Here is a 56,804-nt window from a genome sequence, read left to right on the forward strand (position 1 = left end):
TGGTGCCAAAGGCGGTTGCAGGCAACGATTCGATCTGAAACTTATCACATACAGGAAAGAGCAGCTCGAAGGGTCGTGGAAGGCCGCAGATGGAGCGTGTAATTCGGGATTTGGTGTGATAAGGTTTAAAAGAACGGCCACTAAATCCGCAGCAAAATAAAATAATTTTCTGTTGTGAGAAAAGCTCTGATCATATTCCTGATGATACGAAACGAATACGGAATGGAGATAGATATGGTTTTTACTTTACAAAGCAGAATGATCAATTAAAATTGCGTTCTGTTTATATGCGCTGACATCGTTTATTTAAATTCAATTCCCCGGCCAAAAGGAATTAAGAGTTATTTTTACGCATGCACATACAGGTTCACATTCCGGAGAATGCTTTATTGAAAGAATTCGTGGAATGTTTTTTTATCATCAGGCATGAAAGCAAAGATCCCCATCAGAAATTCCTGATACTGCCCAGCGTAGATACTTATTTGTCGGTATCGCTGAATACTGCCACACATATCGGGGACGACGATACCATCATTACTGAAATGGTGAAGGAAAAAACAATGGATGTTTCGCTGCAGGCCGGGCTGAAAAAAGCATGCATATATGAATATCGCGGAACTGTAAAAGAGATCTGTGTCCGTTTTAAACCACTCGGCGCCTGGTCTTTTTTGGAGATGAATGATGGCAATGAGTTCATTCCGGAGGCAGATTTTAAATCTGCCTTTCAAAAAATATTTTCAGAGAACGATGACGCCATACTTTTTAAAAATACAGAAGAATATCTCCTGAGCAGATATCGAAAATTTTATCATCCTTATTTGCCCGCGGTGATTAAAGAACTTGCCGCTACCGGCATCGATGTAAAAATAAACCTGGATGAGCTGTCGAAAAAATATGGCATCTCCCGCCAGACTATGACAAGCCAGTTCAATAAATACCTGAACCTTTCTCCTTCGCAATTCAGGCAGATAAGCCGTTTCCGTAAATTTATCGCGGCAAAGATTGCAGACCAGGCTGATTCGAATCTTACAGACATCGTATACGATATCGGCTTCTTCGATCAGTCGCACCTTATCAAGTCTTTCCGGAAGTACAGTTTCCTTCATCCATTGGAATTTTTCAGGAAGATCAACTTTTCCGATAATGGTAAAGTATTGCTCATCTGGCAATGAGCTTTACATTTTTACAATTTTAGATCCGTGCCTGTTTTTAGCTTTGCGCCATAACAAACCATTAAATTATCGCACATGCGTTTTCTGTTCCTTGTATTAGTTGCTTTTTGTTGCACCATGAATGTATCGGCCCAATCCGGCAAAAATGTGATCACTTCAGATATCGATAATTTCTGGAAGGCATATGATGTCATCATTTCTACCAAAGACAGCGCCGCTCAATACGATGCCATTCAGAAAATGTATATCGATAAAGGAACACCGGGTCTCAAAAGCATCATGGAGGAACGGCAGTATACGGCAAAATCCTATATAGATGCGATCAATAATTACCCGGCTTTCTGGAATTCAGTTCGAAAAAGCACTTATCGTTCGGAGCAGTTCGGGGAGTCGATTTCAGCAGAATTAGTCAAATTGAAAAAGCTATATCCCGGGTTGAAACCCGCAAATATTTATTTTACCATCGGCGCCCTGCGCACATCCGGCACTGTTGCCAACGGGCATGTATTGATAGGTGCCGAACTGGCCCTTACAGATTCAAATACCGTGGCATCGGAATTTCCTGGAGCGATGTCCAAAAACAGGAGACGATATTTTGACTCCAATCCGGTCAATGATGTCGTATTGCTGAATGTTCACGAATACGTGCATACGCAGCAATATCCACCGGTTGATAATTTATTGTCTTATTGTGTCCGGGAAGGAGTGGCAGAATTTGTTTCAGTAAAAGCAACGGGTAAGCCTTCATCAACTCCTGCTATTGCATTTGGTAAAAAAAATACTAAAGCTGTCAGGGCAAAGTTTGAAGCCGATATGTTCAGCCTTTACAAACGGGATGAATGGTTGTGGAGCGATGCCCCCAATAAATTTGATGTACGTGATCTTGGATATTACATCGGGTATGCCATCTGCGAAAAGTATTATCAGCGTGCTGCCGATAAATCCAAAGCCATTAAAGAAATGATCGAACTTGATTATTCCAATGAAAATGCGTTTGGGAAATTTGTGGAATCAAGCGGTTATCTTTCTGCCAGCCTTGATAAGTTGTATAATAAGTTTCAAAAGGCACGTCCCGTTGCTACAGGAGTGAAAGAATTCAGAAACGGAAGCCAGGATGTAGATCCGGCGCTGACTTTCATCACCGTTCGTTTTTCCCAAAAGATGGATACACGCTTTCGCTCTACCGGCTTAGGCGCTTTAGGAAAAGACCATTTCCCCAAGGTATCTGCTATAAAATTCTCGGCAGATGGTATGTCGGTAACATACGAAGTGAAGCTGGAACCCGGGAAAGAATATCAGCTGATACTGGAGAACGGTTACAGGTCTGTTGATGCGTTGCAACTGAAGCAATATGAAGTTCATTTCAAAACTTCAGGAACACCGCTTACTGCAAACCAGGTGAATTAAAAAAGCGAAGATTTATTTAGTCTGCATTTATCACTGCAGTATTTTACTTGGTCCCACACCTTCGCCCATTTTTTCGCCAGCTAAACGTCCTGTTGCACACCGGACAAATTTTTTGCGGCAGATCCGATTTTTTCTTTTGTTTCATTGTTGCAGATCTGATTTTTTAGGAATATTTCTGCACGGTTAAGATGGGCTTTTCTTTTTTCTTCGGTCATCTTATCAAAGGTTTTTATCAGCATGCCCAGCCGCTGATTTTTCGCCAGCAGGTCGCGGTGAACGTGTATGAAGCGCCAGAACAATCCGTCCCATATCTCCGACCATTCGCCTTTTTTGTGGTCGCTCATTTTCAGGAGGTAGTTGCTGCCGCTGATGTAAGGCTTGGTCGTCATCAGGCCGCCATCGGCAAACTGCGTCATTCCGTAGGTGTTGGGTACCATCACCCAATCGTAGGAATCAATGAAGAGTTCCATGAACCAACGGTATACATCATCCGGGTCAAACTCGCAGAGCAACATGAAATTTCCCAGTACCATCAACCTTTCTATATGATGGCAATAACCGGTCTTTAAAACTTTTCGGATCACATCATCGAGCGGCACAATGCCTGTTTCGGCTTTCCAGAAACTTGCCGGAATTTTTCGCTCAAATCCCCAGAAATTTCTTGTGCGCTGTTTTACCGATTCTCTCTCGTATACGATCCTGATATATTCGCGCCAGCCCATTATCTGCCGCAGAAATCCTTCGAGCGAATTTAAAGGCACGAGGTTTTTTTCAGCAAATTCAATGGATTTGTCTATGACATATTGCGGCGTAAGCAAACCGGTATTCAGCATCGGGCTCAGGCCGGAGTGATACAAAAAATGTTCGTTGGAAACGATCGCATCTTCATACACGCCGAACTTTTCAAACCTTTTTTCGAAAAAATCCTGTAGCCACAATGCTGCATCTTCGGGATTGACGGGATAGAAAAAGTGATCCGTTTCACCATAATTTCCAGGGAAATATTTTTTTACATAATCTTTCGCTTCTGTTACAAATTTATTTTCGGCGGGAGTATACAACCGTGGTAACAGTTCTCCCTTCGGCATTTTTTCGCGGTTATAATGATCGTAACTCCATTCGCCACCTGCCGGCTGAAGTTTATCGTCTACCAGTATTTTACGGGTCTTTCGCTGATCGATGTAAAAAGCTGTTTGGAAATAAGAACGTTTCTTGTCGAAATATTTATTCGCGGATATCATATCATTCAAAAAATATCCGGTGTCATATTTTGTAGCCCTGATATGATGAAGCGTACATTTCCGGGTGATCCTTTTTTGCAGCCAGTCATCAACCGGATCGATGTAAGCAATTTCTTTGTAGCCTTCGGCAGCCAGCCAGCCCAGTAGTTTCCTTATATCACAACGTTCATCCGTCGATTCGATATACCGTACTCCATGGCCAGTTTCCCGCAGGTAACTTTCATAAGTTTTCATGGAAGCACGGTGCAGCATTATTTTCTGTTGATGAAAATTGTATTGCCGGAAGAAAAGAAATTCCTCCACCAGAATAACCTGTGTGCCGGGTTGCAGCCATTTATTCGGATAAAATAACTGGTGCGGAAAAATGATAAATTGGAGTCGCATATCAATATAAACCAATAAACAAGCCATTTGTTCCCGTTCGTTGCCTGATTTTATCCATTGGCGAAGTAAAGAATTACGCGGCTGTTATGCAGCCATATTTTTGTCCTGCAATCAATAAAAATGAAAAAGATATTATTTACGGGATTAGCCTGCATCATAGCCGTGCTGATCATACATGCGCAGGAAGCTGTGGTGAAAAAAGAAGCGAAACTTCCACCCAAGATCACGAGGGTAGATGTAGAATCGCTTCCACAGGAAACACGGAATAGAGGCAAAGTACTGGATGCCGCCCGCTGGACGGATGACGACGGCGAACATACCCTGGTGACCACCGAAACCGGTGAGATAACAGGTGCTGATGATACCAAAAGCGCCGGCATATTTGCGTTTCATTATTTGCTAAAACAAAACAGGCAGGAACTTACCTGGAAACTGAATGATGCGGTGAAGGATTGCCCGGTAGATGTGGAAGCCGGTTATGTACACAATACATTCGCCGTTACCGATCTTGATAAGAACGGGAAAGCCGAAGTATGGCTGATGTATATCACTGCCTGCCATGGCGATGTGAGCCCGGCCAATATGAAGATCATCATGTACGAATCCGGTAAAAAACATGCTGCCCGTGGAACGAATAAAGTACAGGTTTCGGAAAAAGAATTTGCCGGCGGTGAATATAATTTTGATGAAATATTTAAAAAATCCCCGAAAGTATTCAGGCAATATGCGGATAAACTCTGGCAGAAAAATATTCTGCAGAAATAGTGTTGATCACTGTAACACCAGCTTCATCATAGGCCCAAGCCTTGCCGCCCACCTGGCATATTCCTTACCGGAGGGATGAAGGCTGTCGGGGCATATCAGGCTGCGGTCGTTCAATGCATCTCTTGTGGATGGCGTAATGTCGAGGTAATTACAAAAATACTGAACACTCACTTCGCGGTTGATCTTATTGAACAGTTCGATCTGTTTCCGGATAAATGCCGTATCCGAAAAACCGGCAGCGGGCGTAACACTGTAATCCGGAATGGAAAGTACGAATACACGGTTCGGCGATCTTCCGGCAAACCCTATGGATGTTTTCAGCAAGGTGGTAAACCTTTCGCGGTAGCCGATGGTATCTTGCCGCATATATTGATCGTTTACCCCGATAAGCAAGGTCACTACATTGTAATTATTTTTGAGGTCTGCCGCCAGGATGCCCGCAGAAAGGTCGGCAGTTGTCCACCCTGTAGTGGCCACATATTTCGGATCAGCCATATCGATGCCTTCATTTTTCAGCCATTCTTTTGTCTGCGCCGGAAACCGGTCCGGAGCCGGTACACCCTGCCCGATTGTGTAAGAATCGCCCAACGCCAGGAAGTTTTTTTGAAGTGAAGGTAGACCAGGTATTGGATCTACAGTAGCTACAGAAGTGTCATTTTTTTTGCATGACAAGGCAAGAAGCGCTATCGCTGAAAAAAATAATATGGAACGTGCTGTTTTCATCTGGCTAAAGATACGCTATCAGCGGAAAAAAGTTTTTGGCAGCGGATGGTTTTCCGTAGATTTTCGCAGAGGGATAGTATGCAGATCAACGCGGATAAATCTGCGTGTATTGATTTGCGTACATCTGCGGGAACAACTATTATTGCAAAACAATTTCAACTTCTACCAATGGCGCTCATAAAAGATATTTACTCTCCGCAGTTTTATAAAAACTTTACTGCAAGTCTTTCACAAGTCCTGCCATCGCTGGATAGCAAAAAATTCATCCGCGAAGTGTTCAATAATGATTTTGATGGAATGGAATGGAAAGACCGCATGAAACATACCACGAGGGTATTGCATACCGTGATGCCTGCGGATTTTCCAAAAGCTGCAAAGCTGATCCGCAAGCTGATCGTGCAGCTCCGGAAAGACAATGCGGGCGACGATGCGCTGGCGTACATATTTCTGCCGGATTATATAGAAACGTACGGACTGGAACATCTGCAGGTATCTGTAGAAGCATTTGAGTTCATTACACAATTCATAAGTTGTGAATTTGCCGTGCGGCCGTTCATTTTGAAGTACGGGCAATCCATGATGGATGAGATGGTCAAATGGTCGGTGCACGAAAGTTATAAAGTACGCCGGCTGGCCAGTGAGGGGAGCAGGCCTCGTTTGCCCTGGGCAATGGCGCTGCCGGAATTGAAAAAAGACCCTTCGCCGGTGTTGCCCATTCTGGAAAATCTTAAGAACGATCCTTCGGAATCGGTGAGAAGAAGCGTGGCGAATAACCTGAATGATATCGCGAAAGATCATCCGTCGGTGGTGATCGCTATTGCTAAAAAATGGAAGGGCGTTACAAAAGAAACCGATGCTGTCATAAAGCATGGAGCAAGGACCTTGTTGAAACAAGGCAATCCGGATGTGCTCAGGCACTACGGACTTACCGGTAAAGATATCCTGCTTTCGGGTTTTGATATTCTTACACCAAAAGTGAAGACTGGGGCCTCGCTGGATTTTGTTTTTACCATTACCAACGATACGAGGAAAGCACGCATCATCAGGCTTGAGTATGGCATTTATTACCAGAAATCAAAAGGGCATCTTGCCAGGAAGGTATATAAGATCAGCGAACGATCTTTCGGCGCCGGAGAGAAATGTACTATTCATAAGAAGCAATCTTTCCGCATCATTACCACCCGGAAATTTCATACAGGATTGCACCGTTTGTCCATCATCGTTAATGGCGAAGAGAAAGGAACGAAAGATTTTATTTTGACGTAGCCCGGCACAACGGCAGTTTTTTTATTTTATCCATTTATGTAATTCTCATTTTGCCGGCATCTGCAAAAAAAAATTACGTATGAATAAGCTATTAACTGCTCTCGTCCTCCTCTGCTGCTTTAGCGCTACTGCACAGGATACTGCCAAAACAACCTCTAAACTTACCACCGCCACTGTTTATTATGGTTATGGTGCCGAGCTCACCCACGAATCGAGGGTGAATGTAAACAGCGGGATCAAACAGATCGTCATCAACCAGTTGAGTACAGCTGTTGATGTAAACAGCCTTCAGATAAGCGTTCCGGATAATGTGGCGCTTTTATCACACAAATACACTATTTATTATCCCACTGCGGTTGCCGTAAAAAATCCTCTTACCAAAAAAATGCAGGATACGGTAGTTCTTATCAATACTGAATTACGTAAGAACCGCAATCTTACTTACATTGAAGAACAGACATTGGAAAAGACCGGGAGGCTGGTGGAAACAGTGATTGCCAATAGTGGCAATAAAACGGTGAGTGCCGAAGATGCGTTGAAACTCATCAGTGCCTATACGGCGAAAATTGAAAAAGCCCGCACCAATATCTTTAACCTTAAAGAAGCGGAAATGCTTATCAATAGCCGGTTGACAGCTTTGTACGAACGCATACAGCAGGCGGCAGGCGTGCCTGAAGAACCGGGTAAACCTTACGGGCAGCTGATCCTGCAGGTGCTGTGCAAAAACAGCGGCGAGATCCCGGTCTCGTTTAGTTACTTTACAAAAAATGCCGGCTGGGTGCCTTTATATGATATAAAAGTGAATGCAAAAACCAATGAAATAAAGCTGGTGTACAAAGCATCTGTTACCCAAACAACCGGTATCGACTGGAAACAGACAAAACTCACATTAAGCACCAGCAATCCCAACCTCAATGGTGCCGCACCTTTGCTCACTGCCTGGTACCTGCAGCTCTATCAACCACAGGTGTATAACCAGATGCTTGAAGGTAAAGTGTCGGGGCTGGCGGTGCAGAATACTATTCAATCTTTCAATGATGATAAATCACTGAGCGAAGTGGTGGTAACCACAGCAAACGGGATAGAACGACAAAAGAAAGATCTTGGTTACGCCACTTCTACCATTACGCCAAGCACTTTGCAACAATACACGTCGTTGAATGAAAGCCAGCTCAATACCAATTTTGAAATTGATCTTCCTTATGATATCGAGAGCAATGGGCAGGTTCATGCGGTGACCATCAAAGATGAAAAGATAAATGCTTCGCTGAAAAATTATGCGGTGCCGAAGCTGGATAGGGATGCCTACCTGCTGGCGGAAGTGAGCGACTGGCAAAACCTGAACCTGTTGCCGGGTACAGCCAACATTATCATGGATAATACCTATATCGGCAAATCTTACATCGACCCTAACAGTACCGCTGATACGCTCAACCTGTCGCTGGGTAAAGACCGCAGGCTGGCGATAAAACGTGATCTGCTGAAAGATTTTACCAGCACCAAAACAAATGGCAATACTACCCGCCAGACATTCACCTACGAACTTACTGTGAAGAATAATAAAGTGACGTCGGTAGATATGCTGCTGAAAGATCAATACCCCATCAGCATGGTGAAAGACATCGAGATCAAGCTGGAAGACGGAAGCAACGCGGCCGTAAATGAGGAAACAGGCATACTCACCTGGAAAATACAATTGAAACCGGGGGAAAGTAAAAAAGTTAGATTCAGTTACACAGTTAAATACCCGAAGGATAAAAGGATAGCGAATTTGTAAGTTTAGGAGGTTTAGGGGGGTTAGGAGTTTAGGGGGGATAGAGAGTTTTATATAAAATAATTCTAAACCTCTAAGCTCCTAAACCTCTAAACTCTTCTGCATTTCCTTCAGCTTACCGATAATATCTTCCGTTCTGGCATGTTCTTTCCGGTTGTGTCTTTTGCCGATCCACAAAGTGGCAATGAGCATCCAGGTGATGTAAACAACCAGGAAAAGGATTTTCCAGAAGATGCTGATCGGTGGTACTACGAGCGTTTCATAAAAGTAAAATGCGAAGGCGATGTTGAGTGCGATGGTGTAGATGAGGGTTCCTTTGGTATTTACCCATTTCTGATGTAGATAAAATTTTTCAAATTCCAGCAGCAATACGGAAGGTGATTGTGAGAAATTTGCTTTTTTAAGAAACTGAGATTGCCTGAAACGCACGGCAGAAAAAACGACGATGCACAACATCATTAAACCAAGCCCGATGTAGGAGCTGGTAAATTGAAATTCTATTTTGCACATCACCACCATCATGGATACCAATGCGGCGAGCAGGCAGAAGACCTGCAGAAGGATTTTGTTGGCTAAGATCTTTTTTTGCTTCAAAGCTTTTTTGATCATTTCACCCGCGTCCGGCAAGGGCGTTGCCGGCGTTGATTTCCATAAAGCTTCTATATCGTCAAATGTTTTCATCGCTGAAAAATAATTTTGTTAACTCCTGTTTGATCCTGTGGATCTTCACTCTCAGGTTTCCATCGCTGATGTTGAGCGCCCCGGCAATTTCATCGTACGGTATTTCTTCCAGTACCATGGAAATGATCAGCCTGTCGGCTTCCGGTAATTGATGTACTGCTTTGTATAATTGTGCCACCTGTTGTTCTTTTACCACGCCGCTGTTGTCATCTGCCCTGTCAAAATGCTCCTGCAATTCAACGGGTGTTTTATTTTTATTCGAACGGATATGAGAAAGGCAGGTATTTACCGCGATCCTGTATATCCAGGTGCTCACTTTGGCATCGCCTCTGAAATTGTTCAGGTTTTGCCAAACCTTGATGAACGTTTCCTGCAAAAAATCCTGTGCCTGCGCTTCACTATCGGTATACGCCCGGCACATGCGCAACACCTGTGGCGCATGTTTGTTGTATATCTCCGTAAAAGCAGGTTCGTGGTTCAATGCAAAAGGCTTAATGAACGGCAATTTATTTTGTTTGGTCGAATATTACTGTTGGATGCAGGGAAAAGTGTTTTGTTACAGGGTAGTCAACTCCCGGTAGTCAACCTGTGGTAGTCAACCCGCGGTAGTCAACCTGTGGTAGTCTACTCGTGGTAGTCTACTCCCGGTAGTCAACCCAATAAAAAATGCCGCAACAATTGCGGCATTTTTTGTTATTCCAAAAAATAACTTATTTCCTGTTCCCGTCAGCATCCAGCTCGATGATCTCGTAACCAAATTTCTGCAAGCCCGGCAGTATTTTCGCCTTATCACCCACCAGCAGGATATTCACCTTGTCGGTATTCAGCCATTTTTTTACCAATGCGTCAATTTCCGGTTTGGTGATCCCTTTGAGGATCTTATTTTGTGTTTCTACAAAATTCGCCGGCAGGTTGTACTCCAGCATGCGGCCGATGAAACTGGCTTTTTGCGCTCCTGTTTCATATGCCAGCGCATCCCTTTGCACCAAAGCGCTTTTCATGAAACTGATCTCCTGCGGAGTGATCCCGGCCGCTGCATAATTTTTAATTTCCCTGATCACTTCAGTCAATGCACTATCCGTAGCATCGGCACGTATGCCCGAACTGAATGTGAATTTTCCACTGTATTTATCACTCTGGAACGAAGAGCGTGCACCGTAGGTCCAGCCCTTGTCTTCTCTAAGGTTGATGTTGAGCCTGCTGTTAAAATCACCACCCAATACATAATTCGCCAACCCAAGTTTATAATACTCTCCGGTGGCATCATACAGCAATCCATTGGCGCTGCCTACACGAAACTCCGTCTGCGCAGCCTTTGGTACATCTACCAGGTAGATCACGGTTTTTGTAAGAGGAGCAGGTTTCGCTGGTTTTTCTACCGCAATTTTTTTATTCGGCAACGAATTCAGGAACGCCAGCTTAGGCAATATTTCATTTTCTTTGATATCACCCGCTATCACCACTTTTGCATCCTGCGAAGTAAGATTGCCGGAATAAAAATCTTCCACATCTTTCAGTGTGAGATTTTTGATCGTCAGTTCCGTGCCGTTATCACTCATACCTAAAATAGTGTTACCATAATTGATCTTGTCGTACACAGTAGTAGCGATAGATGCGGGCTGAGATTTCCTTTGCTTGAAACCTTCCAGCGCCTGCTTCTGTATCCTTGTAAATGCATCTTGCGTAAAATTCGGGTGCAGCAATTTTTCTTCCAGCAGTTCCAATGTAGCGGCCACATTCTTTTTCAATGTCTACACTGTGATCACTGTGTAATCAAAAGAACTTGAAATATTGATGTTGCTGCCCAGTTTCTGAAGGGCCAGCGCCATTTGCTCGGCAGTATATTTTTTGGTATCCTCATTCATCATGCTGGCTGTAATGCCCGCTATGCCTGATTTTGTAGGGATATCGGTTTCTGCAAGCTGTCCTCCCGGAATTTTGATGGAGATGGTCACCACCGGAATTTCGGTGTTTTCAGTGCCGATCACTTTGATGCCATTCGCCAGGTTCTTTTTCCAGAAAGCCGGTACTTTTATGAGTGGAGAAGCGCCGTTGCCAGGCATTTGCTTGCGATCGAAATTATCTGCAGCTTTTACATATTTCAATCCGGCATAGCCGTAATCGGGGCGTGTATATTGCGTGGTATCAACTTTATAATTGTCCGGTTTAGCCTCAATGGCCCTGTTGTCTTTTGTAAGCACGCTCACAGTTACCGAAGCTTTTCCTTTGATATATTCATTGTACACCCTCATCACATCTTCTTTGGTTACCGACTGGTACATGGCCAGCAGTTTGCCGATCATGTTAGGATTGCCGGTGAATGTCTGGAATGCAGCCAGCTGCGATACTTTTCCTGAAACACTTTGCAGCCCGTTAATATATTGCGATTCGATGCCGCCTTTGAATTTCAGGATGTCATCATCCGTAACACCCCGTTGCTCGAATGCCACCAGGGATGCGGCAAACAAACTATCCAGCGATGAAAGGCTGTTGCCCGGGAATGGGGTGATCTGTACAGAAAATTCGCCACTCAACTCACTCATACGGCTAAACGCAGTTGCATTGATCGCTTTCTGAGGCTTTACCATTTGTTGATACAGGATGGAATTTTTTCCCTGGCCAAGTACCTGCGCAAGGCAGGCCAGTGGAGCCATATCCTTATCATAGTTTTTTACAGTAGGAAAAGTTTTTACCAGCAAAGGCAACCTTGCATAATTATCTACAAAACTTACATACCTGTCAGAAGTAAGTTTTACCGGGGCCAGAACAGTAGGAGTCACTTCAGGCCCGCGTGGGATGCTGCCAAAATATTTTTCTACCAGCCTGATGGTTGTTGCCGGATCAAGATCGCCGCCGATGGTGATGGTGGCATTGTTCGGGCCATACCACCTCAAAAAGAAATTTTTCAGATCCTGTACATCCACCCTGTTCAGGTCTTCGATGTAGCCGATGGTGAGCCAGCTGTACGGATGGCCGTATGGGTAAAGATTTTTGCTGGTGAATTCGCTCAGCAAACCATAAGGACGGTTATCGTAATTCTGTCCGCGTTCGTTCTTTACAGTACTGCGTTGTATCTCAAATTTTTTCTGTGTAACGGCATCGAGCAGGAAGCCCATGCGGTCACTTTCCAGCCACAGCATTTTTTCCAGCTGATTGGCGGGAACGGTCTCGTAGTAATTCGTCCTGTCGAGGTTGGTGCTGCCATTCAGCGTTCCGCCTGCTTCGCTGATGATCTTGAAGTGCTGTTCGTCCCCCACATTGTCGCTTCCCTGGAACATCATGTGCTCGAAGAAATGTGCGAAGCCACTTTTGCCGATCTCTTCACGGGCACTTCCCACGTGATAGGTAATATCCACATGTACCAGCGGATCGCTGTGATCCTCTGCCAGCAAAACGGTCAGCCCGTTGGGCAAAACATATTTTTCATAAGGGATGACCATTTCATCACCTTTTTTCACAACTTTTTCTACCAGCTTCGCCTGCGCAAAACCGGTATGCCCTGCTATGCAGAGGACTGTAAGCAACTGTATATATTTCTTCATACAAAAATTTTTGTGTCCGAAATTACGCAATAATTATCTGTTATTCGATGCTTTGTATTTACTGAAGTTTGTAATACTCCACGGCCGTTGGGCTTTTTCTTCCCGTCTTCCCGGCAAAAAATTAGCCGGGAAGACGGGAAGAAAAAAAGCATATCAAAAGCATGGGTTCATCACAGAGGAGCCAGCGTGTCTCCGTGAAAAAACTCTGTATTACTCTGTGGTTTCTCTTTAATTTTATGAAAAAATAAACCAATGGCAACATCACACGAAATAGATTACCGTATTTACGGCGAAGAATTACAATTTGTAGAGATAGAACTCGATCCTTCCGAGACAGCGATCGCCGAAAGCGGCAGCTTCATGATGATGGAGGAAGGCATACAGATGCAGACCATCTTTGGCGATGGCAGCCAGCAGCAGCAATCGGGCGGCTTCCTGGGTAAATTGATGAGTGCCGGAAAACGCCTCTTGGTGGGAGAAAGCCTCTTTATGACGGCATTTACCAATATAGGGCAGGGGAAAAGGAAAGTGAGCTTTGCAGCTCCCTATACCGGGAAGATCATCGTTTTTGATCTCTCCAAACTGGGCGGAAAGATCATTGCACAAAAGGATGCATTTCTTTGCGCTGCCAAAGGGGTGAGTATCGGCATCGAATTTCAAAAAAGGCTCGGCACGGGTATCTTTGGTGGCGAAGGGTTTATCATGGAAAAACTGGAAGGCGATGGACTGGCGTTTGCGCATGCAGGCGGATATATCGTGGAAAGGGATCTGCAGCCGGGAGAAATATTGAAGGTAGATACGGGCTGTATCGTAGCCTACACCGCCGGTGTTGATTTTGACATAGAATTTATCCGTGGTGTACGCAACTGGATGTTTGGTGGCGAAGGGTTATTTTTCGCGAAACTGCAGGGGCCGGGAAAAGTGTGGCTGCAATCGCTGCCGATCAGTCGCCTCGCAGGAAGGATATTCCAATATGCTCCGCAAACGGGGGGAAGAAAAGAAGAAGGAAGTATACTGGGGGGATTGGGGAATTTGCTGGACGGTAGGGAATAAAAATTCAATTAAGAATTAAAAATTAAGAATTAATAATGGATAATAAAATAGCCGCTCATGGAGCGGCTATTTTATTATCTTATAGAAAATTAATTTCTGCTATTCAGCTTGGAAAGTAACCGTAATATTTCCAGGTACAACCAAACGATGGTAACAAGCAGGCCGAAAGCGCCATACCATTCCATGTATTTTGGAGCACCCATTTCGGCGCCTTTTTCTATCATGTCAAAATCGAGGATGAGGTTCATCGCGGCAAGCGCCACCACGAATACTGAAAAGCCGATCCCGATAGCAGAACCCTGCAACAGGAAAGAAGGCAGGTTTATACCGGCAAGATTAAGCCCGAAACAAACCAGGTAAAATAGTGCGATAGCTGCAGTAGCAGTAACTACAATCGCCCTGAAAGTTTTTGTCGCACGGATGATGTTGAATTTATACAGGAGAAACATGGCAGCTACCACGCAAAAAGTGAGCGCTACCGCCTGTATCACAATTCCACCATAACCGCCGGCATAACCACCCTGGCGGCTTGATACAGCGTATTCGAAATAAGCAGAAACGCTTCCTACAAATAAACCTTCGAGCAAAGCGTAAGCCGGTGCAAGGTATGGGCTCCATTCTTTTTTAAACATGATGATGAGCGCCACCACCAGTCCGCCGATAGCTCCGGTAAGGATCAATGGATATACATTGCCGCCGCCGGAGAATTCACGCCATGCATAAAAAGCGGTGCCAAGTGTCATTAAAAATAGAAAACCGAATTTATTCAGCGTTCCTTTTACGGTCATGGAATTACCGGTGTCAGCGATCTCATCCAGTATGGTGCTGTTGAACCGTTTTTCCGAAAGGGTAGGGTTGCCCGATTTAAAAATAGACATAGATGATAGTTTAGCTAATAAAATTAATCAATAACTTAAGAAAAAGAAATCTTTTATAAAGGGAATCAGAAAATCATACTTCAACTGATATGCACCCACATTCTTAATTTTTAATTCTTAATTGAGCCCCGGGTATTGACTCACGGTTTCAAAATTATACTCATCCCTTTTTTTAAGGGCAATGATCAGCCGGTGAAGAGCGCTGCTGTCGGCCGGGCTTAAAAAAGTGCGGTCGTGCGCCAGCAACACGAGGCTGTTGGGCATTTTGGTCCTGTTCTTTGCAAAAAGGCTGTCTATCTGCTGCAATAATAAAGTATCCGACTGCACCAGTTTCTGGTCGTTGGTAAAATGCCATTCCAGGTCCCAGCCGATCGCTTTAAAACCTTTTCGCTGCAGGCTGTCCGCCGCTGCCGAAGTGGTTTTGATGTCGGTACTGTTTACCGTGGAAGTTCGCCACACATTCCGGCCGGGCGTACGTACGATATTGGTCGTCAGCTGCAGGCTATCCGCACAACGTGCGAAGTCCTTTACCATGCTGTCGGGCTGATCGTAGAACTGGCGGTACTTGTTTTCAAACGCATGCGAATAACTGTGGTTGGCTATTTCGAAAAGTTTGTTGATGATCAGGCTATCGTAGATGGCACGTTGCTCCTTGCTGCCATACACATGTTCACCAATGACGAATACGGTGGCTGGGATTTTTTCGGCATCCATGATGTCCATCACTTTTCGTGTACCCTTGTTGGGGCCATCGTCGAACGTGAGGTAGATCGTCTTTTTCTTTTTAGCAACCACCGGCGCCAGTTTCACCGTAACCACGGTATCCGCTTTCACGATCACCGGTTTGAAAAGGGTCGCTCTTTTTTTTGTTTCGTAAATGTAAAATGTGCTGAAGGCAATTGTCAGAAGGGATGTTTTGAACAGGGTCGAGCTGTTGAAATATCCACCGGGGCCGGCGTCCATAATGTATGTTGGTTTATGGATGTGAAGATAGATGCAAGGGAAATCATTTTGCAAACCGGGATTGTTAATTGAAGGTTAATCTAAAGCCGATACTGGTTGCTGGTTACTGGATGTTCTTTAGGATGAACCTTCGCTGATTTCTTCGCTACGATATCCAGCAACCCGCATCCAGCAACCCGCATCGGCCTTTCACTTGTAGATAGCCACTCCATTTTCCACCAACACATCGGTTCCGTAAAGTATCCGTAGTTTTTTGCCCGGCTGTATTTTCCGCATCCCTTTTCCAAAATTGATCACTACGGTGATCTTTTCTTTTTTGTAAATGCGTTCAAAAGACAGCAGGTCATTGCTCAGCTGCAGATTTTTATAGCGGCCGTATTGCAACGCTTTTTCCGAATTGCGCAGCGCTATCAATTGTTTATAGCCGTTCAAAATGGAGTATGGGGCCTGTTGCAGTCTCTCAACATTTACAGAATCAAAATCACTGTTCACCGGTATCCACGATTGCCGGGTAGAAAAGCCTGCAAAAGGAGAGCTATCCCATTGCATGGGGCTGCGGGATTTGTCGCGGTTATGGTCATTGCCTTCCACAAGTGCAGCGGCAGGGTTTTTCCCTGCATCAATGGCGAGTTTGTAAAAAGTTTTTCCCTGTATATCTCTCATCTCTTCAGGAGTTTTAGCGATGGTATTCCGCATGCCGATCTCCTCGCCATAATAAATAAACGGAATCCCTTTGGCAGTCAGCATCAACGCCGCCAGTGCCAGTGCTTTTTCAGGATCATTGCCCGCCAGCCGGTCCATTATCCTCGGCATATCATGACTACCGAAAAATAGGGTAGGGTACCCCGGCATATTATTTTCCATGCTTTGTAATTCGTCGTAGATCCGCTTCGTGGAAAATGACGGAATGCTCCCGAAGTTGAAATTAAAGACCACATCCAGTAATCCCGGCGACTGGTATTGTTTCAGTATATCTATCTTGTCGCTGCCGATCTCTCCAACGATAAAACGATCCTTGTATTCATCCACCACCGCCCTTATTTTTTGGATGGCATCTTTTACACCGGCCTGATCGATATCGTATTGATGTTCCTGTTTACCCTCCTTTACAGGGTTGTCTGTAAGGATACTTTCTGTAGTCAAAAAATTGATCACATCCAGCCGGAAGCCATCCACCCCAAGGTTGAGCCAGTAACGCAGCGCTTCCTGTACCTCTTTTACCACCTGTGGGTTCGACCAGTTGAGGTCGGCCATTTTTACATCAAATTTGTGGTAGTAATATTGACCGCTCAGTGGGTCTTTTTGCCAGGCCGGCCCTCCAAAAAATGATTCCCAGTTATTGGGCTTGTCCCGCCAGATATAATAATCGCGGTAAGGATTATCCTTGCCCTTACTGGCTTCCTTAAACCATTTGCTTTCGGTAGAAGTATGGTTAAGCACCATATCCATGATCACTTTTATGCCGCGTTTGTGCGCTTCTGCAACATAGTTTTTAAAATCATCCGTATTTCCATACACCGGATCGATGTCGTAATAACTGGCCACATCGTATCCATTGTCCACCTTTGGCGAGAGCAGGAAAGGGGTGAGCCAGATACCTTTTACGCCCAACTTTTGCAAATGATCCAGTTTAGCCTCCATTCCCTTAAAATCACCGTAGCCATCGCCATTGCTGTCGGCATAACTGGGCATGTAGATTTCGTAAAAAACACTCTCTTTCCACCAGGTTTTTTGGGTTGACTGGCCAACGGCTGTAAACGAAGTGACAAGAGTCAAAAAAGGGATGAGGGAAGCGTAGAATCTCATTTACAAAGAATTGTGACTCTAAATATATCGATATTTTTCTCACCGCAGAGAAAGGAGAGAGCAGAGTTTACGCAGAGTATCTCTGCGAAAACTCTGGCCACTCTTGTTCTCTGCGGTAGAGAAACGTAACAATTTAATAGTAATAGCCGCCTTCATTGTCTATTGCGCATTGCTCGTTATCTTTGCAAAATGGAACAGTTAAGAATTCAAATAGAGCAATACGAAAAGGAAATTGAAAATGCAATCGTTTCTACAAAAGATGAATTAGAGGCCTTCAGGATAAAATATCTTGGAACTAAGGGATTAGTAAAATCAATCATGGGAGAAATGAAAAATGTACCTGCTGATCAAAAAAAGATGGCAGGTTTCATGCTCAATGAGTTCAAAATATCCGTTGAAAATAAATTTGAAGAATTGAAATCTGCTGTTGGTGAAGATAGTGGCGAAATCATAGGTACGGTCGATTACAGCCTTCCCGGCGATGATCTGCCGCTGGGTACCAGGCACCCGATCAGCATCGTGCAGAACAAGATCATGAGCATTTTCCAGACCCTGGGATTTGCCGTAGCCGAAGGGCCTGAAATAGAAGACGACTGGCATAATTTTTCCGCCCTCAACCTGCCGGAAAACCACCCTGCAAGGGATATGCAGGATACGTTTTACCTCAATGAAGATCCTGCCTGGCTGTTGCGCACGCACACCAGCAGCGTACAGATACGCGAAATGCAAAAAGGTAAACTGCCTTTGCGCATCATTTGCCCGGGAAGGGTATACCGCAACGAAACCATCAGCGCCAGGGCGCATTGTTTCTTCAACCAGGTAGAAGGATTGTACATTGCCGAAAATGTTTCTTTCGCCGATCTCAAACAAACACTTTATTTCTTCGTACAGGAAATGTTCGGGCAGGATGTGAAAGTCCGTTTCCGCCCTTCTTATTTCCCCTTCACCGAGCCAAGCGCCGAAATGGATATCAGCTGCCTGATCTGTGGTGGCAGCGGCTGTAATGTGTGCAAAAAAACAGGCTGGGTAGAGATTCTCGGATCGGGAATGGTGCACCCCAAAGTGCTGGAAAATTGCGGGATCGACAGCAACAAATACACCGGCTTCGCGTTCGGGATGGGCGTGGAAAGGATCACCATGCTCAAATATGATGTGAAGGATCTCCGGCTTTTCAGCGAAAATGATATCCGGTTTTTGAATCAATTCAAAGCAGCTTATTAGTCAATAGAGAATAGTCAATAGTCAAATCTTTGAAGTGTACTATTTTTTTCAGATCTATACGGTTGAATATCTTGTATATAAACTTCTGGATAAGTAAACTTCATTCAACGTGCAACCTCCGAAGATTTGACCATTGACTATTGACTATTCACTATTTGGCATCATAATTGAAAATTCTTCGTCTATATAATTAAACCCACAGCATCATGAAAAAGATATATTTACTTTTTTGCATGTCCGCAATCCTATTCGCGGCATGCTCCACTTCCAAAGAAGCCCGTGTACAAAGAAGGACCGTCGATGGCAACTGGCAGCTGGAAACCGTAGTTACCGAAGGAATAACCGGCAAGATCAAAGCACAGATCTTCAATGAAGAAGATTTCAATTGTTTTGTAGGAAGCAGCTGGAGTTTCAACGGCAACAACAGCCTGGGCAGTTACAACATCGCACAAAATTCAGGCGAATGTGTAGCCATCAAAAGGCAGATCCGCTGGTCTATTTACGAAGCTCCGGGCCAACCGAAACTATTCCAGTTCAAAAGGCTGGATGATAAACTGAAAGAGATCGATGCAGGTGCCGGCTTCCGCTTCACCATTTTACAGCTTAACGACAACACGATGCAGCTCAGGAGTGATATCACTTTCGAAGGCAAACCGGCATCGTTCATTTATAATTTTGTAAGAACAAAATAACTGCAGGAATGAGCCTTTGCGTGCCCCGCCAAATGACAGGGGGTGCGTTCATTAGAAATTAAAAAACTAAAACATTATGAAACACATATTCAGCAATACAATATTATCAGCCGTGGCAGTGGTGATCCTTGCCAGCGGTTGCGAAACCATTAAAAAATCCAGCAACCAGGATAAAGGTGTGGCCGTTGGTGCTACCAGTGGGGCTGTGATCGGCGGTATCCTGGGAAACAATATCGGTAAAGGAAAAAATACTGCGCTGGGAGCTATCCTTGGGGCTGCTATCGGCGGTGTAGCCGGTGGTATTATCGGTAACAAAATGGATAAGCAGGCGGAAAAGATCAAAACGGAGATCCCGGGAGCAAAAGTAGAAAGGGTAGGTGAAGGTATCAATGTGACGTTTGATGAAAACAATCCTGATGGAAGCAAAGCCGGAGTTTACTTCGCTACCGCAAAATTTGATATCACCGCCAATTCCAAGCTGGCATTGGACAAGCTGGTAAAAATATTCAACGAATACCCCGAAACGAATATCCTGGTAGAAGGCCATACGGATGATGTAGGGGCAGATGCCTACAACATGACCTTGTCGGAAAAAAGGGCAGAAGCGGTAGGTAACTATCTGAAAGCAGCCGGTATTGCGGCTTCCAGGCTTTCTATCAAATGGTACGGAGAAGCTCAGCCAAAAGTAGATAATCTTACTGCAGAAAACAGGGCGTTGAACCGCAGGGTGGAATTTGCGGTAACAGCCAATGAAAAGATGAAGACAGATGCCAAAGTAGAGGCGGATAAAAATCCATAGGTTTCACGCAAAGAAGCAAAGAGATCGCAAAGGCGCAAAGTATAATTATATGCTTTGCGCCTTTTGCCTTTAAGCCTTGCTGCTTTGCGTGAACAAAAAAATATCCTCTATTTTTGCAACATGATAAAAAAAGTATGCGTTGTTGGTGCCGGTACCATGGGAAGCGGAATAGCGCTCACGGCTGCCCAGAATGGTTTTGAAGTAGTGCTTTTCGATATCAATGAGAATGTGCTGGAAAGCGCAAAATTACTCATTGGCAAAAACCTCGATTTCCTCATCAGTAAGGAAAAGATTAGCGAAGCACAGAAGACCGTGATACTACAGCATCTTCTATTTACCACCAATGCCGATGAATGCCTGGCGGATATAGTGATAGAAGCCATCGTGGAAAAACTGGAAGCTAAAGAAAAAATATTCATCAGCCTTGCCGCCATCAATGCTCCTTCCACTATCCTGGCGAGCAATACTTCTTCGCTTTCCATTACAGCCATACAAAAAAATATTCCATCACCCGGCAGAGTAGTGGGCATGCATTTTTTCAATCCCGCCAATGTGATGAAACTGGTGGAAGTGGTAAAAGGTGCTCAAACAGACGATGCTACGGCTTCAGAAGTAATGCAGCTTTGCCTCGATCTGAAAAAGACACCGGTATTGTGCAATGATGCGCCCGGTTTTATCGTAAACCGCGTAGCAAGACATTATTACCTCGAAGCGATGAAACTGGTGGAGCAGAAAATAGCCACCATCGAAAATGTGGATGCTGCTATGGAAGCGGCAGGTTTCAAAATGGGCCCATTCAGGCTGATGGATCTGATTGGTATGGATATCAACTATGCTGTTTCGGAATCTGTTTACGCGGCTTTTGATAACGCCGAACGATTCAGGCCATCACCCATTCAAAAAGAAAAAGTAGAAAAAGGTGAACTGGGGAAGAAGACGGGGAAGGGGTTCTATCAGTACAGTTGAAAGTTGAAGGTTGATGGTTGAAAGTTGTACTTTCAACGGATATTACTTAGCAGGTTTCAAATTTCGCTGTAACTGAACTCGCTTTATATAAAATCATTTCGGATAAAAATAACATTCAACTTTCAACCATCAACATTCAACCTTATGGTTTTAGTCACAGGCGGTGCAGGTTTATTGGGACAAGAACTCATCCGTCAGCTGCTGGCTGAAGGCAAGACTGTGAGGGCCATCTTCAACAAAACGAAGCTGCCGGATTTTCTGAATGACAATTTCATGCAGGAGCAGGCGGATATCCTGGATGTGGTGGCGCTTGAAAATGCCATGAAAGCTGTTTCTGAAGTGTATCATTGTGCAGGGCTTGTTTCTTTTTCTCCAAAAGATACCCAACGGCTTTACAAGATAAATGTGGAGGGCACGGGCAATGTGGTGAATGCCGCATTGTCGGCGGGTGTGCGCAAGATCGTGCACGTGAGTTCGGTGGCGGCGCTGGGGCGGATACGCGAGGGCGAAACCATCAACGAAAGCATGCAATGGACGCCCGCTACCAGCAACAGTAAATACGGCCATAGCAAATTTCTCGGCGAAATGGAACTCTGGCGGGGCGTTGCCGAAGGGCTCGATGCCGTGGTGGTAAACCCGGTGATCATACTCGGCCCGGCCAACTGGAACGAGGGCTCCACCAAAATATTCCGTTCTGTATACGACGAGTTTCCCTATTACACCGAAGGTATAACCGGTTTTGTAGATGTGCGGGATGTAGCTGCCGCGATGCGCCAGTTGATGGGGAGCGAAATTTCGGGAGAACGATTTATCATCAGCGCCGAAAATGTAACGTATCATTCCGTATTTGATATGATCGCGAAAGCATTTGGGAAAAGATTGCCCTACAAAAAAGTAACGCCCCTGATGGCCAAAGCATTCTGGAGGATACAGGCCATCAAAAGTTTTTTTACGGGTACGAGCCCGTTGGTTACCAAAGAAACCACCGCTACCGCTTTGGCAAAAGTATATTTTGATAACAGCAAATTGCTGAAAGCCTTGCCCGGGTTTTCTTATCACGCGCTGCAGGATACCATTGATTTTACCTGCAGGGCATTGCAACAAAAGATTAACAAGTAATCCGCTAATTTCGGTCTTAATATTTCATATAACTGTCAGCCTGAGCTTGTCGAAGGCGGTGCCAACATACTCCGCCTTCGACAAGCTCAGGCTGACAGTCATATAGCAGACAGTTTATAAATAAATAAATATTCCATGAAATTTTTCCTCTCCCTTCTCTTATTTGTATGCACGGGATTTGCCGTCAATGCACAATCAACTTACACAGTTACCGGTAAAGTGCTGAGTGCCGAAACGGGGCAACCTCTCCAGGGCGCATCAGTATTTGCGCAAAACACCACCATTGGTACCGCTACTGACGCCGATGGAAATTACACGATCTATCTGCCCAATGGCGGCTACGACCTGGTAGTAACATTTACCGGGCACAACAGCGAGAGCCGCAGGGTGACTACCGGTAATGAAGAGAACAGGAATGTGAATTTTCAACTGAAGCAAAAGGAAAAAGAAATGGTGGATGTTACCGTGGTGGCTTCTTCGGAAGTGAAAGACGGCTGGGAAAAGTACGGTAGTTTTTTCCTGGATAATTTTATCGGCAAAACTGCCAACAGCAAAGATTGTACGATCAAAAATCCGGAGATATTAAAATTCTTTTTCTCCAAAAGAAAGAACCGCCTCAAAGTAACCGCTGCTGAACCTTTACTGATCGAAAACAAAGCCCTGGGTTATACCATCAAATATGCACTCGATTCCTTTACACATGAATATGCTACCGAAGTAAGCCTGTACGCGGGTTTTCCGCTGTTTGAAGAAATGCCGCCGGCCAACAACGAGCAACTGGCGCAATGGGCAGCCAACAGGCAGGCAGCTTACCAGGGATCGATCCTGCACTTTATGCGGGGCGTATACAATAAAGATCTAAAGGAGCAGGGATTTGAAATTCAGTTTGTGATAAAAAATAACGACAATGAAACCGCCATCAAAGTGAAAGACTTTTATGGCGCATTGAATTACCAGCGCGACGATAGCGCACAAACAGTAACAATACGCCCCAACCAGCTGAATGTGGGCGTCATCTATTCAAAAGAAAAACCTGCCAAAGGATTCACAGAAGCCAACCCGGAAGAGCCAAAAGAGTTTCAGTTTTCAGTGGTTACTTTTCAACCCAACGAATCTATCACCATAGAACAAAACGGGTATTATTACGATCAGAATGACCTGGCCATCAGCGCCTACTGGACCTGGCATAAGGTAGCGGATCTGCTTCCATACGATTACAAACCCGTAGTCAATTAATAATTAATAATTACGAATTACGAATGGGATTGAAGCGAACGGAGAAATCGCAGATTTAAAGGGATAAAATGATTTCACAGATTGTTTTTACTTCGTAAAAACGGAAATGCAGTTTGTAAGATTTTGTAATGATCTTATAAACTGCATTTTTGATTTTGCGCCAGCAAAATAATCTGTGTAATCCCCTTCATCCCTCTTAAATCTGCGATTCCTCTCCGCTCCGTTGTTCGCAATAATTCGTAATTCGTAATTTTTAATTCTTCTTCATTACTTTCTCCCACAACTCCGGGATCCTCTTTATCCAAACGAGTTCCCTTCGGGCAATACCCGCTTCCTGCGCAGGTGCTCCCCAATAGGTTTTATTTCCTTCAAGATCGCCGCCAACGCCGGAGCGTGCCAGCAATACCGCATTGGCGCCAATGGTGAGTGTTTTGTTTACGATCACGTTGCCCCACAGCACTACACCATCTTCAATGGTTACTACACCCGCCACGATCACGCATGCCGCAAAGAGACAATTTTTGCCGATCACCGTATCGTGGCCGATGTGGATCATGTTGTCGAATTTGGTGCCGGCACCAATTACGGTATCATGGCTTACGCCACGATCGATCGTACAGTTGCACCCGATCTCTACAAAATCTTCTATCACCACCCGGCCGCAACTGGGCATTTGTTTGTACCACATCGGGCGGTCTTTTTTGGTATTGTAATAAAACGCGTCGCCGCCAATCACAGTACCCGATTGTATCTTCACTTCATCACCGATCACGCAATGATCCATGATGGATACATTGGGGTAAATGATACAGTTCTTCCCGATCGTTACATGATGGCCGATGAATGCACCGGGATAAATAAAAGTGCCTTCGCCGATCACAGCACTATCGCTGATGTTTTTGGAAGAAGGCTCAAACGGCCTGAAGTGTTTTACGATTTTGCTGTAAGCTTCAAACGGGTTATCTACCAGCAGCAGTGCTTTTCCATCCGGTACCGATGTTTCTTTATTGATGATGATGAAGCTGGCATCGCTGTTGATGCACTTATCATAATATTTTGGATGATCTACAAATACAAGATCGCCGGGTTCTACTTTATGCAATTCGTTGATGCCGGTTGCATTGCCTTTATCGTTGCCAATGATTTTTGCCTGCACAAGATCCGCGATGAATTGTATGGAGACGGGAGATGGAAAGCGCATACTTTATAAATTTTCACAAAGGTACTATCCTTTGGTTTTATTTGAAATTGTAAAAAAAAGACGTTGTTACGCAACTTTTTCAAAAAAAAATTGTGACAAAAAAATACACAGTCTGCAGGCATTTTTACAACATGATCGTTGATGATCCTCTCCACTAAAAATTACACGCTGTTATCATCAATAAAAAACACAACATCATCAAATCCTTTATTCATCCATGTTTCAGCGATGCATATATTTTTATGTTTTAAAAAATAAAAATCATTTTCAATTGCTGTTTCAAAAAAAAGCGGCATGATCGATCGCTCTTATCCACAGCAATAAATAAAATGTGAATAAAATAATTGAAAATATTTTTTATGTTAGCAAAAATTCTTTTTAATATTGTGTAAGGGATTTACTGTCCCGGTACTTACTAACCCATCTATATAATAAGGCTCGGCTCAAAATGCTGAGCTTTTTTTTATCACAGATTTTTTGGATTACGCGGATTACACAGATTAGCGAAGGGGTTAATTGTAGTGAAAACTTTTTAGTAGAACTGTCATTGCGAGGAACGAAGCAATCTCTTCAAGTTCTTCGATGATGTGCGAAGAGATTGCTTCGTTCCTCGCAATGACAGTTCTATTGAAAATTCGTGTAATTCGTGTAATTCGCTTTAATTCGTGTAATAAAATATAACTTGCAATAAATAAAAACCGGTTATGCTAAAATCAATGACAGGCTTTGGTAGGGCAGAGCAAACAGTGGGAGAAAAAACTTTCCTCGTAGAAGTAAAAGCGTTGAATGGAAAACAGTTTGAATTGCAGGTGAAGCTCCCTCCATTATTAAAGTCATACGAATTTGACATCCGCAACATCCTCCAGGAAAATCTTGGAAGGGGAACGATCGATTGTTATATCAACATCAAACAAAATGGTACCACCAAGCCGGTTACCATCAACACCGAATTGATCAAGGCATATTACAACCAGATACATCAGCTGGCCGGGGAGCTCTCCATCGATACCAATTCGGTGCTGGCTGCCTTGCTCCGTTTGCCGGAAGTGGTTTCACCCGCCAATGAATTATTGAGCCCCGAAGATTTTAAACAATTTACGGTAGTGTTGCAAACGGCTATAAAAGAATTAAACAACCATCGTATCGGTGAAGGCGCTTCGCTTGAAAAAGACCTGTTGCAGCGCATTGAAAATATCAACGCACAGGAAGAAGCGATCCTGGCTTTGGAGCCCAACCGTAAAAAAAGGATCAAAGAAGAAATTCTCCGCCTGCTGGAAGAAAATGTAGGCAAAGAAAATATCGACAACAACAGGATGGAGCAGGAACTGATCTACTACATGGAAAAGATCGATATCCATGAAGAGCAGATCCGTCTCAAACAACACTGCGAATATTTCAGGGAGATCATGAACAGCTCTGAAGAAGGGAAGGGGAAAAAATTATCGTTCGTTTTGCAGGAGATCGGAAGGGAGATCAACACTACCGGAAGTAAGGCTTACGATGCCGATATCCAGAAATGCGTGGTGAAGATGAAAGACGAACTGGAAAAAGCGAAAGAGCAGGTATTAAATGTATTGTAAGAAGTTTAGGGATCAGAGATTAGGGGTTAGCCTAAACTCTACACTCTAATCTCTAAACCTCCTCTAAACCCTAATCTCTAAACCTCCTCTAAACCCTAATCTCTAAACTTTGTTTAATTATATGTTTCGGAATCTTTTTTTCAAAAAGAGCGTGTTATTATTAACAATAATGATCGTGTGGCTTTGCTCCTGCAGGCAGGTAGAAATATTTGAAAAAAACACGCCCATCCCCGGGTATAAATGGAATCCGGCTTTTGCCGTTACCGGTACGTTCAATATACAAGACACCCTTTCGGCATATATATATATATAGTACTTCGCCACAGCGATGCTTACCAGTATAATAATATATGGCTGAATGTGGGGCTGCAGTCGCCGGGCGACAGCATGTATACCCAAAAGGTCGATCTTTCACTGGGCAGTGATGCCGCAGGTTGGGAAGGTTCGGGCATGGGGGATATCTGGGAAGTAAGAAAACTGCTCAACAGCAAACCGAGCCGTTTCAAAAGAAACGGGGAATACAATTTCAAAATACAGCAACTGATGAGGGACAACCCGCTGGCGAATGTGATGAGCGCCGGCCTGAGGGTGGAAAAAGCCTATTAATGATTCCTGCTGTCAGCCTGAGCTTGTCGAAGGCGGATTTCAGATAAGATGACCCGCCTTCGACAAGCTCAGGCTGACAGCAGGTAAGGATTAAATTTTCAAATAGAAAACATTTCTTTATTTTGCAACCTACTATTGCCGAAAATATTCAAAACACCCACTAAACAGATACATAAGTGAACCGTATAATCCTTACTTTGATCTTTGCGATCACACTGACGCAGGCTTCCCGTGCACAGAATTATGAATACGTACAACAGGGCGAATTTGGTATCACGGCGGGGGCGGCGCATTACTTCGGCGATATCAACACAAGGGCCGGGCTCAACAGGCCAAAACCTGCACTGGGCTTATTCTATCGCAAACAATTTGGTAACTATATAGGTGCAAGGATCGCGGGCCGTTTTGCTCAGCTTGGCTACAGCGACACTTACAGCAAGAACGAAGTGCAAAAACTGAGGAACCTTAGCTTCAATACAAATATCTGGGAACTGGCCATACAGGGAGATTTCAATTTCTTCCGTTTTGTACCGGGTGATCCTTACCATGCATTTACCCCTTATGTTACTTTGGGAGTGGGCGTTTTCAGTTATGACCCCTACACTTTCATTGGTGGCGAAAAAACATTTTTACGCCCGTTGGGTACCGAAGGTCAGAATGTGCCAGGCGGTTACAAAGGCAGGAAACCATATGGCACCACTTCCTTCTGCATTCCTTTTGGCGTGGGTATAAAATATAATATCAGCGAAAAATTCAATCTGTCGTTCGAAGTGACTCACCGCTTCACCGGCACCGATTATATCGATGATGTAAGCACCACTTATGCCGGAATCGATAAATTTGCTTCAGATCCGGTGGCCGCAGCGCTCCAGGATCGTAGCTACGAGATCAACCCAACCAGCCCGCTGGGCGTGGAAGGCCGTCAGCGTGGGTTTGCAAAGCAAAAAGATCAGTATCTGATAGCCGAAGTGGGCATTTCGTTCAATCTGAGCAGCTACAGGTGCCCTACAGCGAAGTAGTGAATAGTGAATAGTCAATAGTCAAAACTTCGAACTGCTTTCTTTTTACTTGGAATTTTCAGTATAGGTAAACCTTAAGAGGTTCAAAGATTTGACTATTGACTATTCCCTATTCACCATCTGCGAAGCCCCTTTTTTCCCCGACCAACCCCCCATAATATTATATAAAGCCCGTTAAATAAGGTTTTCAGTTAAATTTCCCTACTTTTGCGCCCATGTCACGCCGCCGGCGTGACTGCTCATTTTACAAACGCTATGAGTTTACTGCAAAACATTAATATGCAACGGTTGCCATCGCATATTGCCATCATTATGGATGGTAACGGACGATGGGCACAGGAACAGGGGGAAGACAGGCTTTTCGGTCACCTCAATGGGGTGGAAAGCGTGCGTACCATCGTAGAAACTGCCGCCGAACTGGGCATCGGCTATCTTACCCTTTATGCCTTCAGCACCGAAAACTGGGAAAGGCCCGAAGATGAAGTAAGCGGGCTGATGGAAATACTGGTAGACACTATCCGCAAGGAAGTACCTACCTTGAACAAAAACAACATCCGCCTGCATGTGATCGGCGATACGGAAATGCTGCCCGAAAATGCCCGCAAGGAGCTCAACGAAGCATTGGCAGAAACGGCCGGAAATACCGGTCTCAACCTCATCATGGCACTGAGCTACAGCAGCCGCTGGGAAATCGAAAAAGCATTTAAAGAAATGGCTGCCGATGTGAAGGCAGGCAAGCTCGAACCCGATGCCATCACCAACAACACATTGCGCCAATACCTTGCTACGGCCGACTATCCGGACCCCGAGCTGATGATAAGGACAAGCGGCGAATTCAGGATCAGCAACTTTTTACTGTACCAGCTGGCCTACTCCGAATTGTATTTTACCAACACGCTATGGCCTGATTTCAGGAAGGAAAATCTATACGAAGCGATCATCGATTTCCAGCAGCGCGAACGCAGGTTTGGAAAGACAGGACAACAGGTAAAACAGCAGTGAGGTAATTGAAAAATCTCTAATATATCAATGAGAATCAGCATTTGAGCGCTTAGCTTGTATGATTGTCATTTAACAAATAGTTTTCATTAATGGGCTTAATTTGCCGCTCGTAAAATACTTTTGATGCAACGGATCTACCAGAACGCTCTTATTACCCTACTTTTCGTGTTTATATGTCAGCAACTATCCGCACAGGATAGCATCGGCGTTTCTGTAAACCCTGCTTTACAGGATATTTACAATTCAAAAACAGCCAAACCATATACCATCGCCGGCATCACCGTAACAGGTACCAGGAACTACGATCAAAACCTGATCATTTCCATCACCGGCCTGGCAAAAGGCGATGTGGTACAGATCCCCGGAACCGATGCTTTCAGTAAAGCCATCTCCAAACTCTGGAAACAGAACCTGGTATCCAATGTGCAGATCTACATCACAAAGATGGAAGGCTCCAACATCTTCATCGAAATAGCCCTCACCGAAAGGCCAAGACTGACCGATTTTGATTTCACCGGAATCAAAAAAGGGGAGAAAGAAGACCTCCGCACAAAATCGGGACTCAGCAAAGACAGGGTAGTAACGGAAGATATGAAACTGAGCGCCGTGGAAAATATCCGCAAATTCTATTCTGAAAAAGGATACAGGAATGTGAAGATCGACGTTACCGAGCAAAATTCGCCGGGGTTGAACAATGCCATCATTCTTACTTTCGCCATCGACAAGGGGAAAAAAGTAAAAGTGAATTCGGTGAATTTTACCGACAACGTAAGCATTGAAGACAACAAGCTGAAAAAACAGATGAAGGGCACCAAGGAAATGACCCGCATCACACTGTTCCCAGAAAAAATAACAAGCCCTTACGGCGATACAGCCCATGCGCTTACTTTCAAAGATTATTTAAAAGAAAACGCTTACCTGCGCCCAAGCCGCACCAGGGATTACATAGAGCCTTACTTCAGGTTCAAGCTTTTCAGCAGCGCCAAATTCAACGAAAAGAAATACGCCGAAGATAAAGACAAAGTGCTGGCCTATTACAATTCCCGCGGTTTCAGGGATGCGCAGATCGTAGAGGATACTACTTTTTACGACAACAAAGGAAACATCAACGTAGATATTAAAGTTTCCGAAGGGCACAAATATTACTTCGGTAATATTACCTGGAAGGGAAATACAAAATATTCTGATTCCATCCTCAACATCATCTTAGGAATTTCCAAAGGCGACCCGTACAATGTGGAAACATTGAACAAGCGCCTGGGTAAAGAATTGTCTGCCGAAGGCGGCGATATCGGAAGCCTCTACCAGGATGACGGTTACCTGTTCTTCAGGGTGGAACCAATTGAAACATCTGTGTACAACGATACCATCGATTACGAGATCAGGGTAACGGAAGGCCCGCAGGCAGTATATGGTAAGATCACCGTATCGGGCAACGACAAAACGAAAGATTATGTGATCCTTCGTGAAATGCGTACCATACCCGGCGAAAAATTCAGCCGCCAGGATATCATCCGTACACAACGCGAACTCGGGCAGCTGGGCTTTTTGAACCCGGAAAAAACAAACCCGAATGTGATCCCGAATTCCGATAACGGAACGGTAGACATCAACTGGCAGGTGGAAGAAAAATCTGCCGATCAGCTCGAATTGTCTGCAGGTTTTGGTGGCGGTATCGGCCTTACCGGTACATTGGGTGTTACGTTCAACAACTTCTCGCTGAAAAATATCGGTAAAAAATCAAGCTGGGATCCGTTACCAACCGGTGATGGCCAGAAGCTGAGCGCCAGGATACAGTCGAATGGTAAAGCCTACCGTTCTTACAGTTTCTCTTTCACCGAGCCTTGGCTGGGTGGTAAAAAACGTAACTCTTTCTCGGTAAGTTATTTCAATACCCGGTATGCAAATTCGTACGATAACTACGGGTCGTATTGCCGCTCCTGCGGAGATACTTCTTATGTAAAGACGGTTGGGTTTGGTGTTTCCCTGGGTAAACAATTGAAATGGCCGGATGATTATTTCAACCTCATCTATTCATTGAACGTACAGCAGTACAAGCTCAGGAATTACGCGGTGAGCGGGTTCAACGGGATCACCAATGGCAACTCTACAAACATCAGTGCCAAGATCACTTTGCTGCGCAACTCTGCAGGCCCTAACCCGATCTTCCCTACACAGGGTTCCAACTTCCTGTTGAGTGCACAGTTTACGTTGCCTTACTCGTTGCTGGGCATTACAGAGCCGGCCGACAACCAATATAAATACCCTGAGTTTCACAAATGGCGCTTCAGCGGCGAATGGTATGTGCCGATCGGTAAGCCAAGAGGAGCGGATAAGAACAAACAGTTCATCCTCAAAGCGGCTGCCAAATACGGCTTCATCGGTAAATACAACAGCAAGCTGGAAGTATCACCGTTCGAGCGTTTCCAGTTGGGTGATGCAGGGTTGAGTAATACACAGGCATTGCTGGGGTACGATATCATCGCACACCGCGGTTACCCTATCTACAGCAGCTCTGATCCTAAAGTGAACCCCGATGGTATTTCACCAACACAATACTTTACGATCTTCAACAAATACACCATGGAGCTCAGGTATCCGTTCAGCACCAATGCAAGCAGCACCATTTATGGTCTTGCGTTCTTCGAAGCTGCCAATGGCTGGTATTCGTTCAAAGAATACAATCCGTTCAAGCTGCGTCGTTCTGCCGGTGTGGGTATGCGTTTCTTCCTGCCGATGTTTGGCCTCTTAGGGTTCGACTATGGTATCGGGTTTGATCGTTACAACCAGAATTCAGGTATCAAAGGCGCCGCGAAGTTTACCTTCATGCTTGGCCAGGAACCGGAGTAATAATACCAGCTGTCAGCCTGAGCTTGTCGAAGGCCTTTGAACGAGAATTCGCCTTCGACAAGCTCAGGCTGACAGCTGGTGTAATTGAAATGAAATATTTTTTCTTTTATTTGTAAAAAATAATCCGAAGATGAAAAAGATACTATTGATTGCTTCCTGCTTCTTACTGGTAGCATTTGCCTCACAGGCACAGCGTTATGCGGTGATCGATTCGAAATATATCCTGGAGAAGGTTCCGGAGTATAAAGAAGCGCAAACCAAACTCGACCAGTTCAGCCAGTTGTGGCAGCAGGAGATCGACCAGAAACAAACGGCGCTGGATAAAATGTTCAAGGATTACGATGCCGAACAGGTGATGTTGCCCGACAACCTGAAGAAAAAACGCGAAGACGAATTGTACAATAAAGAGAAAGAATTACGCGACCTGCAGCGCAAACGTTTTGGTTTTGAAGGCGATCTGTTCAAAAAACGTCAGGAGCTCATCAAACCAATACAGGACAGGGTATACAACGCTGTACAGAAGCTGGCTGTGGAAAAACAATATGATTTCATATTAGATAAAAGTGAAGGAATTACCGTTATCTTTGCCGACCCCAAACTGGACAAGAGCGATGATATACTGAGGAACCTGGGTGTTAAATAATTGATAATCGACAAAATATTGTGCAGCATTGCCCGGAAAGAATTAATCTTTGCTTAAGCGAAAGCTCACTATTAAATATCAACCAAATCAGAAACAATTAAACATTAAAATGAAAAAACTTATCGTAGCAGGTGTGATGGCATTAGGTATCTTTAATGCATCTGCACAAACAAAGGTTGGGTACATCAATACCGACGAACTGATTGGCGTTATGCCGGAAGCAACTAAGGCTGATGCGGAATTAAAAGAATTTCAGGCATCACTTGGGCAGATGTACCAGGAAATGGTAGCTGATTTTTCTGCAAAGGATAGCGCTTTCTCTAAAGATTCTGCAAAATGGAATCCTAGCATGAAAGAGATCAAAAGGAACGAACTGGTAGCCTTATACCAGAAAGTGCAGGGCTGGCAGCAACAGGGCCAGGAAATGTACCAGGCTGAAGCGCAAAAGAAGATCCAGCCTTTGAGGGATAAAGCTTTTGAAGCGATCAAAAACGTAGCAAGAGAAAATGGTTACACCTACATCCTCGATAACAATGCAGTATTGGTAGGCCCTCCGGGCGACGATATCCTGCCATTGGTGAAAAAGAAACTGGGCATAGTAGCTCCCGCTCCTAAAGCAACAACACCGGTTAAAAAACCGTAATGAAATAAAATGCTGATGAAGCCTTCCGGTAATCCGGGAGGCTTTGTTATTTTGGGGGATTGTTGCGGGTGACGGGTTATTTGATCGTTAACGAAGTTTTCTCTGCGGAAGCCTCTGCCATCTCTGGCACTCTGCGGTGAGGGAAGGATTCTTCACCGCAGAGAATGGGAGAAGCGCAGAGGTTTCGCAGAGAAAGCCTGTCTCATACTTATTCTTCGCATACGATCAAATAACCCGCCACCCGCAACTTATTAAGGTCAACGACCTTTGAAATATATTTACCTTTAAATAAAATTAATAAGGTCGTCGACCTTAGTACGTATGCTAAACAAACCCATCGGCGTTTTCGACAGCGGCTACGGCGGCCTCACCATCCTCAAGGAAATTGTGGAGCGGCTGCCGCAATACAACTATCTCTACATGGGCGACAATGCCCGTGCGCCTTATGGCCCGCGCAGCTTCGAAACCGTGTACGACTATACCCTCGAAGCCGTAAAATGGTTCTTCTCGCAAGGCTGCAGCCTGGTGATACTGGCCTGCAATACAGCCTCAGCCAAAGCATTGCGCAGCATACAGCAAAAAGATCTTCCGCAGCTGGCTCCCGATAAAAGGGTGCTGGGTGTCATCCGGCCCACGGCCGAAGTGATCGGCTATTACAGCAAAAGCCGCCACGTAGGCGTATTGGGCACACAGGGCACGGTAAGCTCGCAATCGTACCTGCTGGAGATAGAAAAATTTTTCCCCGATATAGCTGTTTCGCAGGAAGCCTGCCCGGAGTGGGTGCCCATAGTAGAAAATAATGCTTACGACCAACCCGGCACCGATGAAGCTATCCAAACGCACCTGGATGCCATTTTGCAAAAAGACCCGCAGATAGATACTTTACTGCTGGCCTGCACACATTACCCCATGCTGATGGAAAAGATCCGGCAGTTTACCCCCGAGGCCGTTTCCATCATCGCCCAGGGCGGCATCATCGCCCAAAGCCTGGAAGTATACCTGCAGCGCCATCCCGAAATAGAGCAGCAATGCGGCAAAGACGGCCAGTTGGAATTTTACACCACCGGCTCTACGCAAGACTTTGATAATCATACCGCTAATTTCTTTGGTAGGGCGGTTAGCTCCAATTTGATACAACTTTAGTCGAATTAATAATTAATAATGAATAATTAATAATTCATTCAGGATGAAGGTTGTGCGATTGTCAGAAGGTTACCCCTCTAAAAAATTATTAATTATTCATTATTAATTATTAATTAAACCCTTACCTTTGCCGTCCTTTCACAAGAAGCGGGGATGGTGCCCTGCTGCTGAAATACCAATTAACAATATTTGTAAAAGGAAAAATTTAATAAGATGCCGGGAAAAAAAAGAACCTACCAACCTCATAAACGTCGCAGGAAATCAGTACATGGCTTCCGTCAGCGTATGGAAACAGCTAATGGCCGTAAGGTATTGGCGAGCCGCAGGGCAAAAGGACGTCACCGTCTGACCGTTTCTGATGAGCATGGTTCAAAGAAATAGTACATCGTTTACCGTTCGGTAAATCAAATGCATACAAGCCCTCTTATTTTTGGAGGGCTTTTTTATTTGGGGTAATTTTATTTAAGGTCGACCACCTTATAAAGATCGCCGACAAACGTTATAATTTTTGGAAGATAAACAACGATATTTTTTACGTAAAGAAAACAAGCTCAAGAGCCGCAAGCAGATCGATGCTGTTTTCTCCCGGGGAAAAAGCTTTTCGGTGTTCCCCTTCAAAGTGATCTGGCTGCCGGCCAACGAAAAGGCGGCTTTGCAGGCAGGGGTAGGCGTGAGCAGCCGCAACTTCAAGCGGGCCGTCGATCGCAACCGCATCAAGCGGCTCATGCGGGAAGCATACCGGTTGCAAAAGCATGAGCTGGAGCAATCATTGCAGGCTGCCCAACAAAACCTTTCCGTGTTTGTGCTCTACACCGGCAGGGAACTACCGGAATACGAATTGGTTTTTGAAAAATTTACCACCATACTCAACAGGCTGATAAAAATAACAGATGCGACAAAAAATCAAGTGGATAGCTAGCCTGCCCTTCATTATCCTGATAAAGCTTTACCAGTGGATCATTTCGCCGATACTTGGTCCATCGAAGTGCCGCTTTACGCCTACCTGCTCGCATTACGGGCTCGAAGCGTTTAAAAAATACGGGCCGTTTAAAGGGTTTTATCTTACGGTAAAAAGAATAGGCCGGTGTCACCCCTGGGGCGGACACGGGTTTGATCCGGTTCCTTAAACCTGCCCCCCCAGCCGTGCGGCGGACAAGCATAGCGACACAATGGCACAACGGTAATCGGGCATTGCTCGTTCCGTAGGAACGATGTGTAGGGAGGAACGATCCACGAATAGAGTTGTATTGCTCGTTCCTTAGGAACGATGTGTAGGTAGCACCCAACGGGTGCAAAAAATGGTTTCCCGTTCCGTAGGAACGATGTGTGTGTTACGGCATTTCGATCGGCTGCAAACCACGGTAATCAAAAGCAATTTCATAAATAATATAAATTTTTACCCATGAATAAGTTTTCATTCCTTCTCGTTTTTTTCTTCGCTTTCGCGATAACCGCTTCGGCGCAAACAAAAGACAACAAGGAATACAACGCCTGGTATGTGCAAAAAGACAGCGCCTATACCATCTTTGCCAAAAAAGCAATGATACGTGCCGAGCCCTCGCTCAAAGGGCAACTCATCGATTCGTTGTATGCCGGCGCTTCCATCATCATCCATGAGCAGACAACAGAATTTGCCGAAGTGAAAAGCATTTATGCTCCCTGGGTGAAAGTGTCTTACCAGCAAAACGGGCAGCAAAAAAGCGGCTACCTCTGGCTGGGATCTGTGGCCTTAAAAAATGCTGTGTACAACAATGTCAATTTTGTATTTGGCATCGAGCGCCTGGAGAAAGATGCTAAAAGAAGCGATGCGGAGTATTCATTCTATACTTATGTGGTTCAGCTTAAAGCCATCAGCAGCGATACACTGGCCGATGTAAAAGAATGGAAAGTAGATGGCGGCGAATTTGCCTCCTATATACAAATGTTGTTGCTGGGCAATACCAAACTGGACAACCTGCAGAATGTGGTGCGTATATCTGCCGGCGGCGAAGCCTGTGGCATCCCTACCAACTACTTTTACTACGGCTGGACGGGCCAAAAACTCCTCCCCCTGCCGGGCAAATATTCTGTAGGCGATGCCGACGTGTTTTATCATTCCGAAACCCTCTTATTCCCCCACGAAAAGGGCGGACAGCCCAATAAGATCATCAAACTCATAGAAGAGGAAGAAACGCTGGAAGAAGCCACGGAAACTAAAAAAGCCAAAGTGAAAAAAATGAATGCGAAGGAAGTATATGTGTGGAATGGGGTAAAAGCAATAAAACAAAAGTGATCAGTAAAAAAACGCTGATTATAAAAAAGATGAAAAGATTGCGCAGATTTCTTTCGCTAAAGCGAAAGGTTGCGAAGCAGCCATCTGCGAAATCAAACAATCTTTTTTATAATCAGCGTTTTTTATTCCCTCTTCTTTAACAACTCTTATCCCCCTTCTTTTCGTACGTTGCTGTAAATTGTGAACATGAAAATAACCAACTGTTTCCTCTGCTGCATGCTGGTAGTACTTGCAGCCTGCGGACAAAAAAAATCACCCACCGTGACGGCGGCCTACGATAGCAGCGGAGTAAGCCGCAATGTGATCACCGATCCTTCCAAATGGAACAAGCTCACGCCTGAAGAATCTGCCGTAATAGTACGCAAAGGCACCGAATACCCCGGCACCGGCGACCTGCTCAGCAATACCCAAAAAGGAACTTACATCTGCAAACGCTGCAATGCGCCGCTTTACAGATCCGACAGCAAATTTGACGCACACTGCGGCTGGCCTGCTTTTGACGATGAAATAGCCGGAGCTGTAAAACGCATCCCCGATCCCGATGGCGAACGTACCGAAATAGAATGTGCCAATTGCGGGGCGCACCTGGGGCACGTGTTTTTGGGAGAAGGGTTTACGAAGAAGAATACGAGGCATTGTGTAAATTCAACGTCAATGTTGTTTGTGCCGGATAAGAACTAGTTTTTGATTACACGAATTTTGCGAATTACACGAATTAGCGAAGAATAATTGTATAAAAAGAAGCCCCGACTTTATAAGTCGGGGCTTTATGTTACTCGCTAATTCGTGTAATCCGTGTAATTAGCTTCGCCGCAGGCGAAAATTCGTGTAATCAAAAAAAATTACTTCGCGGCTTCAAACTTCTCTGCCACTTTCGTCCAGTTTACCACGTTCCAGAAAGCTTCCAGGTAGGCCGGGCGCTTGTTCTGGTATTTGAGGTAGTAGGCATGTTCCCACACATCGGCGCCGAGGATAGGCGTGCCTTTTACTTCGGCTACGTCCATGAGTGGGTTGTCCTGGTTGGGGGTAGAAGTTACTTCCAGCTTGCCGTCTTTTACAATGAGCCATGCCCAGCCGCTACCAAAGCGGGTAGTGCCGGCAGCGTTGAATTTTTCTTTAAAGGCATCAAAAGAGCCAAAAGCCGCGGTGATGGCATCGGCCAGTGCGCCGGTAGGGGTGCCGCCAGCGTTGGGGGCCATTATTTCCCAGAAGAAGCTATGGTTCCAATGTCCGCCGCCGTTGTTGCGTACGGCCGGGCTGATGCTGCCCGCGTGCTTTACCAGCTCTTCAATGGTCTTATTCTCGTGCTCGGTGCCTGCAATGGCTTTATTGAGGTTATCTACGTAAGCCTGGTGGTGCTTATCGTGGTGGATGGTCATGGTTTCTTTGTCGATATGCGGTTCCAATGCATCATATGCGTATGGAAGCGCAGGTACTGTAAATGCCATAATTGGTTATTTTTTGAAGTGTAAAATATTGTTGATGATGCTACTGCAAAATTAACGCCTAAATTTTGGATTAGGAGGGGGTGGGAGGGGGAATTTCGGATTGCGGAAGTGGGATTATTGTTTAAATCAGCGTCTGAGTCAATAGAACCGTCGCGATATAAAGATGGTGCCTTCCAGAGGACTTAAAAAAGCTCGTATTTGTTTCTTATGTACGCGATTCTTTCCGCACTCAATTCTTCTATAACTTTAAAATCATTATCATATTTAGAAATAACTACAGTCTTTATAGATCCATCAGGATATTCCAAATAGCACTGTTCGGGAGGCAACAGATCTGAATTGATCATAAAAGGCAACCCGCCACTAAGCTTAGTTCGCCTAAGCATCTTTACTGCGTCTATTCCAGCCCTTTCAATTTGTTTTAAAGTCATAGATGGAGAATATGTGATCAAATATAATTGAAGATTTTAGAAAGGGCAGCTAAGATTTAAGTATCAAAATAAACCTGGTAAGTAACTTTCAATGCATCATATGCGTATGGAAGCGCAGGTACTGTAAATGCCATAATTGGCTATTTTTTGAAGTGTAAAATATTGTTGATGATGCTACTGCAAAATTAACGCCTAAATTTTGGATTAGGAGGGGCTGGGAGGGGGAATTTCGGATTGCGGAAGTGGGGGTACTAATACATTTTTAAAATCATTTTAAATAAATCTCATCTCTCACATAACTACTATTGAACCAGAAAGCGTGTTTTGTGTAAGATAATACCCCCGTAAAATTGTCTTTCACTGGTAATGGATAAGTGTCGGCTGCATTAGAAGCATGGGGGCGGACGTGAGAAATCTTGCTATAGGATTTGTCGGGAAAGTTTGTAGACCTTCTTCCTTTCTTAATATCTCTTACAATTTCCCCTTTACTAACTATATCTTTGGTTTTTTTCCATACTTTCTCGACATCTAAAATATCTTGATGAGGCATATTCCAAAATTTTGCTTTTTTCAAAATCAAATCATTTTCTACAAATTGAAAAAAAACAAATAGGAATTTATGTTCAAGGAAATCCTTCAATTCAGACGTTTCCCATTCTTCCCGAACCAACTTGACATATTCGAAAGCGGGAAAAGATATATCTTCTTTCGGAAGATTGTTTTTCTGTAGTCTTACGGCTCGTATTTTAATATCTGCTTTTTTAAATTCTTCGATTTCTTTATCTAAACTGACACCTAGAATAGCTTTTGTAAGACTGGAATAAAAACTTTTAGCTTTTGGATTCAAATTAATTCCCAGCATTTCAGAAATCTTTGGAATCGAGAATCCATAATATGATTCAAATTTGCCAACGACTATTTCTTCTAAAGTTTTTTTCGTCAATTCGGATGAGGATTTGATTAACTTGCCATAAACTCCTTTTTGTTCTCGCGAAATGCTGGCAATGATATGATTGACATATCCTTGTTTTAAGGAGAAAGCCCTTTGCTTAGCATGTATTTGTGAAAATGGTTGTGGACGAGGATTTCCTCCTTTGCCCCCTTTGGTACAAGCTCCAAGATAAAGAGTATCTCCTTCTGATAGTTCATGCGCTTTTCCGGACAGTATTTTCTCCTTAATTTTTTCCCAGTCCTGACGAATGATTTTCAAATCCTCATTCGTGAACTCCCATTCACTTACCAATCTTATTTTATAATCTAGAATATCCTGGTCTAATTCATATAAATAAAAAACGAGAAGTAGATTCGCATTCTTTTTCCAAAATGAACTGGTTTCAAATTTTTCATTTGGTATATCTGAATAGTTGATGATATTAAGGACTAATCTTTCCTTAGAATTATAATGTCTCCCTTTTACTTTTTTCAAGGGAGATGCTTTCAACTCTAATCCGATTTCTTTAAAATCGGGCTCTGAGTTGGAGTTTGGTTTGTATTCGAAATAAAATTCTTCTAGCACCTGCCCAAAACTTCCTTTTCCTTTATGGCCATGCATATGAATATTATCAAGACCTGATTCTCTCAATGTTCTGTTGATTAATTTTCTCGCATGAGCTATTACCGAAACTTTATTTTCGGGGTCGTACTTTCTTTCCATTTTCTATGCGTTTTATCAGGGTTTTCCCAATCTGTTCTATTATTCCCACAACTAGGGCATTTCCCATAAAAAATGCTCTTTTCACATCTGTAACTCCTTCTAATTTTGTATGGTCGTCTGGAAACATATTCAGTCGTTCTAATTCAATAGGGGACAGCCTTCTAAATTTGTTTTTTGTTTCAATAACATGTTTGAACCTGGAAGCTGATGGCCCTCCTTCACCTGTAATGATTGTACGTGATGGCTTGTCTTTCGGGTCAGGGAAAATCATTCCTCCTTCACTGTAATGATATTCGAAACCATCAGCATTTTTACGTATCTCCTTTTTTGCACCTTTCAGGTAATACCATTTATCAAGATCCTCTTTATCGATATAGAATTCAGGAGTGACTTCTCCGTTTTGAAGTACATCTTTTAATACTGTGAAATTCCCTTCATATTGGGGAATAGTTTTCAAAGTATATACTTTTCCTTTAATCATCATCCCTGCATTCTCGAATAATCCTGTGCGGCCATCTTTATTAAAGTCCGAAGAAATTTTAACGATGTCCCCTTCCAATTCGAATTCTCTTGAAATATTTGAAATATGGGGTCCTGCTGGGAAAGATTCAGCGATTATGCTATCATTCAATATCCATTTAGAAGGAATGGATTTGACCATTGATTTATAAATATGGGTATTTTCCAAGTAAGCAATAATGAAAATTCTTCGCCTCCTTTGGGGCATACCGTAATCTGCCGCATTGATAACACGCCATTCCACTGCATACCCAAGGTCGAACAGGCTTTTCAATATTACGGCGAAATCTCTTCCACGTTGCTTAGAAGGGGATATAAGCAGCCTATCGACATTCTCCAAAAAAAGGTACTTCGGTTTTTTTCTTTGTTCACTAATTATTTTGTGAATCGACCACCATAACACTCCTTTTTTTCCCAAAAGTCCTTTAGAGTTCTTCAATGATGTAGCTACTGAATAATCTTGACATGGAAATCCACCTACTAACATGTCATGTTCGGGGATGGTCTCTACATCAACGGTTGAAATATCTTGATTAGAATGACCTTTCTTTCCAAACCTATTCTCGTACACAAGAGAAGCATGCTGTGATTTTGTGGAAGGTTCCCATTGATTGCTCCACACGATTTCATATTCAGACTTGAAAGGCTGTTTGTATCCCGAAGAGGCCGACTTCCCCTCATAACCTTCAAGGCCTACCCTGAACCCACCCACACCTGCAAAGAGTTCCACGACTTTTATCTTATTTGCCATTTTTATTCGCTTTTAAATATTCAATTTTTTCTTCTGCCACTTTAAACACATCCACATCAGCTTTTTCTTCAATCATCTTATATGCAAGTTGATCACTTAATAATTCTTTCAGCAAATTTTTTTCATCAATGTTATAGAAGAAAGCTATTTGCCTCACTTGTTCTTTTGTTGCTTGCCTTTGATTACGCTCTATTTTTGCTAATAAAGAGAAATCTATTTTTGTTTGGGACGCAACTTCTTTCAAAGAAAGATTTGCATCTTCCCTCATCTTACGAAATTGTTCACCAAGAGTAGAAATATGTTTACGCAAAATTGTTGGACGGAATTTGTCCAAATGTATATTGATATTTGTTTTCCAACAAAAGAAAAACCTCAGAATTCCATGTTTTTTTTCACATCAATGTGAATAATGTTTTCTTTAAGATTTTCAAGGGTTTTATCTTTTTCATTTTTCTTCAATTCACATTCCCAAACCGTAATGACTTTCCATCCGAGTTTTTTTAGTCGTAAAAAATCATTTGAATCCCTTTCTCTATTTCTATTGATTTTTGCATTCCAGAATTCCACTCGTGTCTTAGGCATTTTGAAGGTATCGCATGCATCATGTCCATGCCAGAAGCAGCCATTTATGATCACTGCAGTATTGTATCTTTTCAAAACTATGTCAGGGCTCCCTGGGAGATTTTTTTGATGCAGGCGATAACGAAAACCTTGCGAGAAAAGATATTTTCTGACAATCATTTCGGGCTTGGTATGTTTAGCCCTGATTTTGCCCATCACTTCGCTACGTTTTTCTTTTGTGAAGATGTCAGCCATATGGTAAAATTACTTTAATGAATGGGGCGATGTTGTTAGCAATATCTTATATCTTATAGTATGATTATATAAATGTTCTAAATTTGGAGTTAAAAGCACTTTATGATATCTAATGCATCAATAACAGACGGTAATTGGAGGATTTTAATTACGGATAATATTACTGCCGGCCGATATCATAAGAATTTAAATAAAATGAATGTGCTGGCACCAACCCGCGTTTGTCGTTTTCAAGGATGTACGAACGTAGTTCGGATAAATCTTAAAACGGGATTATGTAGTACTCACAAAAATCATATGCATGATTTGCATTTATCACTAAGTAATTCAGTAGGAGGCGGGACTACTGATGTACCTATGCATCAGGATATTGTAGATTCATTGATTTCTTGGGCGAAACCAAGGAATTTTGATTTGAATCCATTGTTTGAACTAATGTCATTTAATGCATTAGGAAATATTCCAGATGTTTCTACCTTAGCTGGAGACAACTTGCACGTAGGGTATACTCCGCCAATGTTACAAGACTTGCTTGATGAAATGATTAAAGTTGTCGATAATTTTTTACCTTCGACAAATAATTCATCATATCAGATTTTAACTGTAGGAACAGGAGTTAATAAAAGAGAATTGTCAGCTAGGATTTTGGCACTCACATTCGCTGGCCTGGTCTTATGTGAGGAGGCGAATCGAGGAGACAGATGGTTTAGTAGGACGATATTGAAGGATGAAACTAAAACAACAATGCTGGGTGGTGCCATGCCCATAGCTTATTTCGCCGCAAGAACTTTCAATTGGGGAGTTGAATTTGGAAAAGCTAGTAGAAATCTAGTGCCGTCAAGTTGATAGGTATTTTAAAAATCATCCGTGAAAGCGGACAATTTCATCTCCATCGCATTCGCTAATTCATAAAGCGTATACAACGTCGGATTTCCCTTCCCACTTTCCAATCTTTCAATCGCCTGCCTATCCTTCATACAAGCCCTAGCCAAATCAGCCTGCGACCAACCTATACTTTCGCGAAGTTCTATAATGCGTTTTCCAATCTTTATTTGAAGTTGTTGTTTGTCCACACCTGTAAAGTCAGTTTTTTCTCTATAAAATAAGTCAATATATATGTTGACATTCCGGAAAATAGTTTTACATTTGAATAACACAAACTTTAAATCACCAGCCATGCTTTCCTCCCTCCACTCCAACCCCTCCACCTCACCATCAAAGAAATGGATGACCCGAAGGAAGTGATCGGGCAGTTTTTCAGTACCTGGAGCCTCACACAGGTGCGGTATATCATGAAAGAATGGTTGTATGAAGCGTACGGCTCCGGCATGGGTACGGAAAAGGAGTTTTTATTTATGCACGACGAGTTGATCAGGCTGGTAGAAGCAGTATTCGTGCTCCAACAGAAAGTTGGAGATAAAAAGTAAAAATCTTAATAAAAAATTAAAAAATTAAAAAATTAAAAAATTCTGAAAATCTTTTTTTATTTTTTCTTGACACGCTTTTTTTATTTTGACACGCCCTTTTTATTTTTTTTCCTCAACTGTGTCAAATTTCCTGGATTGCCACATCTGTTAATCAATCATTTAAGATTTTGGAGGATTGTTGGTGTCCCGGTCAGGTTTACGTGGTTCATCTTTTACCCCTAAAAAAATCTTTCATCAGCTGCCCGCATTCCTCTGCCAGCACACCACCCACCAGCTCTGTTTTTGGGTGAAAGGGGTTATTGGCACCAGCCACCCTCCGGTACCCATTCTTATCATCATACGCCCCAAATACCACGCGGCCTATCTTACTCCAGTACAGGGCGCCGCTGCACATGAGGCAGGGCTCCACGGTTACATACAGGGTAGCTTCGGGCAGGTACTTGCTGCCCAGGAAGTTGTAGGCGGTGGTGAGGGCGAGTATTTCCGCGTGTGCCGTGCTGTCGGTAAGCAGTTCGGTCTGGTTGTGGGCACGGGCGATGATACGGTTGTTGAGGACCACTATGGCGCCAATGGGGACTTCGTCTTTTTCGAAGGCTTTTTGGGCTTCGGTGAGGGCTTGGCGCATGTATTGTTCGTCATTCATATTGGGTTAATTTTTGAGGGCGGCAATTTTTTTTCACCGCGGAGAACAAGAGGGAGCAGAGTTTTCGCAGAGTAATAGAACTGTCAGCCTGAGCTTGTCGAAGGCGGTTCGTATGTTATACGCCTTCGACAGGCTCAGGCTGACAGCCTCATTCTTTACGCTGAAAGACCTACCTTCAAACAAATTTACATCAAATGGATCTCGTAAGTAAATTAAACGCTCAGCGGCAGTTTTTTGATTCGGGGGCAACTAAGGAATACGCCTTCCGGCTGGCGCAGGTGAAAAAGCTGAAAGCAGCGGTAGAAGCAGCGGAAGAAGCCATTTACGAAGCGCTTTATACCGACCTCAAAAAAAGCCCCGAAGAATGCTGGATCACCGAGAACGGGTTTTTTCTGTCGGAGCTCAGCAATGCCATCGGCAAGCTCAGCCGCTGGATGAAACCCGAACGCGTGCGTACCAACCTGGCCAACCTCCCTTCCAAAAGCCTGATAGTGCCCGAGCCGCTGGGCGTGGTGCTCATCATCAGCCCGTGGAATTACCCGTTTCAGCTGTTGTTTACCCCACTCATAGGGGCCATGGCCGCGGGCAACTGCGTGGTGCTGAAGTCGTCGGAATTTGCGCCGGCTACCAGCGCCGTAATGAAGCGGCTCATCGAAGAAAATTTTGACCCCGCCTATATTTTATTTACCGAAGGCGATGGCGCTACCGTAGTGCCGCATATGATGAACAACTTCGTGTTTGACCATGTGTTTTACACCGGCAGCACCGCCGTAGGCAAGATCATTTACCAGGCGGCCGCCAACAACCTGGTGCCGGTTACCCTGGAGCTGGGCGGCAAAAGCCCCTGCGTGGTAGAAGCCGACGCGGATATAAAAGTGGCTGCCAAACGCATTGCCTTCCCCAAGTTTTCCAATGCCGGGCAAATGTGCGTAGCGCCCGATTATGTGCTGGTACACGCGTCGCAAAAGGATGCGCTGGTGGCTGCCCTGAAGCAGTCCATCGAACAATTTTTCAAAGGCGATGCCGCAGCCAGCTACGATTACGGCCGCATCATCAACCAAAAACAATTTGACCGGCTGATCACTTATTTCAACGATGGCAAAGTATTGTACGGCGGCCGCAGCGATCGCGACAAACTCTACATAGAACCCACCCTCATGGACGCCATCGACCTCAGCGGTGCCATCATGCACGACGAGATCTTTGGGCCCATATTGCCCATCATAGCCTTCAACAGCCGCGAAGAAGCCTTGGCCATCATCAACCGGAATAAAAACCCGCTGGCATTTTATCTCTTTACCTCCGGCAGCCAAAACGAACAATGGTGGCTGCAGTCGGTGGCATTTGGCGGTGGCTGCGTCAACAATGCGAGTGTGCACCTGGTCAACCATCGCCTGCCCTTTGGCGGAAGGGGGGCCAGCGGCATGGGGAAATACCACGGCAGGTTCAGCTTCGATACGTTCAGTCATCAGAAGTCGGTGCTGAAAACGCCTACGTGGATCGATCCGGCTATAAAGTATCCGCCGTATGAGGGGAGGCTGGGGCTGCTGAAACGATTGATTGGTTAGCTGGTTTGCTACAGTCTATCGGTCAGCCTGAGCTTGTCGAAGGCGGCTTCAGTTCCTGATTCCCGCCTTCGACAAGCTCAGGCTGACGGATGAGAGGATTCAGGCTCAACGTATATTTTTTATTATTGACTACATTTACAGAATGACAGGCAGACAAAAAATATTAAAGCTGATGTATCCCGTGCTTACAGGGCTTACGCGGCTTTTTGGAAAAAACAACAAAAAACTACAATCTACCACCATGGCCAACACATCTTTTTACGATCTGCAGATAACATTGAATAACGGCAAACCATTCGCTTTCTCCGACCTCAAAGGCAAGAAAGTAATGCTGGTAAATACCGCTTCCGACTGCGGCTACACCCGCCAGTACGACGACCTGGAAAAATTGTATGCAGCCAATAAAGACAACCTGGTGATCATCGGTTTTCCGGCCAACGATTTTGGCGAGCAGGAAAAAGGCGATGACGCTACCATTGAAGAATTTTGCCGGGTGAATTATGGCGTTACTTTTCCGCTGGCGCAAAAAAGTGGCGTGAAGAAAAATGCTGAGCAGAACCCGGTATACCAATGGCTCACCGATGCTGATAAAAACGGCTGGAATACCACGGCTCCCACCTGGAATTTTTGCAAATACATCATAGACGAAAACGGCAACCTGAAGAATTTCTTTGAAGCTTCGGTAGAGCCGATGAGCAAGGAAGTTGCCGATGCGATCAGATAACCACTAAGTCACCAAGAGCTCAAAGGGGCACTAAGAATTCTTTGTGTGTCTTTGAGTTCTTAGTGCCTTTGTGCCTGCCCCGCCGCAGGGCCGGGGGTTCAAAAAAGCATACCATGTTTAATAAAGCTGACATAGAGAAATATTTCTCCGCCGAAAAATCTTTCAGCGGAATTTTCATGATCGTTGCTGCCGCGGCCATTGTGCTGGCCATTGTATTGTTTTTTGCGGGTAAAAGCAATGCTTACAAAGGAGCGGCGGTGGTAATAGTGGTGCTGAGCATCATCCAGCTGGCGGCCAGCTACACCGTATACAAACGCAGCGATGCCGACCGCAAAAGGCTCACGTATGCTTACGACATGAATCCCCCGCTGTTGAAAAATACCGAATTGCCCCGCATGGAAAAAGTAGAAAAAACCTTTACCATATTATTGATAGGCGAAGTGGTATTGCTGCTCGCCGGTGCAGGGTTGTTTTTATATTTTAAAGAAAACGAACAACTGGCTTTCTGGAAAGGCTTTGGGCTGGCGCTGGCTATAGAAGCTGTGTTGATGCTTGGGGCGGATCTGTATGCACGGGGAAATGCTACAGCTTATATTAAGGGGCTGAGAGAGTTTGTAAATAAAACTTAAGCATATAAGTTATGTTCCCTATCCAGCCAAACAATATAAAATGTGTTTGAGATAAAAAAACCATGAGTTCTACCGTGCTCATTGCCTGAAACGGCAAATTGATAAGGGGTATCGACTATCTCATCATGTTTAGGGAAATTAAATCCCTCCTCTTCAGTAGTTTCACTCCAGTCTATCGGGTGAATTCTTAATGCTGAACTTCTGCTGGAAAGCCATTCTTGCTTAGAAAGTGTTGATAAACTCTTAAGACGTTCCAATACTTCGCAAAAGTATGTACCATCGTGAGATGAAAAAGTGAATTTTGCATGTTCTCCATCCAGATATTTCAAAGAAAAATTTACTAATTCTGAAGCCCTTTTTTCAGCCGTTTTTTTCGCCTCAGATATTGAAGGATTACCTGAAGGAGGTTGGGGCTTTTTAAATCTACTCATTGACTACAAACTTTGAATAATAGGCCGATATTAATTCTTTGGAAATAATTTTATTCGAAGGCTGATCTTCAGTAAGCCCAACCCTTGTTAGTATCCATGGATCTTCATTGTGTGTCAGCTTTTCCAATTCGTATGCTTGTAAACCAAAATATTCATATTCCACCTCACCTAAGACTTTCAAAACTTCATCATCAATTGTTTTTTTTAATTCTGAAAAAACTTCCGAAGTTAAATCTTCACGTAGTATTGGCTTCCACCCAAAGGAACTATAATCCTTATATAATTCAGGAATAACAGGTCCATGTACCCAAGCTTCAAAATCTTCGGCAATTAATTCTTTTTTCAAAATTGCTAAATTCCACGCCTGTGCATAAAATACAAGCTTTTGCAATTTTAAGTTTGTAATTGGTGATTGAGTTTCATTTGAAAGTGCAATGAAATAATCTGCTATGACTTTGTATGAATAAACCTTTTTCATAGGGCGAAGTTAAGAAATTCTAAATATTTTAGTATTTGTAATCTATGATATTTCTTTAGTCTCACTATATCTTATTTACAAAGGGCACTTCTCGTGATAATTGATGATCTCTATCGGCGTTCTTTCAAACTCGTAATCTTTATAATGCGCCGCTATTTCATCCAGCACTTCATTGATGGCTTCGCCGGTTTCGAGGGTTACTAATTTCATCCTGAAATCTTTGATGCCGGGCAAGCCTTTGAGGTAATTGGTATAATGCCTGCGCATTTCAAAAATGCCCACTTTGGGGCCTTTCCATTCCAGGGATTTGGCCAGGTGTGTTTTGCATACTTCAATGCGTTCGGCCAGGGTGGGGGAAGCAAGGTTGGTCTGCGTTTGCAGGTAATGTTTTATTTCGCGGAAGATCCACGGGTAGCCGATGGCCGCACGGCCTATCATGATACCATCGATGCCATAACGGTTCTTGTATTCAAATGCTTTTTCGCCGCTGTCGATGTCGCCATTGCCAAAGATGGGGATGTGCATCCGCGGGTTATTTTTCACTTTGCCTATGAGGGTCCAGTCGGCTTCGCCTTTGTACAGCTGGCAGCGGGTGCGGCCATGGATGGCCAGCGCCTGCACGCCTATGTCCTGCATGCGTTCGGCCACTTCTTCAATGTTTTTGGTGCTATCGTCCCAGCCGAGGCGGGTTTTTACCGTTACGGGCAGGTTGGTGCTGTTGATCACCGCTTTGGTAAGGCGCACCATCAGGTCGATATCTTTCAATACGCCTGCACCGGCACCTTTGCTCACCACTTTTTTTACGGGGCAGCCAAAGTTGATATCTACCAGGTCGGGGTTTACGGTTTCGCAGATGCGGGCGCTCATGGCCATGGCTTCTTCATCGCCGCCGAATATCTGGATGCCAAAGGGGCGTTCTTCTTCGCTGAAATCGAGCTTGGCTTTGCTTTTAATGGCATCGCGGATGAGCCCTTCGCTGCTGATGAACTCGCTGTACATGAGGTCGGCACCGTTGGTTTTGCACACGGCTCTGAAGGGCGGATCGCTCACATCTTCCATTGGCGCCAGCAGCAATGGAAATTCAGGTAATTGTATGTTGCCAATTTTGGGCATATCTATTTGTATATTGCAGCGGCAAATTTACAAAAAACAGCGCAGGTATGGAATATAAAAGTGTTAAGGGTTTTACCGGCCTCGGGCAACTGGGTGTATTGTTCGTTTTCCTGGGGGCAGGGTTCATCCTTACCATGGTGGTGCAAATGATCATCGGCATGTATGTAACCCCGGCGGGCACATCGTTTGAGCAGATGACCCAAACGCTGCAGGCCACCATGATGAAACCCGAAAATATCGGGGCGCTCAGGCTCTCGCAGGTGCTGGGTACCTTCACCTTCTTTTTTCTGTCGGCCTTGGGTTACTCCCTGGTTACCAATGGAAAAAGCCTGTTTTGGCTGGGCTTCAGCAAGTATTTCAACATCGGGCAGGTGCTCATCGCATTCGGTATTATTTACGCCGCCAGCATGTGTGCCAGCCCGCTGGCCGTGTTTACCAAAAATGTGCTGGCACATTATCCCTCGCTCAACAGCATGGCCAAAACCATGGAAGATGCCTACAATGCCCAGGTACTGGCCATGAGCAACCTCAAAAGCTGGCCGGAATTTGTGATGGCGCTTTTCATCATCGCGTTTTTTCCTGCCATGTTTGAAGAAGTGCTTTTCAGGGGCGCCCTGCAAAACCTGCTGGTAAAATGGTGGAAAAAACCGCTGATCGCTATTTTGGTCACTTCGGTAATATTCAGCATCATCCACATGAGCATTTATCTTTTCCTCAGCCGCGTGGTACTTAGCCTGGCGCTGGGGATGATCTACCATAAGGGTAAAAATATATGGGTAAATATCATCGCCCATTTTATCAACAACGCACTCGGGCTCGCCATGCTGTTTTACATGAGCATGCAAAAGCAAAAGCTGGATGTAAGCAAGCTGGAACCTAAAGTGGCCTGGTATGTGGGCCTTTTTGGAGTAGGGTTGCTGGTATTGTTTTACGCTTTATTTGAGCGGGTATCCAAAAATGAAGTGGCAAAAATAGAGGCCCGGGAGAACATCCTGCAGCATGACGACCCGATTGCTACATTAGGCAAAAACGTAAACCCCAACTGATGGCGTTAAATAAAGAAGTATTCAAAACCCGGTCGCTCACCGCCGTAGTATTTGCACTGGTGATGCTGGCGGGATTGTTTGTAAATAAATGGACGTTCATTGCGTTGTTCACTGTCATTCATTTTGGCGCCTGGTATGAGTTTGTGAGGATCTTGAAAAAGATCTACGGCAGTAAATTTTTGGCGTATACGTTTTTTGGATTGTTCTATATCACTACGCCCATACTGATGATGCTTTGGCTGGGGCTTACCAGCATAGGGCAAGCGGCAGGGCACTTCTCGATCTCTCATCTTTATTATTCCCCCATATTACCCATCGCCGTCATTCTTTCCATCTGGATCAACGATACCATGGCGTACATTGTGGGCTCGCTGATCGGTAAAACTCCTTTTTCGAAGATATCTCCTAAAAAAACCTGGGAAGGTACCGCCGGTGGCGCCATACTTTGCGTGGTAGTAATGGGATTGCTGGGTTATTTTCTGCCGGCATTGCAATCATTGCCACTCCGCCATTGGCTGTGTATTGCCGCCATTGCCGCCGTAGCAGGCACGCTCGGCGACCTCCTCGAAAGTAAATTGAAACGCATGGCCGGCATCAAAGACAGCGGAAGCTTCATGCCCGGGCACGGTGGGTTTCTGGACAGGTTTGATTCGCTGCTGGTGGCTACGCCGTTTGTGTGGGTGTATATGTCTATTATAAATATTTAAAAAATTGATAACGTTTCATGATGTGGAGTTGGCATTTGATTGGTTACGTTATAATATATTTTCCACATTTGCGTAAAAAAGTAATGGAATGTGGAAAACTTTTATATCTTTATATACTAATAATTGTTTTCTATCAAAACGTGAAAAGTAAAATCGTCATATCACCTACCAATACAAAAGCAATTGAGTTTATAAAATCTTTAAAAGACAAAAAAGCTCAAATCCAGAAGCATTTTGCCCAATCCGGAAAGCTTTCTTCACTGAAAGTTGATTTTGGCAATAACGGAAAAAAAAATGATTCGCCAAATACATGATTATTACTCTCATGAGTTTAATGAAGATGATGGAGTAATTGCTGCAAATTTTATTACCAAAACAGGCACACAATATCGTGTGTATTTTTATCCAGCTGTAGATTATTTTGACCAAATTCAGAGTGGTATGCGCCTTTCTGAAGCAAGCTATTATTTTGGATTTACGAAAGTCGCTCCAAATGAAGGCAAAGCGGAGCATTATGACCCAAGGGTTATGAACACCATAGTAAATGTTATAAATGAATTTTATGAGGAACAGGGCAAAGAATCTATATTAATTTTTCATTGTAGTGATGAAGGCGGTAATGATAAAAAATATAAAAGAGCGAAATTATTTAATGATTGGTTTGAGCGGGCAACTTCTAAATATTGTTATAAAAAGTTTAATGAAGAAATCATTGTTAATGAATATACTGGTCAAAATGGAGAAGTTGTTACTGATAAAGAGTATATGAGTTTGATCATTCAATGTGATAATAATGATATAAATAAGGCACTTGAAGAGTTTCAAGTTATAAAAGATGCAATTATTTCAGGGAAAGGTTGATGCTTAGTACGGAATAAAAAATAAGTTTATTTCTATAAATCCTAGCCTTCCGGTTTTTTCAACTTTTCTGGTATCTTCGCCGTTCAAAAATTACTCAACTAATGACCATACACAGAGAAGGATATAAATCAATCGCACTGGCAACCCTTGTTTTCGGCGTTATCAACATCGCGTTATTCTGGTTTTTCAGTGCATCCTTATTGTGGATCTGCATAGCGGCATTCATCATCACGCTTGTTTTCCTGCTGTTCATCGTTTCATTCTTCCGCATTCCATCGCGTACACTTACGCTGGGCGACAATCTGGTAGTTTCTCCCTGCGATGGTAAAGTGGTGGTGATAGAAGAAACGGTAGATGTAGAATATTTCAACGAAAAACGCCTGCAGGTTTCTATCTTCATGAGCCCGGCCAATGTGCACGTAAACCTCAACCCATTGAGTGGCGAAGTAGTGTACAACCAATACCACAAAGGAAAATACCTGGTAGCCTGGAACCCGAAATCTTCTACAGAAAACGAACGCCACTCGGTGGTGATCAAAAAAGATAATGTACAGGTACTGGTAAAACAGATTGCCGGCGCCGTAGCAAAACGTATTGTAAACTACCTCCACGTAGGCGATAAAGTACAGCAGGGCGCTGAGTTAGGCTTTATCAAATTTGGCAGCCGGGTAGATCTTCTGTTGCCGCCAGGCACCAAAATAAATGTGGGGCTGAATGAAGTGGTGAGGGGGGGAGTAAGTGTGATTGCTACGTTGTAGCAATCAATGTATGATGTATGATGTGAGATGTATGATGTCTTTCAGCGGTAGCAACTTATTTTTCCGGGAAATATATCATGTCTGAAATCATACAATATCATTTTGTAAAAAACTTCCCCTCTAAAAACATCATACATCTCACATCTCACATCTCACATCATACATCATACATCAGAATATCGTTTCCAGTTCTTTCAGATGTGTAACGCTATAAGTAGGTTGTATGGGGCATACTGCCCCAATATGGTTTACAAAAATGCAATCCATTCCTGCATTCAGAGCGCCTTGAATATCCGCATCGAGGTTGTCGCCGATCATGATCGATTCGGGTAATGTTGCGCCTGCTTTGTTCATGGCATAATCAAATATTTCTTTCTTCGGCTTCAGGCTGTTGCTGGTTTCGGAAGTGATCATGTGGGTGAAATATTTTTCCAGCCCGCTATGCTTCAGCTTGCTCCATTGTGTTTTTTCAAAACCATTGGTGATGAGGTGCAGCACATAATTTTTATCCAGCAGGTATTGCAGTATTTCGTGGGTGTAGTCAAATACATGTTGCTTGGTGGGTAAGATGTCCATGAACTTCCCGCTGATATCTTTCGCCAGGGGTTCATCGGCAATTTTGAAGTCGAGCAGCGTACGCCACATACGGCGCCATTTCAGTTCTTCGGCAGTAATGAACCCGTTCTGGTAACGTGCCCACAGCTTTTCATTGTGGTACAGGTATTTCCGGTAAAAATCGTTGAAAGGTGCGGCCACCCTGGTATCCAGGCTGAAGTGGGCGTATACGTCGGTGAGGGTGCTTTCGGCATTTTTATCAAAATCCCAGAGGGTGTGGTCGAGGTCGAAAAAAATATGTTTGTATTGGGGCATTAAAAAGAAAATTTAATCATTTAATATGTTGTCAGCCTGAGTCTGTCGAAGGCGATATAGGTGATCAAATCCGCCTTCGACAAGCTCAGGCTGACAGAGATGATGAACGGGGGCACAGTCTTAAATACAAGACTTACCTTCGTAGAAGCGAAGATACTCATTAATCATTTTTTATACTGTTATATGAATGTTGTTATCACAGGCGCCAGCAAGGGCATAGGGAAAGCGATCGCCGAAAAATTCGCTTCCGAAAATAACCGTGTATTCCTGTGCGCCCGTACGGACGATGAGTTGCAGGATACTGCCGCGGAGATCAGGGAACGTTATCCTTTTGCAGAAGTATTTGCGCTGGCAGCCGATCTCACCAAAAAAGAAGATATTACCCGCTTCGCGGAAATGTGCCTGGACTTCGGTACTCCCGATATTCTTGTCAACAATACCGGGAGGTATATCCCCGGCAAGATAGCTACGGAAGCGGATGATGCGCTGGAAGAAATGATCCGCACCAACCTGTACAGCGCTTATTACCTTACCAGGCATCTGCTGCCCGCAATGACAGCCAACGGCAGCGGGCACATTTTCAATATCTGCTCGGTAGCTTCGCTCAATGCTTACGAAGGCGGTGGCAGCTACAGCATCAGCAAATATGCGCTCAATGGTTTCAGCCAGAACCTGCGGCACGAACTAAGATCAACCGGCATTAAAGTAACAGCCGTTTATCCCGGCGCCGTGTTTACCGATTCGTGGGCGGGCTTCGACAACAGCAGCAACCGTATCATGGAGAGCAGCGATATTGCCGAATCGGTGATATCCGCCACCAGGTTATCATCGCAGGCAGTGGTAGAATCGATCATCCTGAGGCCACAGCTCGGCGACCTATAATTAACAGTTTGTTTAATATCATTTGTGAGCGCAAAACAAAGCAGCCATGATAGTTGTTTTACTTTTGCAGGCGACGCGTTTTTTATGAAGCTATTTCTAAAGAAAATAATATTTACGGCCTTTTGTTATCTCTCCTGCTTCAGCGCATTGGCGCAATCCCGGTTTTACACCACACTTTCGGCGCAAAGCACTGTAAAGGATGAGTATGTGGCTTTTCGCATCGTGATTGAAAATGCAGAAAAGATCGCCGCCATTGCTCCGCCCTCTTTAAAAAATTTCAACGTCATCAGCGGCCCTTTGCAGGAAACCGGCTCCGTGGATATCAACGGGAAAGTAACACAATACGTTTCCTTCTCTTACATCCTGCAACCCAAACGCCTGGGCAGCTTCACCATCGGCGAAGCTTCCGCCGTTATTGATGGAAAAAAGGTAAAAAGTACCCCGCTGACCCTGCAGGTGGGTAAAGACCAGGAGACCACCACCAATACCAGGGAAGTAAATTTTAAAGACATCGTTCTGTATAAAAATGAAGCGGTGGCGGATAAGGTGGCGAAAAATCTTCAGCTCCGCTTGCAGACCGACAGGACGACCTGTTATGTAGGCGAGCCGATTGTAGCTACTTACAAATTGTACACGAGATTGAAAAACAGCAGCCGGCTGGTGAAGAACCCTTCCTTCAATGGTTTTTCGGTGGTAGATATGGAGCGGCCGGATAATAATTTTTATTCCAAAGAATCACTGGGCGGCAGGGATTTTAATATGCTGGTCATTCGTAAAGCCCAGCTGTACCCGCTACAGGCGGGCGAGATAGGGCTGGAGTCGGCGGAGGTAGACAACCAGATAGAATTTCTCCGCGACCAGGGATCGGATAAGGCCAATGCGGCCAGTGCGCTGGACCTTATCAACGGCATGATGATGGATCCTTCGATGGTGATGCAGGAAAATGCTACGGTGAGCAACAAACCCATCACCATCACGGTAAAGCCTTTGCCCGAAACCGGGAAGCCTGCTTCGTTTAATGGTGCGGTAGGCATTTTTCACATAGAATGTGCGCTTGCAAAAAATAGTTTTTCTACCGACGAAACGGGCACGATGGCCATTCGTATCAGCGGCAATGGCAACCTGAAGATGGTAACTCTTCCGGATATACAATGGCCCGATGGCATTGAACCTTTTGAGCCGAAGCTGACAGAAAATATTTCGTACCAGACTGTTCCGATCAGCGGCGAAAAGATCTTTACTTTTTCTTTCTCTGCCCAAAAAGAAGGCACTTACACCATCCCGAAGATAGCCTTCAGTTATTTTGATTCGCATTCGGCCACGTACAAAAAAGACAGCACAGGCCCTGTTACATTTACGGTAACCAAAGGCACCGGCGTACAAGCGTTGCCGTTAGTGAACGAACCGAAGAAAGAAGCGCCTTCGTTTCTCAACAGTATTTTTTCTCACCGCTGGTGGATCATCGGCTTTGTAGCCCTGGTGATATTTTTCGGCCTGTATTACTGGCTTAAAAGTGAAAGCAAAAAAGAAAAGCTTGCGGAGGCAAAAGAACGGGAAGCGGCTGCAAAAGAACGGGCCGAAATTGAGAGTGTAGCGGAAGCAATCGCCCTCAATCAAAAAAATCCGCTGGAGCAGGCCGAAACCTGCCTGTATACCGAAAATTGCCAGGAGTTTTATGTATTGCTCAACCGGGAAATGAAAACATTCATTGCACAAAAATTCCATCTCGAAACTTCACAGGTTACTTCCAAAACCCTGGCGGCAGCTATGGATAGCTCTGGCATTGCCAACGATACGGTACTGGAGCTACAGCAACTCATGCAGGAAATAGAGTGGTACCTATATACGCCGTTTGTAGAAAATGAAAAGAGGAACGAGCTGTATGGAAGGGCGCATGATGTGATAGAGAGGTTGAGGGTTGAGGGTTGAAGGTTGAAAGTTGATGGTTGAAAGTTGAAGGTTGAAGGTTGATGGTTGAAGGTGGTAATATATAGCAGGGGTTTTAGCAGAGAATCCACAAATAACGAATAATCATCAACTACTGAAAGCAGCTATTAATACTCTTAAAAAAATTGTAGTAAGTCTATTAAAATATTATCATCCTCCATGTTGCCAACAATACCCTCCACTTCTTGAAGTTCGAGAACACCTGTAACCTTTTTTAGTTGTTGCTTGACATTGACTTGAATAACTTACTGATGAATAGTGGCGGGTTCTTTTACGTGTTGTTGTTGTTTTAGTTACCGTTACCGAAGTAGAATAATTTGTATAATCAACCTTTTTCCCTTTTTTATTTCTCTTGTTTTTCTTAGCACTTCCCCCTGCCGGATAAAGATTTGTTACAGGGGCTACCGTAACTGTATCAGTATTAGGTGTTGTGATAGGCGTTGTTTCATTTGGG

At 44.2% G+C, this 56,804-nt stretch carries 62 protein-coding genes (2 of these 62 cut by a window edge); 38 read left to right on the forward strand and 24 right to left on the reverse strand.

All coding sequences use genetic code 11. The annotated features are described in order from the left end of the window. The 3 genes from EGI32_RS05390 to EGI32_RS05400 form a co-directional block, all read left to right on the forward strand. Positions 1-160, forward strand: partial view of a hypothetical protein gene (locus EGI32_RS05390; protein ID WP_255154352.1) — the 3' portion only. It extends 29 nt beyond the left edge of the window; the window shows 160 of its 189 coding nt (coding positions 30-189); its start codon lies off the left edge, out of view; its stop codon occupies positions 158-160. A gap of 193 nt (positions 161-353) precedes the next feature. Continuing rightward, on the forward strand, positions 354-1,172 hold the full coding sequence (locus EGI32_RS05395) for a helix-turn-helix domain-containing protein (protein ID WP_255154353.1): 819 nt from the start codon (positions 354-356) through the stop codon (positions 1,170-1,172). Positions 1,173-1,247: 75 nt separating this feature from the next. Continuing rightward, entirely contained in the window at positions 1,248-2,579 is a 1,332-nt protein-coding gene (locus tag EGI32_RS05400; protein ID WP_255154354.1) for a hypothetical protein, read from the forward strand. Positions 2,580-2,622: 43 nt separating this feature from the next. Here EGI32_RS05400 and EGI32_RS21285 read toward each other — a convergent pair whose 3' ends face one another. Together EGI32_RS21285 and EGI32_RS05405 are read right to left on the reverse strand one after the other, a co-directional pair. Then, positions 2,623-2,679: a hypothetical protein gene (locus EGI32_RS21285; RefSeq protein WP_369681631.1), complete on the reverse strand. Its 57-nt coding sequence runs from the start codon at positions 2,677-2,679 to the stop codon at positions 2,623-2,625. Then, entirely contained in the window at positions 2,660-4,204 is a 1,545-nt protein-coding gene (locus tag EGI32_RS05405; protein WP_255154355.1) for a cryptochrome/photolyase family protein, read from the reverse strand. Before EGI32_RS05405 ends, EGI32_RS21285 begins: the two co-directional genes overlap by 20 nt. A gap of 120 nt (positions 4,205-4,324) precedes the next feature. Between EGI32_RS05405 and EGI32_RS05410 the strand changes: the two genes are divergently transcribed. After that, positions 4,325-4,969 carry a M949_RS01915 family surface polysaccharide biosynthesis protein gene (locus tag EGI32_RS05410; RefSeq protein WP_255154356.1) on the forward strand — a complete coding sequence of 215 codons (645 nt, stop codon included), beginning with the start codon at positions 4,325-4,327 and terminating at the stop codon, positions 4,967-4,969. Positions 4,970-4,975: 6 nt separating this feature from the next. On the opposite strand, the gene EGI32_RS05415 is transcribed toward EGI32_RS05410, so the two are convergent. Beyond that, positions 4,976-5,692, reverse strand: a complete 717-nt coding sequence (locus EGI32_RS05415) for an SGNH/GDSL hydrolase family protein (RefSeq protein WP_255154357.1) — start codon at positions 5,690-5,692, stop codon at positions 4,976-4,978. Between the two features lie 168 nt (positions 5,693-5,860). Here EGI32_RS05415 and EGI32_RS05420 point away from each other — a divergent pair, with 168 nt between their 5' ends. After that, positions 5,861-6,958, forward strand: a complete 1,098-nt coding sequence (locus tag EGI32_RS05420; RefSeq protein ID WP_255154358.1) for a DNA alkylation repair protein — start codon at positions 5,861-5,863, stop codon at positions 6,956-6,958. 79 nt (positions 6,959-7,037) lie between these two features. Next, positions 7,038-8,735 carry a DUF4139 domain-containing protein gene (locus EGI32_RS05425; RefSeq protein ID WP_255154359.1) on the forward strand — a complete coding sequence of 566 codons (1,698 nt, stop codon included), beginning with the start codon at positions 7,038-7,040 and terminating at the stop codon, positions 8,733-8,735. Positions 8,736-8,813: 78 nt separating this feature from the next. Here EGI32_RS05425 and EGI32_RS05430 read toward each other — a convergent pair whose 3' ends face one another. The 4 genes from EGI32_RS05430 to EGI32_RS05445 all read right to left on the reverse strand — a co-directional run bounded on the left by EGI32_RS05430 (position 8,814) and on the right by EGI32_RS05445 (position 12,955). Then, positions 8,814-9,413 carry a hypothetical protein gene (locus tag EGI32_RS05430; protein ID WP_255154360.1) on the reverse strand — a complete coding sequence of 200 codons (600 nt, stop codon included), beginning with the start codon at positions 9,411-9,413 and terminating at the stop codon, positions 8,814-8,816. Next, entirely contained in the window at positions 9,400-9,918 is a 519-nt protein-coding gene (locus EGI32_RS05435; protein WP_255154361.1) for an RNA polymerase sigma factor, read from the reverse strand. Before EGI32_RS05435 ends, EGI32_RS05430 begins: the two co-directional genes overlap by 14 nt. A 205-nt stretch (positions 9,919-10,123) precedes the next feature. Beyond that, positions 10,124-11,161 carry a pitrilysin family protein gene (locus EGI32_RS05440; RefSeq protein ID WP_255154362.1) on the reverse strand — a complete coding sequence of 346 codons (1,038 nt, stop codon included), beginning with the start codon at positions 11,159-11,161 and terminating at the stop codon, positions 10,124-10,126. 3 nt (positions 11,162-11,164) lie between these two features. Further along, positions 11,165-12,955, reverse strand: a complete 1,791-nt coding sequence (locus tag EGI32_RS05445) for a M16 family metallopeptidase (protein ID WP_255154363.1) — start codon at positions 12,953-12,955, stop codon at positions 11,165-11,167. A 252-nt stretch (positions 12,956-13,207) separates the two neighbouring features. Between EGI32_RS05445 and EGI32_RS05450 the strand changes: the two genes are divergently transcribed. Continuing rightward, positions 13,208-14,008 (forward strand): TIGR00266 family protein, encoded by an 801-nt coding sequence (locus EGI32_RS05450; protein WP_255154364.1) that lies wholly within the window; start codon positions 13,208-13,210, stop codon positions 14,006-14,008. A gap of 89 nt (positions 14,009-14,097) precedes the next feature. Here EGI32_RS05450 and EGI32_RS05455 read toward each other — a convergent pair whose 3' ends face one another. From EGI32_RS05455 to EGI32_RS05465, 3 genes are all read right to left on the reverse strand, one after another. After that, on the reverse strand, positions 14,098-14,886 hold the full coding sequence (locus tag EGI32_RS05455; protein ID WP_255154365.1) for a Bax inhibitor-1/YccA family protein: 789 nt from the start codon (positions 14,884-14,886) through the stop codon (positions 14,098-14,100). A 117-nt stretch (positions 14,887-15,003) separates the two neighbouring features. Beyond that, entirely contained in the window at positions 15,004-15,849 is an 846-nt protein-coding gene (locus EGI32_RS05460) for a polysaccharide deacetylase family protein (protein ID WP_255154366.1), read from the reverse strand. 189 nt (positions 15,850-16,038) lie between these two features. Next, the gene (locus EGI32_RS05465; protein WP_255154367.1) at positions 16,039-17,655 is read right to left on the reverse strand and encodes an alpha-glucosidase; all 1,617 of its coding nucleotides are present in this window, start codon (positions 17,653-17,655) and stop codon (positions 16,039-16,041) included. 189 nt (positions 17,656-17,844) lie between these two features. On the opposite strand from EGI32_RS05465, the gene pheS reads away from it, so the two are divergent. From pheS to EGI32_RS05495, 6 genes are all read left to right on the forward strand, one after another. Then, the gene (gene pheS / locus EGI32_RS05470; RefSeq protein ID WP_255154368.1) at positions 17,845-18,876 is read left to right on the forward strand and encodes a phenylalanine--tRNA ligase subunit alpha; all 1,032 of its coding nucleotides are present in this window, start codon (positions 17,845-17,847) and stop codon (positions 18,874-18,876) included. A gap of 233 nt (positions 18,877-19,109) precedes the next feature. Continuing rightward, the gene (locus tag EGI32_RS05475) at positions 19,110-19,568 is read left to right on the forward strand and encodes a lipocalin family protein (RefSeq protein ID WP_255154369.1); all 459 of its coding nucleotides are present in this window, start codon (positions 19,110-19,112) and stop codon (positions 19,566-19,568) included. Positions 19,569-19,644: 76 nt separating this feature from the next. Then, positions 19,645-20,367 (forward strand): OmpA family protein, encoded by a 723-nt coding sequence (locus EGI32_RS05480; RefSeq protein WP_255154370.1) that lies wholly within the window; start codon positions 19,645-19,647, stop codon positions 20,365-20,367. A 120-nt stretch (positions 20,368-20,487) separates the two neighbouring features. Continuing rightward, positions 20,488-21,333, forward strand: coding sequence for a 3-hydroxyacyl-CoA dehydrogenase family protein (locus EGI32_RS05485; RefSeq protein ID WP_255154371.1), 846 nt, complete (start codon positions 20,488-20,490; stop codon positions 21,331-21,333). A 144-nt stretch (positions 21,334-21,477) separates the two neighbouring features. Beyond that, positions 21,478-22,452, forward strand: a complete 975-nt coding sequence (locus EGI32_RS05490) for an NAD-dependent epimerase/dehydratase family protein (protein ID WP_255154372.1) — start codon at positions 21,478-21,480, stop codon at positions 22,450-22,452. Positions 22,453-22,587: 135 nt separating this feature from the next. Then, positions 22,588-23,688, forward strand: a complete 1,101-nt coding sequence (locus EGI32_RS05495) for a carboxypeptidase-like regulatory domain-containing protein (protein ID WP_255154373.1) — start codon at positions 22,588-22,590, stop codon at positions 23,686-23,688. A 253-nt stretch (positions 23,689-23,941) separates the two neighbouring features. Here EGI32_RS05495 and EGI32_RS05500 read toward each other — a convergent pair whose 3' ends face one another. After that, entirely contained in the window at positions 23,942-24,889 is a 948-nt protein-coding gene (locus EGI32_RS05500; protein WP_255154374.1) for a UDP-3-O-(3-hydroxymyristoyl)glucosamine N-acyltransferase, read from the reverse strand. A 704-nt stretch (positions 24,890-25,593) separates the two neighbouring features. Here EGI32_RS05500 and EGI32_RS05505 point away from each other — a divergent pair. From EGI32_RS05505 to EGI32_RS05565, 13 genes are all read left to right on the forward strand, one after another. Then, the gene (locus EGI32_RS05505) at positions 25,594-26,469 is read left to right on the forward strand and encodes a YicC/YloC family endoribonuclease (RefSeq protein WP_255154375.1); all 876 of its coding nucleotides are present in this window, start codon (positions 25,594-25,596) and stop codon (positions 26,467-26,469) included. A 240-nt stretch (positions 26,470-26,709) separates the two neighbouring features. Next, positions 26,710-27,075 (forward strand): gliding motility lipoprotein GldH, encoded by a 366-nt coding sequence (locus EGI32_RS05510; RefSeq protein WP_255154376.1) that lies wholly within the window; start codon positions 26,710-26,712, stop codon positions 27,073-27,075. A gap of 176 nt (positions 27,076-27,251) precedes the next feature. Continuing rightward, a complete protein-coding gene (locus tag EGI32_RS05515; RefSeq protein ID WP_255154377.1) occupies positions 27,252-28,094 on the forward strand; it encodes a DUF6089 family protein in 843 nt (280 codons plus the stop codon). 255 nt (positions 28,095-28,349) lie between these two features. Continuing rightward, positions 28,350-29,096: an isoprenyl transferase gene (locus EGI32_RS05520; protein ID WP_255154378.1), complete on the forward strand. Its 747-nt coding sequence runs from the start codon at positions 28,350-28,352 to the stop codon at positions 29,094-29,096. A gap of 123 nt (positions 29,097-29,219) precedes the next feature. Continuing rightward, positions 29,220-31,946, forward strand: a complete 2,727-nt coding sequence (locus EGI32_RS05525; protein ID WP_255154379.1) for an outer membrane protein assembly factor — start codon at positions 29,220-29,222, stop codon at positions 31,944-31,946. A gap of 130 nt (positions 31,947-32,076) precedes the next feature. Continuing rightward, entirely contained in the window at positions 32,077-32,589 is a 513-nt protein-coding gene (locus EGI32_RS05530) for an OmpH family outer membrane protein (RefSeq protein ID WP_255154380.1), read from the forward strand. A gap of 109 nt (positions 32,590-32,698) precedes the next feature. Then, positions 32,699-33,232: an OmpH family outer membrane protein gene (locus EGI32_RS05535; RefSeq protein ID WP_255154381.1), complete on the forward strand. Its 534-nt coding sequence runs from the start codon at positions 32,699-32,701 to the stop codon at positions 33,230-33,232. Between the two features lie 321 nt (positions 33,233-33,553). Further along, a complete protein-coding gene (murI, locus tag EGI32_RS05540; protein ID WP_255154382.1) occupies positions 33,554-34,375 on the forward strand; it encodes a glutamate racemase in 822 nt (273 codons plus the stop codon). 213 nt (positions 34,376-34,588) lie between these two features. Continuing rightward, positions 34,589-34,756 carry a 50S ribosomal protein L34 gene (gene rpmH, locus EGI32_RS05545; RefSeq protein WP_255154383.1) on the forward strand — a complete coding sequence of 56 codons (168 nt, stop codon included), beginning with the start codon at positions 34,589-34,591 and terminating at the stop codon, positions 34,754-34,756. A 127-nt stretch (positions 34,757-34,883) separates the two neighbouring features. Further along, positions 34,884-35,294, forward strand: a complete 411-nt coding sequence (gene rnpA, locus EGI32_RS05550) for a ribonuclease P protein component (RefSeq protein WP_255154384.1) — start codon at positions 34,884-34,886, stop codon at positions 35,292-35,294. Continuing rightward, the gene (gene yidD, locus EGI32_RS05555) at positions 35,266-35,502 is read left to right on the forward strand and encodes a membrane protein insertion efficiency factor YidD (RefSeq protein ID WP_255154385.1); all 237 of its coding nucleotides are present in this window, start codon (positions 35,266-35,268) and stop codon (positions 35,500-35,502) included. Before rnpA ends, yidD begins: the two co-directional genes overlap by 29 nt. A gap of 275 nt (positions 35,503-35,777) precedes the next feature. Further along, positions 35,778-36,647 (forward strand): hypothetical protein, encoded by an 870-nt coding sequence (locus EGI32_RS05560; protein ID WP_255154386.1) that lies wholly within the window; start codon positions 35,778-35,780, stop codon positions 36,645-36,647. Between the two features lie 186 nt (positions 36,648-36,833). Beyond that, positions 36,834-37,328, forward strand: coding sequence for a methionine-R-sulfoxide reductase (locus EGI32_RS05565; RefSeq protein WP_255154387.1), 495 nt, complete (start codon positions 36,834-36,836; stop codon positions 37,326-37,328). 161 nt (positions 37,329-37,489) lie between these two features. Here EGI32_RS05565 and EGI32_RS05570 read toward each other — a convergent pair whose 3' ends face one another. The 6 genes from EGI32_RS05570 to EGI32_RS05595 form a co-directional block, all read right to left on the reverse strand. Then, positions 37,490-38,095, reverse strand: coding sequence for a superoxide dismutase (locus EGI32_RS05570; protein WP_255154388.1), 606 nt, complete (start codon positions 38,093-38,095; stop codon positions 37,490-37,492). A gap of 182 nt (positions 38,096-38,277) precedes the next feature. Beyond that, a complete protein-coding gene (locus tag EGI32_RS05575; protein ID WP_255154389.1) occupies positions 38,278-38,526 on the reverse strand; it encodes a hypothetical protein in 249 nt (82 codons plus the stop codon). A 268-nt stretch (positions 38,527-38,794) separates the two neighbouring features. Next, positions 38,795-40,180: a Sau3AI family type II restriction endonuclease gene (locus EGI32_RS05580; protein WP_255154390.1), complete on the reverse strand. Its 1,386-nt coding sequence runs from the start codon at positions 40,178-40,180 to the stop codon at positions 38,795-38,797. Then, positions 40,152-41,450, reverse strand: a complete 1,299-nt coding sequence (dcm, locus tag EGI32_RS05585; protein WP_255154391.1) for a DNA (cytosine-5-)-methyltransferase — start codon at positions 41,448-41,450, stop codon at positions 40,152-40,154. The genes EGI32_RS05580 and dcm overlap by 29 nt, the downstream gene beginning before the upstream one ends. After that, positions 41,440-41,784 carry a RodZ family helix-turn-helix domain-containing protein gene (locus EGI32_RS05590; protein ID WP_255154392.1) on the reverse strand — a complete coding sequence of 115 codons (345 nt, stop codon included), beginning with the start codon at positions 41,782-41,784 and terminating at the stop codon, positions 41,440-41,442. Before EGI32_RS05590 ends, dcm begins: the two co-directional genes overlap by 11 nt. Positions 41,785-41,822: 38 nt before the next feature. Beyond that, positions 41,823-42,266 (reverse strand): very short patch repair endonuclease, encoded by a 444-nt coding sequence (locus EGI32_RS05595; RefSeq protein WP_255154393.1) that lies wholly within the window; start codon positions 42,264-42,266, stop codon positions 41,823-41,825. Positions 42,267-42,368: 102 nt separating this feature from the next. On the opposite strand from EGI32_RS05595, the gene EGI32_RS05600 reads away from it, so the two are divergent. Further along, positions 42,369-43,112 carry a hypothetical protein gene (locus tag EGI32_RS05600; RefSeq protein WP_255154394.1) on the forward strand — a complete coding sequence of 248 codons (744 nt, stop codon included), beginning with the start codon at positions 42,369-42,371 and terminating at the stop codon, positions 43,110-43,112. A gap of 8 nt (positions 43,113-43,120) precedes the next feature. Here EGI32_RS05600 and EGI32_RS05605 read toward each other — a convergent pair whose 3' ends face one another. Beyond that, the gene (locus tag EGI32_RS05605) at positions 43,121-43,339 is read right to left on the reverse strand and encodes a helix-turn-helix transcriptional regulator (RefSeq protein ID WP_255154395.1); all 219 of its coding nucleotides are present in this window, start codon (positions 43,337-43,339) and stop codon (positions 43,121-43,123) included. A gap of 150 nt (positions 43,340-43,489) precedes the next feature. Between EGI32_RS05605 and EGI32_RS05610 the strand changes: the two genes are divergently transcribed. After that, the gene (locus tag EGI32_RS05610) at positions 43,490-43,693 is read left to right on the forward strand and encodes a hypothetical protein (RefSeq protein ID WP_255154396.1); all 204 of its coding nucleotides are present in this window, start codon (positions 43,490-43,492) and stop codon (positions 43,691-43,693) included. A 205-nt stretch (positions 43,694-43,898) separates the two neighbouring features. Here EGI32_RS05610 and EGI32_RS05615 read toward each other — a convergent pair whose 3' ends face one another. Continuing rightward, positions 43,899-44,336 carry a nucleoside deaminase gene (locus tag EGI32_RS05615; RefSeq protein ID WP_255154397.1) on the reverse strand — a complete coding sequence of 146 codons (438 nt, stop codon included), beginning with the start codon at positions 44,334-44,336 and terminating at the stop codon, positions 43,899-43,901. 194 nt (positions 44,337-44,530) lie between these two features. Between EGI32_RS05615 and EGI32_RS05620 the strand changes: the two genes are divergently transcribed. The 3 genes from EGI32_RS05620 to EGI32_RS05630 all read left to right on the forward strand — a co-directional run bounded on the left by EGI32_RS05620 (position 44,531) and on the right by EGI32_RS05630 (position 47,257). Continuing rightward, positions 44,531-45,904: an aldehyde dehydrogenase gene (locus EGI32_RS05620; protein ID WP_255154398.1), complete on the forward strand. Its 1,374-nt coding sequence runs from the start codon at positions 44,531-44,533 to the stop codon at positions 45,902-45,904. Between the two features lie 142 nt (positions 45,905-46,046). Next, positions 46,047-46,628, forward strand: a complete 582-nt coding sequence (locus EGI32_RS05625) for a glutathione peroxidase (protein ID WP_255154399.1) — start codon at positions 46,047-46,049, stop codon at positions 46,626-46,628. 113 nt (positions 46,629-46,741) lie between these two features. After that, a complete protein-coding gene (locus EGI32_RS05630; RefSeq protein ID WP_255154400.1) occupies positions 46,742-47,257 on the forward strand; it encodes a hypothetical protein in 516 nt (171 codons plus the stop codon). Here EGI32_RS05630 and EGI32_RS05635 read toward each other — a convergent pair. From EGI32_RS05635 to dusB, 3 genes are all read right to left on the reverse strand, one after another. Beyond that, positions 47,254-47,688 (reverse strand): hypothetical protein, encoded by a 435-nt coding sequence (locus tag EGI32_RS05635; protein WP_255154401.1) that lies wholly within the window; start codon positions 47,686-47,688, stop codon positions 47,254-47,256. The two genes, EGI32_RS05630 and EGI32_RS05635, sit on opposite strands and share 4 nt — an antisense overlap. Further along, positions 47,681-48,166 (reverse strand): Panacea domain-containing protein, encoded by a 486-nt coding sequence (locus EGI32_RS05640; RefSeq protein WP_255154402.1) that lies wholly within the window; start codon positions 48,164-48,166, stop codon positions 47,681-47,683. The genes EGI32_RS05635 and EGI32_RS05640 overlap by 8 nt, the downstream gene beginning before the upstream one ends. Positions 48,167-48,241: 75 nt before the next feature. Continuing rightward, positions 48,242-49,279 carry a tRNA dihydrouridine synthase DusB gene (gene dusB, locus EGI32_RS05645; protein ID WP_255154403.1) on the reverse strand — a complete coding sequence of 346 codons (1,038 nt, stop codon included), beginning with the start codon at positions 49,277-49,279 and terminating at the stop codon, positions 48,242-48,244. 47 nt (positions 49,280-49,326) lie between these two features. Here dusB and EGI32_RS05650 point away from each other — a divergent pair, with 47 nt between their 5' ends. The 5 genes from EGI32_RS05650 (at position 49,327) to EGI32_RS05670 (ending at position 52,651) form a co-directional block, all read left to right on the forward strand. Continuing rightward, a complete protein-coding gene (locus EGI32_RS05650) occupies positions 49,327-50,325 on the forward strand; it encodes a CPBP family intramembrane glutamic endopeptidase (RefSeq protein ID WP_255154404.1) in 999 nt (332 codons plus the stop codon). Continuing rightward, positions 50,325-51,032: a phosphatidate cytidylyltransferase gene (locus EGI32_RS05655; protein ID WP_255154405.1), complete on the forward strand. Its 708-nt coding sequence runs from the start codon at positions 50,325-50,327 to the stop codon at positions 51,030-51,032. The genes EGI32_RS05650 and EGI32_RS05655 overlap by 1 nt, the downstream gene beginning before the upstream one ends. A gap of 68 nt (positions 51,033-51,100) precedes the next feature. Further along, positions 51,101-51,346, forward strand: a complete 246-nt coding sequence (locus tag EGI32_RS05660; protein WP_255154406.1) for a hypothetical protein — start codon at positions 51,101-51,103, stop codon at positions 51,344-51,346. Further along, on the forward strand, positions 51,327-51,893 hold the full coding sequence (locus EGI32_RS05665) for a DUF6169 family protein (RefSeq protein WP_255154407.1): 567 nt from the start codon (positions 51,327-51,329) through the stop codon (positions 51,891-51,893). Before EGI32_RS05660 ends, EGI32_RS05665 begins: the two co-directional genes overlap by 20 nt. Positions 51,894-51,994: 101 nt before the next feature. Next, a complete protein-coding gene (locus EGI32_RS05670) occupies positions 51,995-52,651 on the forward strand; it encodes a phosphatidylserine decarboxylase family protein (RefSeq protein WP_255154408.1) in 657 nt (218 codons plus the stop codon). Positions 52,652-52,822: 171 nt separating this feature from the next. Here EGI32_RS05670 and EGI32_RS05675 read toward each other — a convergent pair whose 3' ends face one another. Further along, entirely contained in the window at positions 52,823-53,521 is a 699-nt protein-coding gene (locus EGI32_RS05675) for a YjjG family noncanonical pyrimidine nucleotidase (protein ID WP_255154409.1), read from the reverse strand. Positions 53,522-53,704: 183 nt separating this feature from the next. On the opposite strand from EGI32_RS05675, the gene EGI32_RS05680 reads away from it, so the two are divergent. Both EGI32_RS05680 and EGI32_RS05685 read left to right on the forward strand, forming a co-directional pair. Next, complete coding sequence (locus EGI32_RS05680) at positions 53,705-54,403, forward strand: SDR family oxidoreductase (protein WP_255154410.1); 699 nt, start codon at positions 53,705-53,707, stop codon at positions 54,401-54,403. A gap of 24 nt (positions 54,404-54,427) precedes the next feature. Beyond that, a complete protein-coding gene (locus EGI32_RS05685) occupies positions 54,428-56,332 on the forward strand; it encodes a BatD family protein (protein WP_255154411.1) in 1,905 nt (634 codons plus the stop codon). 168 nt (positions 56,333-56,500) lie between these two features. Here EGI32_RS05685 and EGI32_RS05690 read toward each other — a convergent pair whose 3' ends face one another. Beyond that, positions 56,501-56,804, reverse strand: the 3' portion of a protein-coding gene (locus tag EGI32_RS05690; RefSeq protein ID WP_255154412.1) for a DUF5763 domain-containing protein. 50 nt of this gene lie beyond the right edge of the window; 304 of the gene's 354 nt are visible here — the last part of the coding sequence; its start codon lies beyond the right edge, outside the window; it ends in the stop codon at positions 56,501-56,503.

Origin of the sequence: Ferruginibacter sp. HRS2-29, from assembly GCF_024343615.1 — a bacterium.
Lineage (GTDB): Bacteria > Bacteroidota > Bacteroidia > Chitinophagales > Chitinophagaceae > Ferruginibacter.

Coding starts and splice junctions, on each gene's coding strand:
- murI (WP_255154382.1), top strand. CDS start 33,554: ATGCTAAACAAACCCATCGGCGTTTTCGACAGCGGCTACGGCGGCCTC.
- EGI32_RS05600 (WP_255154394.1), top strand. CDS start 42,369: ATGATATCTAATGCATCAATAACAGACGGTAATTGGAGGATTTTAATT.
- EGI32_RS05530 (WP_255154380.1), top strand. CDS start 32,077: ATGAAAAAGATACTATTGATTGCTTCCTGCTTCTTACTGGTAGCATTT.
- EGI32_RS05460 (WP_255154366.1), bottom strand. CDS start 15,849: ATGGACGCCGGCCCCGGTGGATATTTCAACAGCTCGACCCTGTTCAAA.
- EGI32_RS05655 (WP_255154405.1), top strand. CDS start 50,325: ATGGCGTTAAATAAAGAAGTATTCAAAACCCGGTCGCTCACCGCCGTA.
- EGI32_RS05565 (WP_255154387.1), top strand. CDS start 36,834: ATGAAAATAACCAACTGTTTCCTCTGCTGCATGCTGGTAGTACTTGCA.
- EGI32_RS05595 (WP_255154393.1), bottom strand. CDS start 42,266: ATGGCTGACATCTTCACAAAAGAAAAACGTAGCGAAGTGATGGGCAAA.
- rpmH (WP_255154383.1), top strand. CDS start 34,589: ATGCCGGGAAAAAAAAGAACCTACCAACCTCATAAACGTCGCAGGAAA.
- EGI32_RS05485 (WP_255154371.1), top strand. CDS start 20,488: ATGATAAAAAAAGTATGCGTTGTTGGTGCCGGTACCATGGGAAGCGGA.
- EGI32_RS05450 (WP_255154364.1), top strand. CDS start 13,208: ATGGCAACATCACACGAAATAGATTACCGTATTTACGGCGAAGAATTA.
- EGI32_RS05500 (WP_255154374.1), bottom strand. CDS start 24,889: ATGCGCTTTCCATCTCCCGTCTCCATACAATTCATCGCGGATCTTGTG.
- pheS (WP_255154368.1), top strand. CDS start 17,845: ATGGAACAGTTAAGAATTCAAATAGAGCAATACGAAAAGGAAATTGAA.
- EGI32_RS05425 (WP_255154359.1), top strand. CDS start 7,038: ATGAATAAGCTATTAACTGCTCTCGTCCTCCTCTGCTGCTTTAGCGCT.
- EGI32_RS05575 (WP_255154389.1), bottom strand. CDS start 38,526: ATGACTTTAAAACAAATTGAAAGGGCTGGAATAGACGCAGTAAAGATG.
- dusB (WP_255154403.1), bottom strand. CDS start 49,279: ATGCCCAAAATTGGCAACATACAATTACCTGAATTTCCATTGCTGCTG.
- EGI32_RS05670 (WP_255154408.1), top strand. CDS start 51,995: ATGACCATACACAGAGAAGGATATAAATCAATCGCACTGGCAACCCTT.
- EGI32_RS05465 (WP_255154367.1), bottom strand. CDS start 17,655: ATGAGATTCTACGCTTCCCTCATCCCTTTTTTGACTCTTGTCACTTCG.
- EGI32_RS05400 (WP_255154354.1), top strand. CDS start 1,248: ATGCGTTTTCTGTTCCTTGTATTAGTTGCTTTTTGTTGCACCATGAAT.
- EGI32_RS05665 (WP_255154407.1), top strand. CDS start 51,327: ATGATTCGCCAAATACATGATTATTACTCTCATGAGTTTAATGAAGAT.
- EGI32_RS05410 (WP_255154356.1), top strand. CDS start 4,325: ATGAAAAAGATATTATTTACGGGATTAGCCTGCATCATAGCCGTGCTG.
- EGI32_RS05580 (WP_255154390.1), bottom strand. CDS start 40,180: ATGGAAAGAAAGTACGACCCCGAAAATAAAGTTTCGGTAATAGCTCAT.
- dcm (WP_255154391.1), bottom strand. CDS start 41,450: ATGGCAAATAAGATAAAAGTCGTGGAACTCTTTGCAGGTGTGGGTGGG.
- EGI32_RS05625 (WP_255154399.1), top strand. CDS start 46,047: ATGACAGGCAGACAAAAAATATTAAAGCTGATGTATCCCGTGCTTACA.
- EGI32_RS05535 (WP_255154381.1), top strand. CDS start 32,699: ATGAAAAAACTTATCGTAGCAGGTGTGATGGCATTAGGTATCTTTAAT.
- EGI32_RS05675 (WP_255154409.1), bottom strand. CDS start 53,521: ATGCCCCAATACAAACATATTTTTTTCGACCTCGACCACACCCTCTGG.
- EGI32_RS05395 (WP_255154353.1), top strand. CDS start 354: ATGCACATACAGGTTCACATTCCGGAGAATGCTTTATTGAAAGAATTC.
- EGI32_RS05505 (WP_255154375.1), top strand. CDS start 25,594: ATGCTAAAATCAATGACAGGCTTTGGTAGGGCAGAGCAAACAGTGGGA.
- EGI32_RS05475 (WP_255154369.1), top strand. CDS start 19,110: ATGTCCGCAATCCTATTCGCGGCATGCTCCACTTCCAAAGAAGCCCGT.
- EGI32_RS05415 (WP_255154357.1), bottom strand. CDS start 5,692: ATGAAAACAGCACGTTCCATATTATTTTTTTCAGCGATAGCGCTTCTT.
- EGI32_RS05560 (WP_255154386.1), top strand. CDS start 35,778: ATGAATAAGTTTTCATTCCTTCTCGTTTTTTTCTTCGCTTTCGCGATA.
- EGI32_RS05615 (WP_255154397.1), bottom strand. CDS start 44,336: ATGAATGACGAACAATACATGCGCCAAGCCCTCACCGAAGCCCAAAAA.
- EGI32_RS05420 (WP_255154358.1), top strand. CDS start 5,861: ATGGCGCTCATAAAAGATATTTACTCTCCGCAGTTTTATAAAAACTTT.
- EGI32_RS05445 (WP_255154363.1), bottom strand. CDS start 12,955: ATGAAGAAATATATACAGTTGCTTACAGTCCTCTGCATAGCAGGGCAT.
- EGI32_RS05620 (WP_255154398.1), top strand. CDS start 44,531: ATGGATCTCGTAAGTAAATTAAACGCTCAGCGGCAGTTTTTTGATTCG.
- EGI32_RS05680 (WP_255154410.1), top strand. CDS start 53,705: ATGAATGTTGTTATCACAGGCGCCAGCAAGGGCATAGGGAAAGCGATC.
- EGI32_RS05430 (WP_255154360.1), bottom strand. CDS start 9,413: ATGAAAACATTTGACGATATAGAAGCTTTATGGAAATCAACGCCGGCA.
- EGI32_RS05570 (WP_255154388.1), bottom strand. CDS start 38,095: ATGGCATTTACAGTACCTGCGCTTCCATACGCATATGATGCATTGGAA.
- EGI32_RS05610 (WP_255154396.1), top strand. CDS start 43,490: ATGGATGACCCGAAGGAAGTGATCGGGCAGTTTTTCAGTACCTGGAGC.
- EGI32_RS05630 (WP_255154400.1), top strand. CDS start 46,742: ATGTTTAATAAAGCTGACATAGAGAAATATTTCTCCGCCGAAAAATCT.
- EGI32_RS05650 (WP_255154404.1), top strand. CDS start 49,327: ATGGAATATAAAAGTGTTAAGGGTTTTACCGGCCTCGGGCAACTGGGT.
- EGI32_RS05635 (WP_255154401.1), bottom strand. CDS start 47,688: ATGAGTAGATTTAAAAAGCCCCAACCTCCTTCAGGTAATCCTTCAATA.
- yidD (WP_255154385.1), top strand. CDS start 35,266: ATGCGACAAAAAATCAAGTGGATAGCTAGCCTGCCCTTCATTATCCTG.
- EGI32_RS05490 (WP_255154372.1), top strand. CDS start 21,478: ATGGTTTTAGTCACAGGCGGTGCAGGTTTATTGGGACAAGAACTCATC.
- EGI32_RS05525 (WP_255154379.1), top strand. CDS start 29,220: ATGCAACGGATCTACCAGAACGCTCTTATTACCCTACTTTTCGTGTTT.
- EGI32_RS05520 (WP_255154378.1), top strand. CDS start 28,350: ATGAGTTTACTGCAAAACATTAATATGCAACGGTTGCCATCGCATATT.
- EGI32_RS05455 (WP_255154365.1), bottom strand. CDS start 14,886: ATGTCTATTTTTAAATCGGGCAACCCTACCCTTTCGGAAAAACGGTTC.
- EGI32_RS05510 (WP_255154376.1), top strand. CDS start 26,710: ATGGAATCCGGCTTTTGCCGTTACCGGTACGTTCAATATACAAGACAC.
- EGI32_RS05405 (WP_255154355.1), bottom strand. CDS start 4,204: ATGCGACTCCAATTTATCATTTTTCCGCACCAGTTATTTTATCCGAAT.
- EGI32_RS05480 (WP_255154370.1), top strand. CDS start 19,645: ATGAAACACATATTCAGCAATACAATATTATCAGCCGTGGCAGTGGTG.
- EGI32_RS05495 (WP_255154373.1), top strand. CDS start 22,588: ATGAAATTTTTCCTCTCCCTTCTCTTATTTGTATGCACGGGATTTGCC.
- EGI32_RS05640 (WP_255154402.1), bottom strand. CDS start 48,166: ATGAAAAAGGTTTATTCATACAAAGTCATAGCAGATTATTTCATTGCA.